The organism is Streptomyces sp. NPDC037410, assembly GCF_055602235.1.
In genome coordinates, this window is record NZ_JBVJWR010000028.1 from 1 (window position 1) to 57671 (window position 57671).

At 71.7% G+C, this 57671-nt stretch carries 44 protein-coding genes and 2 riboswitches (1 of these 46 running past the window's edge); of the genes, 24 read left to right on the plus strand and 20 right to left on the minus strand.

Annotated features, from left to right (window positions below):
- Nucleotides 1–91: 91 nt before the first annotated feature.
- From ACZ7HT_RS32815 to ACZ7HT_RS32830, 4 genes are all read right to left on the minus strand, one after another.
- Nucleotides 92–835, minus strand: a complete 744-nt coding sequence (locus tag ACZ7HT_RS32815; protein ID WP_471172668.1) for a tyrosine-protein phosphatase — start codon at nucleotides 833–835, stop codon at nucleotides 92–94.
- A gap of 72 nt (nucleotides 836–907) precedes the next feature.
- On the minus strand, nucleotides 908–1579 hold the full coding sequence (locus ACZ7HT_RS32820) for a helix-turn-helix transcriptional regulator (RefSeq protein ID WP_471172669.1): 672 nt from the start codon (nucleotides 1577–1579) through the stop codon (nucleotides 908–910).
- 82 nt (nucleotides 1580–1661) lie between these two features.
- Complete coding sequence (locus tag ACZ7HT_RS32825) at nucleotides 1662–2357, minus strand: response regulator (RefSeq protein ID WP_471172670.1); 696 nt, start codon at nucleotides 2355–2357, stop codon at nucleotides 1662–1664.
- Complete coding sequence (locus ACZ7HT_RS32830) at nucleotides 2354–4078, minus strand: sensor histidine kinase (RefSeq protein WP_471172672.1); 1725 nt, start codon at nucleotides 4076–4078, stop codon at nucleotides 2354–2356. The genes ACZ7HT_RS32825 and ACZ7HT_RS32830 overlap by 4 nt, the downstream gene beginning before the upstream one ends.
- Nucleotides 4079–4213: 135 nt before the next feature.
- Between ACZ7HT_RS32830 and ACZ7HT_RS32835 the strand changes: the two genes are divergently transcribed.
- The gene (locus ACZ7HT_RS32835) at nucleotides 4214–5599 is read left to right on the plus strand and encodes a cation:dicarboxylate symporter family transporter (protein ID WP_471172673.1); all 1386 of its coding nucleotides are present in this window, start codon (nucleotides 4214–4216) and stop codon (nucleotides 5597–5599) included.
- A 344-nt stretch (nucleotides 5600–5943) separates the two neighbouring features.
- Here the strand turns inward: ACZ7HT_RS32835 and ACZ7HT_RS32840 are convergent, their stop codons facing one another.
- On the minus strand, nucleotides 5944–6828 hold the full coding sequence (locus ACZ7HT_RS32840; protein ID WP_471172675.1) for an aldo/keto reductase: 885 nt from the start codon (nucleotides 6826–6828) through the stop codon (nucleotides 5944–5946).
- Nucleotides 6825–7727, minus strand: coding sequence for an NAD-dependent epimerase/dehydratase family protein (locus ACZ7HT_RS32845; protein ID WP_471172677.1), 903 nt, complete (start codon nucleotides 7725–7727; stop codon nucleotides 6825–6827). The genes ACZ7HT_RS32840 and ACZ7HT_RS32845 overlap by 4 nt, the downstream gene beginning before the upstream one ends.
- A 76-nt stretch (nucleotides 7728–7803) precedes the next feature.
- Here ACZ7HT_RS32845 and ACZ7HT_RS32850 point away from each other — a divergent pair, with 76 nt between their 5' ends.
- Nucleotides 7804–8328 (plus strand): Lrp/AsnC family transcriptional regulator, encoded by a 525-nt coding sequence (locus ACZ7HT_RS32850; RefSeq protein WP_471172680.1) that lies wholly within the window; start codon nucleotides 7804–7806, stop codon nucleotides 8326–8328.
- 132 nt (nucleotides 8329–8460) lie between these two features.
- Nucleotides 8461–10710 (plus strand): HelD family protein, encoded by a 2250-nt coding sequence (locus ACZ7HT_RS32855; protein ID WP_471172683.1) that lies wholly within the window; start codon nucleotides 8461–8463, stop codon nucleotides 10708–10710.
- Here the strand turns inward: ACZ7HT_RS32855 and glgB are convergent.
- The 4 genes from glgB to ACZ7HT_RS32875 form a co-directional block, all read right to left on the minus strand.
- The gene (glgB, locus tag ACZ7HT_RS32860; protein ID WP_471172685.1) at nucleotides 10697–12928 is read right to left on the minus strand and encodes a 1,4-alpha-glucan branching enzyme; all 2232 of its coding nucleotides are present in this window, start codon (nucleotides 12926–12928) and stop codon (nucleotides 10697–10699) included. The two genes, ACZ7HT_RS32855 and glgB, sit on opposite strands and share 14 nt — an antisense overlap.
- A 177-nt stretch (nucleotides 12929–13105) precedes the next feature.
- Complete coding sequence (locus tag ACZ7HT_RS32865; protein ID WP_471172688.1) at nucleotides 13106–14443, minus strand: maltokinase N-terminal cap-like domain-containing protein; 1338 nt, start codon at nucleotides 14441–14443, stop codon at nucleotides 13106–13108.
- A 223-nt stretch (nucleotides 14444–14666) separates the two neighbouring features.
- Complete coding sequence (gene treS / locus ACZ7HT_RS32870; RefSeq protein WP_471172691.1) at nucleotides 14667–16382, minus strand: maltose alpha-D-glucosyltransferase; 1716 nt, start codon at nucleotides 16380–16382, stop codon at nucleotides 14667–14669.
- On the minus strand, nucleotides 16379–18373 hold the full coding sequence (locus tag ACZ7HT_RS32875) for an alpha-1,4-glucan--maltose-1-phosphate maltosyltransferase (protein WP_471172692.1): 1995 nt from the start codon (nucleotides 18371–18373) through the stop codon (nucleotides 16379–16381). Before ACZ7HT_RS32875 ends, treS begins: the two co-directional genes overlap by 4 nt.
- A gap of 128 nt (nucleotides 18374–18501) precedes the next feature.
- On the opposite strand from ACZ7HT_RS32875, the gene ACZ7HT_RS32880 reads away from it, so the two are divergent.
- The 3 genes from ACZ7HT_RS32880 to glgP all read left to right on the plus strand — a co-directional run bounded on the left by ACZ7HT_RS32880 (nucleotide 18502) and on the right by glgP (nucleotide 25105).
- Nucleotides 18502–19692, plus strand: coding sequence for an RNA-guided endonuclease InsQ/TnpB family protein (locus tag ACZ7HT_RS32880; protein ID WP_471172693.1), 1191 nt, complete (start codon nucleotides 18502–18504; stop codon nucleotides 19690–19692).
- Nucleotides 19693–20242: 550 nt separating this feature from the next.
- Nucleotides 20243–22225 carry a COG1361 family protein gene (locus ACZ7HT_RS32885; RefSeq protein ID WP_471172695.1) on the plus strand — a complete coding sequence of 661 codons (1983 nt, stop codon included), beginning with the start codon at nucleotides 20243–20245 and terminating at the stop codon, nucleotides 22223–22225.
- A gap of 324 nt (nucleotides 22226–22549) precedes the next feature.
- Nucleotides 22550–25105, plus strand: coding sequence for an alpha-glucan family phosphorylase (glgP, locus tag ACZ7HT_RS32890; protein ID WP_471172698.1), 2556 nt, complete (start codon nucleotides 22550–22552; stop codon nucleotides 25103–25105).
- 95 nt (nucleotides 25106–25200) lie between these two features.
- Here glgP and ACZ7HT_RS32895 read toward each other — a convergent pair whose 3' ends face one another.
- The 3 genes from ACZ7HT_RS32895 to ACZ7HT_RS32905 form a co-directional block, all read right to left on the minus strand.
- Nucleotides 25201–27231, minus strand: coding sequence for a M4 family metallopeptidase (locus tag ACZ7HT_RS32895; protein ID WP_471172699.1), 2031 nt, complete (start codon nucleotides 27229–27231; stop codon nucleotides 25201–25203).
- Between the two features lie 550 nt (nucleotides 27232–27781).
- Complete coding sequence (locus ACZ7HT_RS32900) at nucleotides 27782–29623, minus strand: ABC transporter ATP-binding protein (protein ID WP_471172700.1); 1842 nt, start codon at nucleotides 29621–29623, stop codon at nucleotides 27782–27784.
- Complete coding sequence (locus ACZ7HT_RS32905; RefSeq protein ID WP_471172703.1) at nucleotides 29620–31395, minus strand: ABC transporter ATP-binding protein; 1776 nt, start codon at nucleotides 31393–31395, stop codon at nucleotides 29620–29622. The genes ACZ7HT_RS32900 and ACZ7HT_RS32905 overlap by 4 nt, the downstream gene beginning before the upstream one ends.
- 143 nt (nucleotides 31396–31538) lie before the next feature.
- Here ACZ7HT_RS32905 and ACZ7HT_RS32910 point away from each other — a divergent pair, with 143 nt between their 5' ends.
- Genes ACZ7HT_RS32910 through ACZ7HT_RS32925 form a run of 4 tightly spaced genes read left to right on the plus strand, consistent with a single transcriptional unit; the run spans nucleotide 31539 to nucleotide 35132 of the window.
- A complete protein-coding gene (locus ACZ7HT_RS32910; RefSeq protein WP_471172707.1) occupies nucleotides 31539–32441 on the plus strand; it encodes an ABC transporter ATP-binding protein in 903 nt (300 codons plus the stop codon).
- On the plus strand, nucleotides 32441–33184 hold the full coding sequence (locus ACZ7HT_RS32915) for an ABC transporter permease (protein WP_471172709.1): 744 nt from the start codon (nucleotides 32441–32443) through the stop codon (nucleotides 33182–33184). Before ACZ7HT_RS32910 ends, ACZ7HT_RS32915 begins: the two co-directional genes overlap by 1 nt.
- A gap of 14 nt (nucleotides 33185–33198) precedes the next feature.
- A complete protein-coding gene (locus ACZ7HT_RS32920) occupies nucleotides 33199–34497 on the plus strand; it encodes a sensor histidine kinase (RefSeq protein WP_471172711.1) in 1299 nt (432 codons plus the stop codon).
- Nucleotides 34494–35132 (plus strand): response regulator, encoded by a 639-nt coding sequence (locus tag ACZ7HT_RS32925; protein ID WP_471172714.1) that lies wholly within the window; start codon nucleotides 34494–34496, stop codon nucleotides 35130–35132. The genes ACZ7HT_RS32920 and ACZ7HT_RS32925 overlap by 4 nt, the downstream gene beginning before the upstream one ends.
- Nucleotides 35133–35139: 7 nt before the next feature.
- Here ACZ7HT_RS32925 and glgX read toward each other — a convergent pair whose 3' ends face one another.
- Nucleotides 35140–37344 (minus strand): glycogen debranching protein GlgX, encoded by a 2205-nt coding sequence (gene glgX, locus ACZ7HT_RS32930; protein ID WP_471172717.1) that lies wholly within the window; start codon nucleotides 37342–37344, stop codon nucleotides 35140–35142.
- Nucleotides 37345–37508: 164 nt separating this feature from the next.
- Here glgX and ACZ7HT_RS32935 point away from each other — a divergent pair, with 164 nt between their 5' ends.
- From ACZ7HT_RS32935 to ACZ7HT_RS32960, 6 genes are all read left to right on the plus strand, one after another.
- Nucleotides 37509–38723 (plus strand): L,D-transpeptidase, encoded by a 1215-nt coding sequence (locus ACZ7HT_RS32935; RefSeq protein WP_471172718.1) that lies wholly within the window; start codon nucleotides 37509–37511, stop codon nucleotides 38721–38723.
- Nucleotides 38724–38885: 162 nt separating this feature from the next.
- Nucleotides 38886–40142: a L,D-transpeptidase gene (locus ACZ7HT_RS32940; RefSeq protein ID WP_471172720.1), complete on the plus strand. Its 1257-nt coding sequence runs from the start codon at nucleotides 38886–38888 to the stop codon at nucleotides 40140–40142.
- 76 nt (nucleotides 40143–40218) lie between these two features.
- Complete coding sequence (locus ACZ7HT_RS32945; protein WP_471172722.1) at nucleotides 40219–40986, plus strand: enoyl-CoA hydratase/isomerase family protein; 768 nt, start codon at nucleotides 40219–40221, stop codon at nucleotides 40984–40986.
- Nucleotides 40987–41061: 75 nt separating this feature from the next.
- Nucleotides 41062–41568 carry an ATP-binding protein gene (locus ACZ7HT_RS32950; RefSeq protein ID WP_471172724.1) on the plus strand — a complete coding sequence of 169 codons (507 nt, stop codon included), beginning with the start codon at nucleotides 41062–41064 and terminating at the stop codon, nucleotides 41566–41568.
- A gap of 402 nt (nucleotides 41569–41970) precedes the next feature.
- Nucleotides 41971–42765: a polysaccharide deacetylase family protein gene (locus tag ACZ7HT_RS32955; protein WP_471172726.1), complete on the plus strand. Its 795-nt coding sequence runs from the start codon at nucleotides 41971–41973 to the stop codon at nucleotides 42763–42765.
- Entirely contained in the window at nucleotides 42765–43946 is a 1182-nt protein-coding gene (locus ACZ7HT_RS32960) for a YncE family protein (protein WP_471172727.1), read from the plus strand. The genes ACZ7HT_RS32955 and ACZ7HT_RS32960 overlap by 1 nt, the downstream gene beginning before the upstream one ends.
- Before the next feature lie 58 nt (nucleotides 43947–44004).
- On the opposite strand, the gene ACZ7HT_RS32965 is transcribed toward ACZ7HT_RS32960, so the two are convergent.
- Nucleotides 44005–44643, minus strand: coding sequence for a GNAT family N-acetyltransferase (locus ACZ7HT_RS32965; protein WP_471172729.1), 639 nt, complete (start codon nucleotides 44641–44643; stop codon nucleotides 44005–44007).
- A gap of 74 nt (nucleotides 44644–44717) precedes the next feature.
- Here ACZ7HT_RS32965 and ACZ7HT_RS32970 point away from each other — a divergent pair, with 74 nt between their 5' ends.
- On the plus strand, nucleotides 44718–44933 hold the full coding sequence (locus ACZ7HT_RS32970) for an EF-hand domain-containing protein (RefSeq protein ID WP_471172730.1): 216 nt from the start codon (nucleotides 44718–44720) through the stop codon (nucleotides 44931–44933).
- 70 nt (nucleotides 44934–45003) lie between these two features.
- Here the strand turns inward: ACZ7HT_RS32970 and ACZ7HT_RS32975 are convergent, their stop codons facing one another.
- Nucleotides 45004–45558 carry a DUF7010 family protein gene (locus ACZ7HT_RS32975; RefSeq protein WP_471172732.1) on the minus strand — a complete coding sequence of 185 codons (555 nt, stop codon included), beginning with the start codon at nucleotides 45556–45558 and terminating at the stop codon, nucleotides 45004–45006.
- A 193-nt stretch (nucleotides 45559–45751) separates the two neighbouring features.
- Here ACZ7HT_RS32975 and ACZ7HT_RS32980 point away from each other — a divergent pair, with 193 nt between their 5' ends.
- Entirely contained in the window at nucleotides 45752–45994 is a 243-nt protein-coding gene (locus tag ACZ7HT_RS32980; protein ID WP_471172733.1) for a hypothetical protein, read from the plus strand.
- Between the two features lie 55 nt (nucleotides 45995–46049).
- On the opposite strand, the gene ACZ7HT_RS32985 is transcribed toward ACZ7HT_RS32980, so the two are convergent.
- From ACZ7HT_RS32985 to gcvT, 4 genes are all read right to left on the minus strand, one after another.
- Entirely contained in the window at nucleotides 46050–47420 is a 1371-nt protein-coding gene (locus ACZ7HT_RS32985) for an L-serine ammonia-lyase (RefSeq protein ID WP_471172735.1), read from the minus strand.
- A 148-nt stretch (nucleotides 47421–47568) separates the two neighbouring features.
- Entirely contained in the window at nucleotides 47569–48837 is a 1269-nt protein-coding gene (locus ACZ7HT_RS32990) for a serine hydroxymethyltransferase (RefSeq protein ID WP_093873992.1), read from the minus strand.
- Nucleotides 48838–48869: 32 nt separating this feature from the next.
- On the minus strand, nucleotides 48870–49250 hold the full coding sequence (gene gcvH, locus ACZ7HT_RS32995) for a glycine cleavage system protein GcvH (protein WP_471172738.1): 381 nt from the start codon (nucleotides 49248–49250) through the stop codon (nucleotides 48870–48872).
- 77 nt (nucleotides 49251–49327) lie between these two features.
- Complete coding sequence (gcvT, locus tag ACZ7HT_RS33000; protein WP_471172741.1) at nucleotides 49328–50452, minus strand: glycine cleavage system aminomethyltransferase GcvT; 1125 nt, start codon at nucleotides 50450–50452, stop codon at nucleotides 49328–49330.
- Between the two features lie 61 nt (nucleotides 50453–50513).
- A riboswitch (glycine riboswitch) is annotated at nucleotides 50514–50639 on the minus strand.
- A 1-nt stretch (nucleotide 50640) separates the two neighbouring features.
- Nucleotides 50641–50740, minus strand: a riboswitch (glycine riboswitch).
- 162 nt (nucleotides 50741–50902) lie between these two features.
- Here gcvT and ACZ7HT_RS33005 point away from each other — a divergent pair.
- The 6 genes from ACZ7HT_RS33005 to ACZ7HT_RS33030 all read left to right on the plus strand — a co-directional run.
- Nucleotides 50903–51559 carry an AAA family ATPase gene (locus ACZ7HT_RS33005; protein ID WP_471172742.1) on the plus strand — a complete coding sequence of 219 codons (657 nt, stop codon included), beginning with the start codon at nucleotides 50903–50905 and terminating at the stop codon, nucleotides 51557–51559.
- 232 nt (nucleotides 51560–51791) lie between these two features.
- Nucleotides 51792–52532, plus strand: a complete 741-nt coding sequence (locus ACZ7HT_RS33010; RefSeq protein ID WP_471172745.1) for an enhanced serine sensitivity protein SseB — start codon at nucleotides 51792–51794, stop codon at nucleotides 52530–52532.
- A 133-nt stretch (nucleotides 52533–52665) separates the two neighbouring features.
- Nucleotides 52666–53415, plus strand: coding sequence for an enhanced serine sensitivity protein SseB C-terminal domain-containing protein (locus ACZ7HT_RS33015; RefSeq protein ID WP_471172828.1), 750 nt, complete (start codon nucleotides 52666–52668; stop codon nucleotides 53413–53415).
- A 367-nt stretch (nucleotides 53416–53782) separates the two neighbouring features.
- The gene (locus ACZ7HT_RS33020; RefSeq protein WP_471172746.1) at nucleotides 53783–54781 is read left to right on the plus strand and encodes an ABC transporter permease; all 999 of its coding nucleotides are present in this window, start codon (nucleotides 53783–53785) and stop codon (nucleotides 54779–54781) included.
- A gap of 25 nt (nucleotides 54782–54806) precedes the next feature.
- Entirely contained in the window at nucleotides 54807–56561 is a 1755-nt protein-coding gene (locus ACZ7HT_RS33025) for an ABC transporter substrate-binding protein (protein WP_471172747.1), read from the plus strand.
- A gap of 122 nt (nucleotides 56562–56683) precedes the next feature.
- Nucleotides 56684–57671: the 5' portion of an ABC transporter permease gene (locus ACZ7HT_RS33030; protein WP_471172749.1), read on the plus strand. The gene runs 26 nt beyond the window's last position; only the first 988 of its 1014 coding nucleotides appear in the window; its start codon is at nucleotides 56684–56686; its stop codon lies beyond the right edge, outside the window.

Sequence of the window (57671 nt, forward strand, 5' to 3'; positions counted from 1 at the left end):
CAGCGCGAACGCGCGACCGGCCGCAGGCGAACACCGCAATCTGAAACAGGGGTCGCCTCACGTGGCGACCCACGACCTCAAAACCAGATCACTAGACGGAGGTCTCCACCAGGCGGGACCTGAGCGCCGTCACCACCGCCGGGTCGAGTCCGACGTGGCTCGTGACGTACGCGTACACCGAGCCGTACCGCTCGCGCAGGTCCGCCAGGAACAGCCGGATGACGTCGGCGGGCGCCCGGCCGTAGCCCGGCCAGCGCGGCTCCCGGCCCGGGTGCGCGGCCCGCCAGTCGTCGATCAGCCGCTCCGTGGCCAGCTCGGTGAGCGCGAAGTCCGCGAGGATCTCCTCGTCCGGGACCTCCAGGAGGCCGAGGACGACGGCCGCGAGCAGACCCGTACGGTCCTTCCCCGAGGCGCAGTGGAAGACGAGCGGCTCCTCGGCGGCGGCGATCAGCTCCAGGGCCGTACGGAGCTCCTCCGCCCCGTCCTCGGCGACCTCGGCGAACCGGTCGGCGAGGTAGCGCCAGGGGTCGAGGGCCGGGTCGATCGCCTCCTGGTCGTAGGGGCGGTGCTCGATGGAGAGGTTGTGCCAGGAGACCTCCTCGGTCTCCGGCAGGCGGCCCTTGCCGGCGATCTCCCACGGATAGCGCAGGTCGATCACCGTGCCCACGCCCAGCCCGCGGAAGCGCTCCAGGTCGGCGGGGCCGGCGTCCGCGAGCTTGCCGAGGGAGTCGGAGCGGTAGAGGACCTCCCACCGCACGGTCCCGCCGTCGGCGGTCCGATAGCCGCCCAGGTCACGGAAGTTGTGGAGTCGGTCGAAGGATATGTGTCGTCTCACGGCGGCCAATGTACGGCGACGGCCGACGATGATCTACGGCGCCGGCCGACGGCGAAGCACGGCGCCCGTGGTCTACGGGCCCACCGCCGCCCAGAAGCGGGCCGTTATCTCGTCCAGGTAGGCGCGGCCCTCGTCGCCGGTCGTCCCCGAGGCGCCCCAGCTGCTGGCCGCGACCACCCGTGCGTGGTACTCCGTGTGGAGCTGCTGGAGCGCGGACTCCACGATCCGCTTGGGCAGCGGCACCATCTTCACCGTCGGCTTCACGTACGCCTGCCAGCGCGTCGTCGCCGCGTCCCGCAGCACCTCGGCGAGCGCCTCGTCGCCGCCGGTCGCGGTGATCAGGGCGCGCGGGCCGAGACCGAGCACCTCGGCGAGGGCGGCGGTCTGGCGTTCGGTGCCGCGCCAGCTGCCCTCGTCCTCCATCCGCTGGTACGCGTGCGGCGCCACGCCCACCCGCCGGGCGAGCTCCTCGACGGAGAGCCCGCGCGCCACCCGGTGCTCGCGCAGCGTGGACGCGGCGGCGATCAGCTCGGCGGGGGAGCACCACAGGACGCCCGCGAGGGCGGTGAGCTCCTGCTCGTTCGGGACCGCCCGGCCGCGCTCCCAGGCGACGACGGTCTCGGGGTCGACGAAGAGGCCGTACTGCGCGCGCAGGCCGTAGGCGACGTGGCCGAAGGCCATGCCGAGGCCCTCGCGGAGGCGGCGCGCGGCCTGGGCGTCGAAGGGAGGGGAGGGTTGGTGCACCCGGCCACGGTAGGTACAAAGGGTGACGGCTGGCTACGGTGCGTTCGCCCAACGTGCGGGGTCGTAGGAACGTGGGAACCGGTCAGTAACCGCGGCCCGGCCCGTCGACCCAGCGGTACTGGAGCTCGGGCCGCCCGATCTGCCCGTACTGCGGGGCGCGCACGGCCCGGCCCTCCGTGACCAGGTGCTCCAGGTAGCGGCGGGCGGTGATCCGGGAGATCCCGACCGCCGCACCGGCCTCGGCGGCGGTGAGCCCGGCCGGGTCGGCCCGGAGGGTACGCGTGACGGCTTCGAGCGTCGGGGCGCTCAGGCCCTTGGGCAGCGCGGCGGGGTGCGGGGCCCGGAGCGCGGCCAGGGCCCGGTCCACCTCGTCCTGGCCGGAGGCCTCCCCGGCGGCCGCCCGGAACTCGGCGTACCGGGTGAGCCGGTCCCGGAGGGTGGCGAAGGCGAACGGTTTGAGGACGTACTGGACGACGCCGAGGGACACGCCCTCGCGGACGACCGCCAGGTCGCGGGCGGAGGTCACGGCGATGACGTCGGCGGAGTGGCCGGCGGCCCGCAGGGCCCGCAGCAGCTGGAGGCCGTGGCCGTCGGGCAGGTACAGATCGAGCAGGATCAGGTCGACCGGCGTCCGGTCGAGCACCCGCACGGCGGCGGCCCGCGAGTGCGCGACCCCGACGACGGTGAACCCCTCGACGCGCCCGGCGTAGAGCGCGTGCGCGTCGGCGGCGACGGGGTCGTCCTCGACGACGAGGACGCGAAGGGGGTACGGGCTCACGGGGCGACCTCCGTGGTGGGTGCGACGGGACCGCCGGGGCTCGTCCCGGCGGCCGGGCCCCACGCGCGCGTGGTACTCCCAGGGCCGGCGACGCCCGCAGGGTCGAGCGTGCCTGCCGTAACGGCGGCGCCGGCAGCGGCCAGCGGCAGCCGTACGGTGAACCGCGCGCCGCCCTCGTCCGCGTCCGTGAGGTCCAGCGTGCCCGAGGCGCGGGTGACCGCCTGGCGGACCAGGGCGAGGCCGAGGCCCCGGCCAGGGCCCCGGGTGGACCAGCCGCGGCCGAGGACCGCCTCGCGGTCGGCGGGGCGGACGCCCGGGCCGCTGTCGGCGACCCTGAGCAGCAGCTCGCCGTCGCCCGCGCGGGCCGCGACCGTGACCGTCACGCGCGCGTGCGGGGTCCCGCCGGCCGCCTCCACCGCGTTGTCGATGAGGTTGCCCAGGATCGTCACCAGGTCCCGGGCGGGCAGGGCCGCCGGCACCCGGCCGTCGTCGATGCGGCTGTCCTCGGTGAGGACCAGCTCCACGCCCCGTTCGTTCGCCTGCGCCGCCTTGCCCAGGAGCAGCGCCGCGAGGACCGGTTCGCCGACCGCGTCGACGACCCGGTCGGTGAGTGCCTGGGCGAGTTCCAGTTCCGCCGTCGCGAACTCCACCGCCTCGGCCACCCGGCCCAGTTCGATGAGCGACACGACCGTGTGCAGCCGGTTCGCCGCCTCGTGGGCCTGGGAGCGGAGCGCCTCCGTGAAGCCCCGCTCGGAGTCCAGCTCGCCGGAGAGCGCCTGGAGCTCGGTGCGGTCCCGGAGCGTGACCACGGTGCCGCGGCGCTCCCCGCCCACCACCGGGCGGGTGTTGACGACCAGGACCCGGTCGGCCGTCAGGTGCGTCTCGTCCACGCGCGGCTCCGAGGAGAGCAGCGCGCCGGTCAGCGAGGCCGGCAGGCCGAGGTCCGCGGCGGGCAGGCCGACGACCGCCTCGTCCAGGCCGAGGAGTTCCCGCGCGCCGTCGTTGATGAGGGCGATCCGCCGCCGCCCGTCGAGCATCACGAGCCCCTCCCGCACCGCGTGCAGCGCGGCCTCGTGGTAGTCGTGCATACGGCTGAGCTCCGTGGCGTTCATGCCGTGCGTGTGGCGGCGCAGGCGGGCGTTCACGACGTACGTCCCCGCGCCGCCGAGCGCGAGCGCCGCACCCGCCATCCCGAGCAGCGCGGTCACCTGCTTCCGTACCTGCTCGCTGATCTTGTCGATCGTGATGCCCGCGCTGACCAGGGCGACGACCCGGCCGTGGTCGAGGACCGGCACCACCGTCCGCACGGACGGGCCGAGGACGCCCAGGTGCGTCTCGGAGTAGAACCGGCCCTGCCGCGCCTCCTCGATGTGCCCGAGGTACGTGCGGCCTATCTGCTCCGGCTCCGGATGCGTCCAGCGGGTGCCGTCCGGGGCCATGACCACCACGAAGGCGACGCCCGCGTGGCGGCGCAGGGACTCCGCGTACGGCTGGAGGGCGGCCGTCGGGTCGGCGGAGTGCGCGGCGGCGACGACGGACGGCGAGTCGGCGACGGCCGCGGCGGTCGCCGTCGCCTGGCGCCGCGCGGTCTCCTCGGCCTGCGCGAGGTCCGTGACGTACGAGAAGACCGCGCACCCCGCCACGACGACGGCCACGAGCACGACCTGCATCGCGAAGAGCTGTCCTGCGAGGCTGCGGGGACGGGGGAGGCGGAGACGCATGCGGGTAAGTGTGCACGTGGGAACGTGCGCGGCGGCACCACGTTCCCGAATCGTTCTCGTCCCGCCGTGAACGAAACGCACGTAAGCGTGACCCGGGTCACAGGCTGATGGATAGTCGCGGAGGTCCACCGGGACGTGGACATCCATCAGCACGAGGAGGACCCCGTGGCCGCACGCCGGGACCGTACCCACTACCTCTATCTGGCCGTCATCGGCGCCGTACTGCTCGGCATCACGGTCGGCTTCCTGGCGCCGGGCGTCGCCGTCGAGCTCAAACCGCTCGGCACCGGCTTCGTCAACCTGATCAAGATGATGATCTCGCCGATCATCTTCTGCACGATCGTGCTCGGCGTCGGCTCGGTCCGGAAGGCCGCGAAGGTCGGCGCCGTCGGAGGCCTCGCCCTCGGGTACTTCCTCGTGATGTCCACCGTCGCACTCGCGATCGGTCTGCTCGTCGGCAACCTCCTGGAGCCCGGCTCCGGACTCCACCTCACCAAGGAGATCGCCGAGGCGGGCGCGAAGCAGGCCGAGGGCGCGAGCGAGTCGACGCCGGACTTCCTGCTCGGGATGATCCCGAAGACCCTCGTCTCCGCCTTCACCGAGGGCGAGGTCCTCCAGACCCTCCTCGTCGCCCTCCTCGCCGGCTTCGCGCTCCAGGCGATGGGTGCGGCGGGCGAACCGGTCCTCCGCGGCGTCGGGCACATCCAGAAGCTGGTCTTCCGCATCCTCGGCATGATCATGTGGGCCGCGCCGGTCGGCGCGTTCGGCGCGATCGCGGCCGTCGTCGGCGCGACGGGCGCCGCGGCGCTGAAGTCGCTGGCCGTGATCATGATCGGCTTCTACATCACCTGCGGGCTGTTCGTCTTCGTGGTCCTCGGTACGCTGCTCCGCCTGATCGCCGGGATCAACATCTGGTCGCTCCTGAAGTACCTGGGCCGCGAGTTCCTGCTGATCCTGTCCACCTCGTCGTCCGAGTCCGCGCTGCCTCGGCTCATCGCGAAGATGGAGCACCTGGGCGTCAGCAAGCCGGTCGTCGGCATCACCGTGCCGACCGGGTACTCCTTCAACCTCGACGGCACCGCGATCTACCTGACGATGGCCTCGCTGTTCACCGCCGAGGCGATGGGCGACCCGCTGTCGCTCGGCGAGCAGGTCTCGCTCCTCGTCTTCATGATCATCGCCTCGAAGGGCGCGGCGGGCGTGACGGGCGCGGGGCTCGCGACGCTCGCGGGCGGGCTCCAGTCCCACCGCCCCGAACTCGTCGACGGCGTCGGCCTGATCGTCGGCATCGACCGCTTCATGAGCGAGGCCCGCGCCCTCACCAACTTCGCGGGCAACGCGGTCGCGACGGTGCTCGTCGGCACGTGGACGAAGGAGATCGACAAGGCGCGCGCGGCGGAGGTCCTCGCGGGCCGGGTCCCCTTCGACGAGACGACGCTGGTGGACGACGGGCACGGGGCGGGCGCGGTCCCGGACCAGCGCGCGGGCGAGGGCGAGGAGAAGGCCAGGGCGGGCGTCTGAGCCACCGGCCCGGCGGGGCCTGGCCCCCGGTCGGGCCCCGGATCCAGCCGGACCCGCGCCCGGCGGGGCGATGCCCACTCCCCCCCCCGTGTGGGCAATCGTCCCGCTGGGCGGGACGGGTGGGCACACGGGACGGCGCCCTCCAGCGGCGCCTCCGCGTTCCGCGCCTGGACCCGCACCACGTTGTGCGCCGCACGTCAGGTGCGGGTCAGGGCGCGGAGCCTCTGGCGCCGGCAAGGGCGCCGTTCCGTTGTGCCCACCCTCCCCCAAGCTCTCGGCTTCGCTCGAGCAGGGGGGACCCCCATCGCCCCGGCGGAACGCATGCCCACAACGGGGCGGGCCCGTCAGTTCGTGTTCAGGGCCGTCAGGTCCTCCGGCGTGAGCCGTAGGGTCGCCGCGCCCGCCGAGTCCCGTGCCGTCGACGGGCGGCTCGCGCCCGGGATCGGGAGGACCGTCGGCGAGCGGGTCAGGAGCCAGGCCAGGGCCACCCGCTGCGGGCTGACACCGTGCGCGCGGGCCACGCGGTGGAAGGCGCCGAACTCCGGGTCCTCCTCAAGGGCCGACGCCCCGTCCAGGGAGCTCCGCGAGATCCCGCCCAGCGGGCTCCACGGCAGGAACGCGAGGCCCAGCGACGCGCACAGCCGCAGCTCCGCCTCGCTGTCCCGCACCGCCGGCGAGTAGCGGTTCTGTACGGAGACCAGCCGGTCGCCCAGGACCTCGCGGGCCAGGATGATCTGCTCACCGCTCACGTTCGAGACGCCCGCCAGCCGTACCGTGCCCGAGTCCAGCAACTCCCGTACCGCCCCCAGCGATTCGGCGTACGGGACGGCCGGGTCCGGCTTGTGCAGCTGGTACAGGCCGATCGCGTCGCCGCCGAGCCGCCGCGCCGAGTCCTCCGCCGCCCGCCGCAGGTGCCGGGGCCGGCCGTCGACGGTCCAGCCGCCGTCCGCCGTCCGCCCCCGGCCGCCCTTCGTCGCGACGAGCACGCCGTCCGTGCCGCCGCCGTACGAGGCGAGGGCCCGTCGCACGAGGAGTTCGCCCTCGCCGGGCGTCCCGCCCGGCGGGTGGTACGAGTCGGCGGTGTCGAGCAGCGTCACGCCCGCGTCGAGCGCGGCGTGCACCGTGGCGACGGCCCGCGCCTCGTCCGGCCGGCCCTCGATCGAGAGCGGCATCGTGCCGAGCCCGACGGCCCCGACGCGTACGTCCCCCAGCATCCGGTACCGCGTCATCGGCGCATCGCCCCGATCGTCTCCGAGACGGCCTTCGCGAGCCACTCCCCGGAGTCGGTGAAGGCGTAACCCAGCGACTCCGCACGGGAGTTGGACATGGCGTACGAGCGGGCGAAGGAGAACGGCGAGACCTCCCCGACCTCCACCTCCTGGAACACCGTCCGGCCGCCCACCAGCTTCTCGATCTCCGCGCAGATGCCGGCCGTCGTGAGCGGGGAGTGGGAGTGCGCGTTCACGGGCCCGGTGAAGTCCGCCCCGACCGCCCAGGCGAGGAACGCGGCGATCTCCTCCACGTACACATAGGTCGCCGGGTGGTTGGCCACCGGCACGGCGATCGGTTCGCCCGCCCTGATGCGCCGCGCGTAGTGGTCGAGCCGGCCCGTGAAGTCGTCCGCGCCGCCGAGGACGTGCGCCACCCGCACCGACGCCCAGGCGAACGGCGCGCCGCCCGCCGCGAAGACCGCCTCGGCCTGCCGCTTCCCCTCCCCGTAGTGCGCGTCGAGGAACTCCGGGTCCTCCCAGGGCAGTCCCGTGTCCACGGTCACCGTGGCCGGGTCCACGGCGGACTCCGCGACCGGGACGGCCGAGTCCTCGTACTCGTACACCTCGACCGTCGACGTCATCACATAGCGCCGGGTGCGCGTCGCGAACACCCGTCGGGCGATCTCGGCCTGGCGCGGCGTGTAGCAGACCTGGTCCACGACGACGTCGAAGGAACGGCCCGCGAGGACGGATGCGAGGGCGCTCTCGTCGTCGCGGTCGGCGACCAGCTGCTCGATTCCCTCCGGGGCCGCGGAGGAACCCCGGTTGAGCACCGTGATCCGGTGCCCGGATTCCCGCAGCAGTGCGATGAGCCGCTTTCCGAAATAGCGGTTCCCGCCGATCACCAGGATGTCCATGGACCTCAACTCCCCCAACTCCCTTGCCTTCGAAGACAAGTGTTACGTTGTGCGCCCGTTGATTGAAGGGGGAAACATGGGCGTGCAAGCCGTCCCGCCGAAGGAACCACGGCATTCGCGGGCCGCCACCGACGAAACCTCGGCGGCCGCTTTCGACCCCATCGACCGGCAGATCCTGGACCTCCTGCAGACCGACGGCCGCATCAAGCTCAGCGAACTCGGCCGCCGTGTCCGGCTCAGCCCCGCGGCCGTCACGGAGCGGGTCCGCCGCCTGGAGGCGAGCGGGGCGGTCACCGGCTACGGCGCGCACGTCTCGCCGGCCGTGCTCGGCTACGGCATCCAGGCCTTCATCCGCGTCAACCCCCACGGCGGCTACAACCTGAAGCACCCCCGCACCCTGGAGCTGACCGCCCGCCCCGAGGTCCTGGAGGTCCACCACGTGGTCGGCGAGGACTGCTGGATCCTCAAGGTCGCCGTCACCGACACCATCCACCTCGAAGAGATCCTGGAGCAGACCTCCGCCCTCGGCCGGACCACGACCTCGATCGTGCTGTCCTCCCCGGTGGTCCGCAAACCCCTCCTGCCGCCGTCCACACGCTGAGGCATACAGAAATACCCCGACTAGAATTGACAGTCGGGGTATTGCATCGCGTATATTCATTGATTCCGTGTCCGGACATGCCGGAAACGCGGAGAAGTTCAATAAACGCACTGTATCGCGCCGGGAGTCGAATTGTCAACCGAGGAATTTCGGAATGAGCAGCGATTCATCACCGATCTCTACGCACGACTCGACGACCTGAGGGACCAGGCCGAAGCCGCCGTCGAGCGCGCGCTGCGCACCCCCGGGGTCGGCAGCAGCCAGGGACGGCTCGAACGGGACGTGATGGTCGCCGAGCAGTCCGGGCTGCTCTCCGCGCTCAACGCCGGGGAGAGCGGTCTCTGCTTCGGCCGGCTCGTCTTCAAGGACGGGCGCGACCACCACATCGGCCGGCTCGGCATCCGCGAGGACGACCCGAACCGCACCCCGCTCGTCGTCGACTGGCGCGCCGAGATCGCCCGCCCCTTCTACCTCGCCACCGGGTACGAGCCGATGGGGCTCTCCCGTCGCCGGCACATCACCACCCAGGGGCGCGAGGTCGTCTCCCTCCACGACGAGGTCCTCGACCTCGCCGACGCCACCCGCACCGGCCACGAGAGCCGGGACGCCGACGAGGTGCTGCTCGCCGCGCTCGACGCCGCCCGCACCGGCCGCATGCACGACATCGTGCAGACCATCCAGGCCGAGCAGGACGCCATCATCCGCTCCCCGCACCGCGGGGTCCTCGTCGTCGAGGGCGGCCCCGGCACCGGCAAGACCGCCGTCGCCCTGCACCGCGCCGCCTACCTCCTCTACGCGCACCGCGAGCAGCTCGCCAAGCGGGCCGTCCTCATCGTCGGCCCCAACCCCGCCTTCCTCGGCTACATCGGCAACGTGCTGCCGTCCCTCGGCGAGACCGGCGTCCTCCTCGCCACCCCCGCCGAGCTGTTCCCCGGCGTCCGCGCCACCGGCACGGACACCCCGCGCGCCGCCGCCGTGAAGGGCGCCGCCGCGATGGCCGGCGCGCTCGCCGCGGCCGTACGGGACCGCCAGCAGGTCCCCGAGCGCGGCGAACCGCTGATCGTGCCGCACGAGGACGGCGACCTGGTCATCGACTGGGACATGGCCCTCGAAGCCCGCCACAAGGCCCGCGAGACCTTCCTCCCGCACAACCTCGCCCGCCCCTACTTCGTCTTCCGGATCCTCGACGCGCTCGCCGAGCAGCTCGCCGACCGCATCGGCGCCGACCCCTACGGCGGCCCCAACTTCCTCGGCCCCGACGACATCGCCCTGCTCGCCAAGGGCATCGCCGCCAACCCCGAGGTCCACGCCGCGATCGACGCCCTGTGGCCGCCGCTCACCCCGCAGGAGTTCCTCGCCGATTACCTCGCCGAGCCCACGCACCTCGCCTCCGAGGCCGACGCCGGGGCGATCCGGCGCGACGGCGGACCGTGGACCCCCGCCGACGTACCCCTCCTCGACGAGGCCGCCGAGCTCCTCGGCCAGGACGACTCCGCCGCCCGCGCCGCCGAGGAGGCCGAGCGGCAGAAGCAGATCCAGTACGCGCAGGGCGTCCTCGACGTCTCCTTCGCCTCCCGCACCTACGAGTTCGAGGACAAGGAGGAGCTCGACAAGGACGCCTCCGAGGTCCTCTCCGCCCACGACATCATCGACGCCGAGCGCTTCGCCGAACGCCACGAGGAGGCCGACCACCGCACCGCCGCCGAGCGGGCCGCCGCCGACCGCACCTGGGCCTTCGGCCACATCATCGTCGACGAGGCCCAGGAGCTCTCCGCCATGGCCTGGCGGCTCCTCATGCGCCGCAGCCCCAGCCGCTCCATGACCCTCGTCGGCGACCCCGCCCAGACCGGCGACCCGGCCGGCGTCGGCGCCTGGGAGTCCATCCTCGGCCCGTACGTCGCGGACCGCTGGGACCACGTCCGCCTCGGCGTCAACTACCGCACGCCCGCCGAGATCATGGACGTCGCCGCCGAGGTCCGGCGGGCCGCCGAACCCGGCTTCGAACCGCCCCGCTCGGTGCGCTCCACCGGTGTCGAACCCTGGGACCGGACCGTCGACGACCCCGTGAAGGAGGCCGCCGACGCGGTCGCCGCCGCACGGCGCGAGGAGGGCCGGATCGCCGTCATCGCCCCGACCGCGTTCCACCCCGGCCTGATCGCGGCCCTCCCCGAGGCCTCGTACGGCCCGAAGCCCGACCTCACCCGGCCGGTCGTCCTCCTCGACCCCCGGCAGGCGAAGGGCCTCGAATTCGACACGGTCCTCGTCGTCGACCCCGACGGCATCCGGGAGGGCGCCACGCACGGGATCAACGACCTGTACGTGGCGCTCACCCGGGCCACTCAGCGGCTGGGCGTCATCAGGCCGGCCGTCACGCGGGCCTGAGCCAGACCGTCGCGAGCGGCGGCAGCGTCATCCGCACGCTCGCCTCGCGGCCGTGCGACGGCACCGACTCGGTCTTCACCGGGTCGGTGCCCACCACGTCCGAGCCGCCGTACCGCGCCGCGTCCGTGTTCAGGACCTCCGTCCAGGCCGCGAACGTGTCCGGCACCCCGAGCCGGTAGTCGTGCCGCACCACCGGCGAGAAGTTGCACACCGCGAGCAGCGGCGAACCGAAGCCGTCGAACCGCAGGAACGCGAAGACGTTGTCCTCCGCCGCGTCCCCCACCACCCACTGGAAACCGTCCGGCACGGTGTCCCGCTCCCAGAGCGACGGCGTCGACGCGTACACCGTGTTCAGGTCGCGGACGAGATCCCGCACCCCCCGGTGGTCCGCCTCCGCCCCGTACGCCGGATCGAGCAGCCACCAGTCGGGACCGTGGTCCGCCGACCACTCCGCGCCCTGCGCGAACTCCTGCCCCATGTAGAGCAGCTGCTTGCCCGGGTGCGCCCACATGAAGCCCAGATACGCGCGGTGGTCGGCGCGCTGCTGCCACCAGTCGCCCGGCATCTTCGACACCAGCGACCGCTTGCCGTGCACCACCTCGTCGTGCGAGATCGGCAGGATGTAGTTCTCGCTGTACGCGTACACCATCGAGAACGTCATCTCGTGGTGGTGGTACTTGCGGTGCACCGGCTCCTTCGCCATGTACTGGAGCGAGTCGTGCATCCAGCCCATGTTCCACTTCATGCCGAAGCCCAGACCGCCGAAGCCGCCCGGCCCCACCTGGTCCGTCGCCCGCGTCACCCCGTCCCAGGCCGTCGACTCCTCGGCGAAGGTCACGACACCGGGGCAGCGGCGGTAGACGGTCGCGTTCATCTCCTGGAGGAAGCGGACCGCGTCCAGGTTCTCCCGGCCGCCGAACTCGTTCGGCACCCACTCGCCGTGCTCCCGCGAGTAGTCCAGGTAGAGCATCGACGCCACCGCGTCCACCCGAAGCCCGTCCACGTGGAACTCCTGGCACCAGTACACGGCGTTGGCGACGAGGAAGTTCCGCACCTCCTTGCGGCCGTAGTCGAACTCCAGCGTCCCCCAGTCGGGATGGTGCGAACGGCGCGGGTCCTCGTGCTCGTACAGCGGACGCCCGTCGAACTCCGCGAGCGCCCAGTCGTCCTTCGGGAAGTGCGCCGGCACCCAGTCCATCAGCACCCCTACCCCCGCCCTGTGCAGCGCGTCCACCAGGAACCGGAAGTCGTCCGGGGTGCCCATCCGGGCCGTCGGCGCGTAGAACCCGGTGACCTGGTAGCCCCAGGACCCGCCGAAGGGGTGCTCGGTGACCGGCATCAGCTCCACGTGCGTGAACCCGAGATCACGGACGTAGGCGGGCAGCTGCTCGGCGAGCTGGCGGTAGGTGAGACCCGGCCGCCAGGACGGCAGATGGACTTCGTAGACGGAGATCGGCGCCTCGTGCGGAGGCCGCACGCCCCGCCGCTCCATCCACTCCGCGTCCTCCCACGCGTAGTGCGACGCGGTGACGATCGACGCGGTGTTCGGCGGGCACTCCGTACGGCGGGCCATCGGGTCCGCGCGGACCGTGTGCGAACCGTCGGGCCGGGCGATGTCGTACTTGTAGACCGCGCCCTCGCCGACCCCCGGCACGAACAGCTCCCACACGCCCGTCGACCCCAGCGAACGCATCGGCAGCGCCGTGCCGTCCCAGTGCGTGAAGTCACCCGTGACCCGCACCCCGCGCGCGTTCGGCGCCCACACGGCGAAGCGGGTGCCCTGGACGCCCTCGTGGGTCAAGGGGTGCGAGCCGAGCGCCGTCCACAGCTCCTCGTGCCGGCCCTCGCCGATCAGGTGCAGGTCGAGCTCGCCGAGGGCCGGGAGGAAGCGGTACGGGTCGTGGACGGGCATCTCGTCCCCGTCGTACGTGACCCGGAGCTCGTATGCCGGGACCTTCCGCAGTCTCGGGATGAACACCGAGAACAGGCCGTCGCCGTCCTCGTCCATCAGGAGCCGCTTGCCCTTGGTGAGGACGGCGACCTCCTTCGCCCAGGGGCGCAGCGCCCGGACGACGACCCCGCCCTTCACCGGATGGGCGCCGAGCACCCCGTGCGGATCGTGGTGCTCCCCGGCGAGCAGCCGGGCCCGGTCGCCCGGGTCGAGCACGGGCGCCTTCCGTGCGGTGCTGGACTTCTTGCCTGAGGGACGGCCGGTCACGGGGGTGCCTCCTGGGGGCAGGGGAAGGGGCTACGGGAACGGAACGGTGCGGCGGCGGGGCGGGACACTCGGCCGAACGGGGCGCGTGGGGGTTTCGCAGGCGGGGGGTGGTGCGGCGGGCGGCCGGACTGCGCCGAACGTGTCGGGCCCGCCCGTCACGGGCCCGGCACGTCCGGCTCATCGGGTCGCGAGGCGTTCGATCGCGGACATCGGGACCGGGAGCCAGTCCGGGCGGTGGCGGGCCTCGTACACGACCTCGTACACCGCCTTGTCCGTCTCGTAGGCGCGGAGGAGCGCCGGGTCGGCCCGTGGGTCGGCGCCCGCCGCCTCCGCGTAGCCCGTGCAGTACGCCGCCCGGCAGCGCGAGGCCCAGTCCGCGTTCCAGGGCCGGTGCGTGCGGGCCGCGTAGTCGAAGGAGCGGAGCATTCCGGCGACGTCGCGGACGGTGGGCTGGGGGCTGCGCCGTTCGTCGAGCGGCTTCGCGGGCTCCCCCTCGAAGTCGATGACGGCCCAGCCGCCGTCGGAGCCGCGCAGGGTCTGCCCGAGGTGCAGGTCCCCGTGGATGCGCTGCACCGCGGCGCCGCCGCTCGCCGCGGCGAACACGGCCCGCAGGCCCGGCACGTACGGCAGCAGGGCCGGCACGGCCTGCGCGGCCGCGTGCAGCCGCCGGTCCATCGCGGCGGCGAGCTGCTCGGTCTCCGCGCGGGCCAGGCGCCGGGTGGGGAGCGCCTCGGCGAGGGCCAGATGGACCTCGGCCGTGGCACGGCCGAGGGCGCGGGCCTCAACCGTGAACTCCCGTCCGTCGGCGAGCGCGTCGAGCGCGAGCCGCCAGCCGTCCCGGGAGTCCCGGAGATAGGGCTGGAGGACGCCCAGGGTCGAGGCGCCCGACTCGAACCAGGCCACGGGCGCCGGGACCCGGGCGCAGCCGGCCCGGCTCAGCGCGAGGGGGAGTTCCAGGTCCGGGTTCGCGCCCGGGCTGACGCGCCGGAAGATCTTCAGGATGAACGAATCTCCAAAGACCAGGGACGAGTTGGACTGCTCGGCGTCCAGCATGCGCGGGGCGAGGGCGGGCGGCAGCGCCGTGGTGGCGTGGAAGCGGAGGGGGCCGGTGCGGCCCGGGGTGCGCAGCCGCTCGTAGAGGAGGCCGGCGAGCCGCGGGTCGCGCAGCCCTTCGTACACGGCGCGTCCGGCGAGCGGCCCCTGCCGGATCCGCCCGATCAGGGCGGGGCCGAGGCGGGGCGGGAGCTGGGTCCGTACGCCCAGGAGCAGTTGGTAGCAGTCGGCGGGGGTGCCGGCCGGGCGGCCGGGCTGTTCGACTCGTACGAGGAGGTGGAGGAGTCCGGGCCCGGTGCCGTCCAGGGGCAGCAGCTCGGTCGCCGCGTCCAGCGTGAATCCGGTGACCCGGCGGCCCTTGCCCGCGAACCAGCGCTGCCGTGGCAGCCATTCGTGGAGCAGGGGGGCGAGGGACGGGAGGAGGGCGTCCGGGGCCCGGGTGGTGGATGCGGTCTCCGGCATGGCATCGCGTCCTTTCCCCGGGGTGCGCAAGTGGAGTTCGTAGGCATTCAAATGCGCAGATTGTCCCGGATTGCGGCTGTGGCTGTCCGGATGTGCGGGACGTGTCGGAAAGGGAAGATCCGTATGGGCCCGGTAAGAAGGCCCGTATGGACCCGAATCGTGTGTCGTTCACAGTGCCCAGGGTGGGACGGGGGTAACCGCCCCACCCGGAACTGGCTGCGGCTCAGGCCTTCTTGAGACGGAACCAGTAGAAGCCGTGACCCGCAAGGGTCAGGAGGTAGGGCAGCTGCCCGATGGCCGGGAACTGCACCCCGCCGATGAGCTCCACGGGCCGTGTGCCGTCGAAGCGCCGCAGGTCGAGCTCGGTGGGCTGGGCGTGCCGCGAGAAGTTGTTCACGCACAGCACCAGGTCGGCGTCCATTCCCTCTTCGGGGGCGGTCTCCCTCAGGAAGGCGAGCACCGCCGGGTTGGACGCCGGGAGTTCCGTGTACGTCCCCGTCCCGAAGGCGCGGTTCTGCTTACGGATCTCGATCATCCGCTTCGTCCAGTGCAGCAGCGAGGACGGCGAGGCCATGCCCGCCTCGACGTTGGTCACCTGGTAGCCGTGGACCGGGTCCATGATGGCCGGCAGGTAGAGCCGTCCCGGGTCGCAGGAGGAGAAGCCGGCGTTCCGGTCGGGGGTCCACTGCATCGGGGTCCGCACCCCGTCCCGGTCACCGAGCCAGATGTTGTCGCCCATGCCGATCTCGTCGCCGTAGTACAGCACCGGCGAGCCGGGCAGCGAGAAGAGCAGGGCGGTGAACAGCTCCATCTGCTTGCGGTCGTTGTCGAGGAGCGGGGCGAGGCGCCGCCGGATGCCGATGTTGGCCCGCATGCGCGGGTCCTTGGCGTACTCGGCGTACATGTAGTCGCGCTCTTCGTCCGTGACCATTTCGAGCGTGAGCTCGTCGTGGTTGCGCAGGAAGATGCCCCACTGGCAGCCGGAGGGGATCTCCGGGGTCTTCGCCAGGATCTCGGAGACCGGGTAGCGGGACTCGCGCCGCACGGCCATGAAGATCCGCGGCATGACCGGGAAGTGGAAGGCCATGTGGCACTCGTCGCCGCCCGAGCGGAAGTCGCCGAAGTAGTCGACGACGTCCTCCGGCCACTGGTTGGCCTCGGCGAGCAGCACCGTGTCCGGGTAGTGGTCGTCGATCTCCTTGCGGACCCGCTTGAGGAAGGCGTGGGTGGCCGGGAGGTTCTCGCAGTTGGTGCCCTCCTGCTGGTACAGGTACGGCACCGCGTCGAGCCGGAAGCCGTCGATCCCCAGGTCCAGCCAGAACTTCAGCGCGGACAGGATCTCCTCCTGCACCGCCGGGTTCTCGTAGTTGAGGTCCGGCTGGTGCGAGAAGAACCGGTGCCAGTAGTACTGCTTGCGGACCGGGTCGAAGGTCCAGTTGGAGGACTCGGTGTCGACGAAGATGATCCGGGCGTCCGCGTACTGCTTGTCGTCGTCCGCCCAGACGTAGTAGTCGCCGTACGGGCCTTCCGGATCGCGCCGCGACTCCTGGAACCACGGGTGCTGGTCGCTGGTGTGGTTCATGACGAAGTCGATGACCACGCGCATGCCGCGCTGGTGGGCCGCGTCGACGAACTCCACGAAGTCGGCGAGGTCGCCGAACTCGGGGAGCACCGACGTGTAGTCGGCGACGTCGTAGCCGCCGTCCCGCAGCGGGGACTTGAAGAACGGCGGAAGCCAGAGGCAGTCCACGCCCAGCCACTGGAGGTAGTCCAGTTTGGACGTGATGCCCTTCAGGTCGCCGACGCCGTCGCCGTTGCTGTCCTGGAAGGAGCGGACGAGGACTTCGTAGAACACCGCCCGCTTGAACCAGTCGGGATCGCGGTCCTTGGCGGGGGTGTCCTCGAAGGTGTCGGGGACGGGCTCGTTGACTGTCGTCATGATGTGGGTGACCCTCCGGTCTGCGGGGACGGTCGCAGGACGAGGACGTGCGCGGGCGTGACACCCGGTTCCAGACGCACGTAACTGGCCCTGCCCCAGTGATAGGTATCGCCGGTGAGCTCGTCGCGCACCGGCACGGTCTCGTGCCAGTCGAGGCCGAGTTCCGGCATGTTCAACGAGAGTGAAGCCTCCTGGGTGTGGTGCGGGTCGAGGTTGACGACCACCAGAACGATGTTCGAACCCGAGCGCTTCGAGTACGCGATCACCTGCGGGTTGTCGGTGTCGTGGAACGTCAGGTTCCGCAGCCGGCGGAGGGCCGGGTGACGGCGCCTGATCCGGTTCAGGGCGGTGATCAGCGGGGCGATCGTCGCCCCCGCCCGCTCCGCCGACTCCCAGTCACGCGGCCTGAGTTCGTACTTCTCCGAGTCCAGGTACTCCTCGCTGCCGTCACGCAGCGGGGTGTTCTCGCACAGCTCGTACCCGGCGTACATGCCCCAGGAGGGCGACAGCGTCGCCGCGAGCACCGCCCGCGCCTCGAACGCCGGTCGGCCGCCCTCCTGGAGGTAGGCGTGCAGGATGTCGGGGGTGTTCACGAAGAAGTTCGGCCGCATCAGCGCGGCCGTCTCGCCGGACAGCTCGGTGAGGTACTCCGTCAGCTCCTCCTTGGTGTTGCGCCAGGTGAAGTACGTGTACGACTGCTGGAAACCGATCGCGCCGAGCGTCCGCATCATCGCCGGGCGCGTGAACGCCTCCGCCAGGAAGATCACGTCCGGATCCGCCCCGTTGATCTCGCCGATCACCCGCTCCCAGAACACCACCGGCTTGGTGTGCGGGTTGTCGACGCGGAAGATCCGGATGCCGTGGCCCATCCAGAACCGCAGCACCCGCACGGTCTCCGCGACGATCCCGTCCATGTTGTCGGGGGCCGCGTCGAACGCGATGGGATAGATGTCCTGGTACTTCTTCGGCGGGTTCTCCGCGTACGCGATCGAACCGTCCGGGCGGTGGTGGAACCACTCCGGATGCTTCTCCACCCACGGATGGTCCGGCGAGCACTGGAGCGCGAAGTCGAGCGCGACCTCGATCCGCAGCTCCCGGGCCCGAGCCACGAACGCGTCGAAGTCCTCGAAGGTCCCCAGGTCCGGATGGAGCGCGTCGTGCCCGCCCTCCGGCGAACCGATCGCCCACGGCACGCCGACGTCGCTCGGCGACGCCGACAGCGAGTTGTTCGGCCCCTTGCGGTGGGTCTCGCCGATCGGGTGCACCGGCGGCAGGTAGACGACGTCGAAGCCCATCGCCGCGACCGCCGGGAGCCGTTCGGCCGCGGTACGGAAGTTCCCCGGGACCGTACGCCCCTTGACCTTCCGCACGCCCTCCGAGCGCGGGAAGAACTCGTACCAGGAGCCGAACAGGGCCCGCTCGCGCTCCACCTGCAACGGCAACGCGGGGGAGGCGGACAGGAGTTCGCGCAGCGGGTGGCGGTCGAGGGCGTCGACCACCTGCGGGGCGAGCGCCGCCGCGAGCCGCACCGCGGCCGGGCGCGACACGTCACGCAGCACGTCCGCCGCCGCGAGCACCGCCTCCCGGCCGCCGCCCTTCTTCGGGACGCCCTTCGCGGCCCGCTCGTGCAGCTCCGCGCCCTCGGCGAGGACCAGTTCGGAGTCGATCCCGGCCGGGATCTTGATCCTCGCCGTGTGGCGCCAGGTGGCCACCGGGTCGCTCCACGCCTCCACGGTGTACGTCCACGGGCCCTCGGCGTCCGGGGTGACCTCGGCACCCCACCGGTCGGTGCCCGGGGCGAGTTCGCGCATCGGGGTCCAGGGCCCCGGCCGGCCCGACGGCCCGCGCAGCACGACATTGGCGGCGACCGCGTCGTGGCCCTCGCGGAAGACGGTCGCCGTCACCTCGAAGGACTCTCCGGCCACCGCCTTCGCGGGGCGCCGGCCGCAGTCGACCAGTGGGCGGACGTCCAGTACGGGAATGCGTCCCATGAGCGGATTCACCGTGCTTCTCGCCTGGGAGCCGGTCCCTTCTGGGGCAGAAGGGGAAGTGTCCTTGGAGCGGAGCCGCGCGGCGACGGTGTTCTCTCCGGTGTGCGCTGAGGACAAGTTGGTCTCCGATGATCGATCGTACTAGCGTGTTCTGCGTGAAGATCGTGGTGCGGGTGAAGTTGTTGCCCGGGTCCGCGTATGACACGGACGCGCTGGCGGCGACCCTGCGCGCCTGCAACCGCGCCGCGAACCATGCTTCCGAGGTGGCGTTCGCCAGGGGCCTCCAGCGGCGGAATGTGTTGCAGAAGGAGGTGTACTTCGCCCTCAAGGCGGATTACGGCCTCGGGGCCCAGCCGGCCGTGCGGGTGGTGAAGAAGGTCTGCGACGCCTACGCCGCCCTGAAGGGCAACGTCAGGGCCGGGAACCTCGGCCGGGTGGGTTCGAAACGCCGTGTGCGGGCGGAGTCGAAGCCGATCGTCTTCCGTGAGGACGCGGCCCAGCCGTTCGACGACCGGATCCTGACGTGGAACCTTGACGCCCGTACCGTGTCGATCTGGACGGTGGCCGGGCGGCTCAAGCACACGCCCTTCGCCTGCTCCGACGAGGCTCTGCAGTTGCTCGCCTCCCGTAGGGGGGAATCGGACCTGGTGATGCGGGACGGCATGTTCTTCCTGATCGCCACCGTCGACCTGCCCGAGCCCGAGGTGTTCGAGCCGGACGGCTTTCTTGGCGTGGACCTGGGCGTCGTCAACATCGCCACCACCTCGGACGGCGAGATCATGGCCGGCCGCAGACTGAACCGCTACCGGCAGCGGCACCGTGATCTGCGGACCAAGCTGCAGAAGAAGCGCACCAAGTCCGCGAAGCGGGCATTGAAGCGTGTCCGTCGCCGTGAGGCGCGGCACGCCGCGAACACCAATCACGTCATCGCCAAACGGCTCGTCGCCACCGCTGAACGCACCTCGCGCGGGATCGCCCTGGAAGACCTCTCGGGCATCCGGCGTAGGGTCACGGCCAAGAAGGACCAGCGGGCACGGCTGCACTCCTGGGCGTTCGCCCAGCTCGGCGGCTTCGTCGAGTACAAGGCACGCCGGGCGGGGGTGTCCGTGGTCTTCGTGGACCCGCGCAACACTTCCCGGCAGTGCTCGGAGTGCCGGCACACCCATCGCGCGAACAGGGTGACCCAGGCACGGTTCGTGTGCCGGTCCTGCGGGGCCGTCCTGCACGCGGACCACAACGGCTCCCGCAACATCTCCCGCCGGGGCGAGGCTGTGTGGAAGCGGGGCGCGGTCAACCGCCCCAGAACCAGCGGAAGCTGATTCCGGACGCAGGGGACCACGCGGCAACCAGTCGCGCTCCACTTGCAATCACGGCCTTTCGCGGATCGGGTGACGAACTCGGTCCTCGGTAGCCGAGAAGTCGACAGCATCACCTGACGGGGTACGGGGGTGCGGGTGGTGGTGCGCTCTTTCTAGCTCCGTCGACGGCCGGCGGGTTGCGGGCATGACGGCTCCTGTCCGCGTTCACTCGGATGGCGGGTCCACAGGGATGAACAAGGAGGAACGAGAGCTCGGAGAGACGGGTTCGAGGGTTGTACCGGAGGAGCCTTCCCACGGTGCTCGGGTGGGCAATCCGGCGCCTTGTTAACTACTCGGGCGTAGCAACACCGGCAAGCCCACGACCCGGACAAGAAAGAAGCCCCGCCTTTGTGGGGCGGCCCGGTTTCCCCTGGAGGGGAAAATATTTGCGAGTTGAGGCACTGGTGTCCCGTCTGACACCATCCCCACCTTCGGTGCGCACGACGCCACCGCCGATCCGGGGGGATCGCATCACGTGAAGAGACCTGCCAGCCCGAGACGCGTCCCGGCCTTGGCCGCGACCGTCGCCCTCGCCCTGGCGATGACCTGGGGGAGCGCGGCCCCGGCTGCCGCACACCGGGACGGGTGCCACCGCTGGCACTCCTGCCCGTCCGACTCCGGCTCGTACGTCTGCGGCGACACGGGCCACTTCAGCGAATGCGGGTACAGCTCGCTGCCCGGCTCGGGCACCGGGAGCGGTGCCGGCTCGGATCCCGGCGACTCCGAGGAGTACGACTTCGATCCGCCCGAGATCCCGGCGGTCAAGAACCCCACTGCAGCCGCGGGCGGCAAGGTCACGCTCACCGTCACCGCCGAGCGCGGCTCGACCATCGAGGTGCGCGACGAGGACCTCGCCAAGGCGGTCGAGGCCACCGCGACCGGTTCCGCCCAGCGGATCACCTTCACCGCCGAGGACGGCGAGCACGCCTACACGGTCGTGGCGGTCGACCCGGCGGGCAACAGCAGCGAGGCCACAGCCGAGTTCACCCTCACCACGGACGCCACCGCGCCCGAGGCCACGCTCACCGTCACCCCAGCAGACCTGACCACCGCGGCCGTCGCCGTGTCGGTCCACGGCGAGCAGGACGCCACGTACGAGATACGCGTCGAAGGACGCGCGGAGAGGACGACCGGCACCCTCGGGCCGGCCGGGACGGTGCGCCAGGACCTGTGGCTGCCGAACGGCAGGCACCGCGTCACGGTCTCCGTCCGCGACGCCGCCGGGAACACGACCGTCCGCACCACGCAGGCCGTCGTCGACCTCGCCGGCCTCCGGCCCCTCATCGCCCACGAGACGGACTACGCGACCCGCACCCCCGCCCTGCGGATCACCGGACCGCGCGGCGGCAAGGGCACCCTCACGGTCGACGGGGCCCGCGCCGAAGTCCTCCTCGACCCGTCCGGACAGGCCACCGTGCCGATCCCGCTGTCCGACGGGTCCTACACGGCCGAGGTCACCCTGACCGACCCCTTCGGCCGCCACGGCACCGCGCGTTCGACCGCCTTCACCGTCGACACGACGCCCCCGGCGCTCACCGTCGCGTACGACACCGAACGGGCCCGCTACGGTGACGCCGTCGTCGACATCACCGGCGAGAAGGACCGTCGGGCCGCCATCCGCCTGCCCGACGGAACGACCCGGCAGCTGATGCTCACCGGCGCCCGTCAGACCGAGACCCTGCACCTGCCGCCGGGCACGCACACGATCACCGTCACGGTGGCCGACGCCGTCGGCAACACCACCCGCAGGACCGTCGACCTCCGCCTGTCCGACGAGTGGACGACCGGAGAAACCGTGCGCGCCCTCCTCTGGTGGCTCGGAGCCCTGGTCCTCCTGGCCGTCGGCGGCGTGCTGCTGTGGCGCGGCCGCCGCCGCGTCGTCGTCCGGTACGCCCGATGGCGCGAGGACGCACGCGTGGCCGCCGAGGAACGCGCCGCACGCGCACGGGAACAGGCGCGACTCCAGGCCAGGGATACGTACGCGCACGAACTCGCCCAATGGCAGCGCGAACGCGACCGGCTGGCCGAACTGCTCGACCTCGCCTCGAATCCGCCCGTCGGCGAGTTCTCCGGCCCGGCCTTCCGCTGGGGCCGGCGCAAGCCCGGAGAGCAGGTCCTCTTGGTGGCCACCGGCGCGCTGGTGGAGGCGCGTACCCGCCAGGGAGTCGGACACACCGAGCGGACCGAGACGGGCGAGATCGCCGTCACGGACCTCCGCCTCGTGTTCCAGGGGGCCGCCAAACGGCGCGAATGGGAATACGGCAAGTGGCTGCACCACCAGCACGACACCACGGGCCAGACCCTGATCACGGTCACCAACCGGAAGAAGGCGTCGGGCGTGGCCTGCCCGGCCGCCGACGCCGAGCGGCTCCGCGTCGTGATCGACACCGCCCTCGCGAAGGCGCGCGGAGAACGGTCCGACGTCGCGGACCGGGCCCGCGACCGGCTCGCCGCACACGAACGACGCAGGCCCGCCGAACCGGCCGGGGTGTGACCGGGGCGCCCGCCTTCCCGGGTGGACCGGTGTCTCCGGGAGGTACGGGCGGACGCCGGCCGGCCGTCTTCCGAGGGGCCCCGGACGGCCGTCGACCGTCCGGGCGCGAGGGGGACCGGCGGCATGGCCGTGCGATCGACCGTGCCGTCGGACTCACCCGGACCACCGTCGTCCGGGGCTCCCCTGCGCACCGCCGGGCGCCCAGGGCGCCCCAGGCGCCCTGGCGGGCGCCACCCGCGGTGGCCTAGCCTCCGGGACGACAGCCGCGGACGCACAGCGTGGTGCTTCCGCTCCGGTCCGTCACTGCCTGCGAAGGTGGACAGCGTGAAGGCAATCCGTCGATTCACCGTGCGTCCCGTCCTCCCCGACACCCTTCGACCCCTCGCCGACCTCGCCGCCAACCTGCGCTGGTCCTGGCACGAGCCCACGCGGGCGCTCTTCGCGTCCCTCGCGCCCGAGGGCCTCACCGGCGCCGACCCCGTCCGGGTCCTCGGCGCCCTCGAAGCGCCCCGGCTCGCCGCGCTCGCCGCCGACCGGGAGTTCCTGGCCCGGCTGCGCGCAGCCGCCGACGACCTCGACCAGTACCTGCACGCACCCCGCTGGTACCAGGGCCGGCCCGGCGACGCCCCCGCCGCCGTCGCCTACTTCTCGCCCGAGTTCGGCGTCGCCGCCGCCCTGCCCCAGTACTCCGGCGGGCTCGGCATCCTCGCCGGCGACCACCTCAAGTCCGCCAGCGACCTCGGCGTCCCGCTCATCGGCGTCGGCCTGCTCTACCGGCACGGCTACTTCCGGCAGTCCCTCGGCCGGGACGGCTGGCAGCAGGAGCAGTACCCCGTCCTCGACCCCGGCGAGCTGCCCGTCACCCTGCTCCGCGAGGCCGACGGCACCCCCGCCCGGATCACCCTCGCCCTGCCCGGCGGCCGCAGCCTCCACGCCCACCTGTGGATCGCCCGCGCCGGCCGCGTCCCGCTCCTCATGCTCGACTCCGACGTCGAGGAGAACGCCCCCGGCGAACGCAGCGTCACCGACCGGCTGTACGGCGGCGGCAGCGAGCACCGGCTCCTCCAGGAGATGCTCCTCGGCATCGGCGGCGTCCGCGCCGTCCGTACGTACACCCGGCTCACCGGCCACCCCGCCCCCGAGGTCTTCCACACCAACGAGGGCCACGCCGGCTTCCTCGGCCTCGAACGCGTCCGCGAACTCCAGGGCGAGGGCCTCGACTTCGACTCCGCCCTGGAGACCGTCCGGGCCGGGACCGTCTTCACCACCCACACCCCCGTCCCCGCCGGCATCGACCGCTTCGACCGGGCCCTCGTCGCCCGCCACCTCGGCGAGGACGGCGCCCTCCCCGGCGTCGACCTCGGCCGCATCCTCGCCCTCGGCGACGAGACCCGCCTCGGCGGCGAACCCGGCGTCTTCAACATGGCCGCCATGGGCCTGCGCCTCGCCCAGCGCGCCAACGGCGTCTCCACCCTCCACGGCGCCGTCAGCCGCTCCATGTTCGCCGGACTCTGGCCGGACTTCGACGCCGACGAGGTGCCCATCACCTCCATCACCAACGGCGTCCACGCCCCCACCTGGGTCGCCCCCGAGGTCGGCCGGCTCTCCCCGGACGCGAGCGACCGGGAGCTGTGGGAGCTGCGCCGCACCCTGCGCGAACGGCTCGTGACCGACGTACGGGAGCGGCTGCGGGCCTCCTGGCGGCAGCGCGGCGCGGCCGCCGCCGAACTCGGCTGGACCGAGACCGTCCTCGACCCCGACGTCCTCACCATCGGCTTCGCCCGCCGCGTCCCCTCGTACAAGCGGCTCACCCTCATGCTCCGCGACAAGGACCGGCTGCGGGCCCTCCTCCTCCACCCCGAGCGGCCCGTGCAGCTCGTCGTCGCCGGCAAGGCCCACCCCGCCGACGACGGCGGGAAACGGCTCGTGCAGGAACTCGTCCGGTTCGCCGACGACCCCCGGGTCCGGCACCGCATCGTCTTCCTGCCCGACTACGGCATGGAGATGGCCCGCGGCCTCTACCCCGGCTGCGACGTCTGGCTCAACAACCCCCTGCGCCCCCTGGAGGCCTGCGGTACGAGCGGCATGAAGGCCGCGCTCAACGGCTGCCTCAACCTGTCCGTCCTCGACGGCTGGTGGGACGAGTGGTACGAGCCCGACTTCGGCTGGGCCATCCCCACTGCCGACGGCGCGGCCGCCGCCGACGAGGACCGCCGCGACGACCTGGAGGCCGCCGCCCTCTACGAGCTCATCGAGCGCCGGGTCGCCCCCCGCTTCTACGACCGCGGCCCCGACGGGGTGCCGTCCGGCTGGACGGCCATGGTCCGGCGGACCCTCGCCGACCTCGGCCCCAAGGTGCTCGCCGACCGGATGGTCCGCGCGTACGTCGAGCAGCTGTACGTGCCCGCCGCCGGCTCCCGCCGGGCCCTCACCCCGGACCGGGCGCGGGACCTCGCCGCCTGGAAGGCCCGGGTCAGGGCGGCCTGGCCCTCGGTGGCCGTCGACCACGTGGAGATCGGCGACGACCTCGCGGAGGCCGACGCCGACGCCGAGCTCGGTGCCACGCCCGTCGTCCGGGTCCGGGTCGCGCTCGGCGGCCTCTCACCCGACGACGTCGAGGTGCAGGCCGTCACCGGGCGCGTCGACGCCGACGACACCCTCACCGCCACCCGCACCGTCACCCTCAAGCCGGCGGGCGGCCCCGACCTGGAGGGACGGCAGCCCTACGCCGGCACCCTGGAGCTCGACCGCACCGGTTCCTTCGGCTGCACCGTCCGCGTCCTGCCCGCCCATCCGCTGCTCGCCCATCCGGCCGAGCTCGGCCTCGCGGCGGTGCCGTCGGGGACTACGGGGGAGGGGGCGGGGGTGTTGCTTCGGTAGTCGGTAGCGGTGCCCTGGACGCGCGGGAGCCCGGAGGGAACATTCCCTCCGGGCTCCCGCTCCCGTGCGGCTTGAGCGCCTAGGCGCTCAGGCGCTTACGGGAAGGTCAGCTTGAAGCTGTTGATGTAACCGGTGTCCGCGCCCGCCTTGTCCTGGACGCGGAGCTTCCAGGCGCCGTTCGCGACCTCCGTGGAGGCGTTCACGTAGAACGTCTGCTGGATGTTGTCGGCGCTGCCGCCGGCCCGGTTGCTCAGGTTGTAGACCGAGCCGTCGGGGGCGACGAGGTCGACCACGAGGTCACCGGACCAGGTGTGGACGATGTCCACGCCGACGGCCAGGTTGCTCGGCGCGTTGCCGGTGATGCCGGTGACGTTGACCGTCGAGGTGACCGCGGCACCCGGGTAGTCCGGGATGGCCACGTCGGTGTCGTTCGTGAAGACCGTGCCGCCGGGGGTGCCGCCGCCGGAGCGCGGACCCACGTTGATCGCGGCGAAGGCGTCCTGGACGGCCGCGACCTCGGGGCTGCTCGCGCCGTAGAGGTCGGTGGCCGCGGCGATGGCACCCGTGCGGGCGCCCGCGTAGTTGGTCGAGGAGCTGAACTTGGTCGTCAGCGCCTTGAACCAGATCAGGCGGGCCTTGTCGATGCCTATGCCGGTGACCGGCAGGCCGTCGGAGGTCGGCGAGTCGTAGCTCACGCCGTTGACGACCTTGGCGCCGCTGCCCTCGGAGAGCAGGTAGAAGAGGTGGTTCGCCGGGCCCGAGGAGTAGTGGACGTCGATGTTGCCGATGCCCGAGTACCACGAGTCCTTGGACGAGCCGTCCTTGCTCGGCTTGTCCATGTAGCGCAGCGGGGTGCCGTTGCCGCGGATGTCGATCTTCTCGCCGACGAGGTAGTCGCCCTTGTCGGTGGGGTTGTTGGCGTAGAACTCGACCGCCGCCGCGAAGATGTCCGAGGTGGCCTCGTTGAGGCCGCCGGACTCGCCGCTGTAGATCAGGCCGGCCGTGTTGGAGGTGACGCCGTGCGTCATCTCGTGCGCGGCCACGTCGATCGACGTGAGCGGGTGGGTGTTGCTGGTGCCGTCTCCGTACGTCATGCAGAAGCAGGAGTCGTCCCAGAACGCGTTCACGTAGGCGTTGCCGTAGTGGACGCGGGAGTACGCGCCGACGCCGTCACCGCGGATGCCGGAGCGGCCGTGGACGTTCTTGTAGTAGTCCCACGTGAGCGCGGCACCGTAGTGCGCGTCCGCGCCCGCGGTCTCCTTGTTGGTGGCCAGGCCGTTGCCCCACGTGTCCGTGGTGTTGGTGAACAGCGTCCCGGTGCCCGACGTACCGCCGTTGAGGTTGTACGTCTTGTGGTTGCCGCGGGTGGTGTCCGTCAGCGAGTACGAGGGCGCGGTGCCGAGGGTGACCTGGCCGCTGTACATCGTGTTGCCGATGCCGGTCTCGATGCCCTGCCACTCGAACAGCTTCGCGCCGGACTTGGCGTCCGTGATGACGTGCAGCTGGTTCGGGGTGCCGTCGTGCTGGAGGCCGCCGACGACGGTCTCGTACGCGAGGACGGGCGCGCCCTGGGCCATCCACACGACCTTGCGCGGGGCGCGGTCGGCGGCGGTCTTCTTCGAGCCGTCCGCGGCGGCGAGGCCGAGGGCCTGCTTCTCGGCGGCGGCCGGGGCGACGGTGGCGGCGAGGTCGACGTTCTTGAGCTCGGCGCGGTTCGCCTTGATGACCCCGGTCGTGGCGCCGGCCTTGGACTCGTCGACGATCAGGTCGCCGCCGAGGACGGGCAGCCCGGCGTAGGTGCGCTCGTAGCGCGTGTGGGTCGTGCCGTCGCGGTCCTGGACCACGTCCTTGACGGCCAGCTTCTCCTGGGCGCCGAGGCCGAGGGACTTGGCCGTGGTGGCCTTGTCCGCGTCCGCCGCCTTGATCAGCGCGGCGCGCTGGGCGGGGGAGAGGTCGGCCGGGAGCTTGCCCGGGTTGACCTTGCCGAGGGAGTGTCCCGCGGCGGGGGCGGCGGTCCCGAAGGTGCCGGCGGAGGCGGTGCCGGACTGGACGCCGAGGGTGAGCATGGCGGCGGCAGCGATCAGAGCGCCGGTCGCGGTGGCACGACGGCTGGGCGTGGATCTCACGCAGACTCCTTATGCGAGGGGGGTACCGGCGGGCTTGGGTGAGTCCGTCCGGGCGGTGCAAGGAGAGCTGTGGAGCGGGTACTTCTGCTTGTGACGCGGGACCCGTCCGGGTAGAACCCGATCGGGTGACGCGGTGAACTTTGGTGCGAAGAACCGGGGAGAGAGTGACAGAACTGACGGGTACCTGTCAGGAGTGCATCGGGAAGTTGGCCGGAAACCGTCCGGTGCCCGAATGTCTGTGTTCGTTAACCGGACGTTTCGGTGATCAGGGTCGCTGTGTTGTTTTGTGTTCTGTTGAGGGCGGATTCGCCGTCGGGGGCACGGGTGGCGGCGTGGCGGAGGGGGTGCGGGGCGGTCGGCGGCGTCGTGTCGCGCCGTGGCTCATTTCGTTCCCTCCGGTGCGGCGGCGGTGAGGTCGTGGGTGGGGCGTGGGGGGCGTTCCGGGAGTCGCGTTCGGGACTGCATGATTTACGGCGCCGGGGCGCCACAAATCACGCTTTACGTCCCGAACGCGACTCCCTCCACGCCCCCCACTCCTGTCCGTCGGCCGTCAGCCCACCAGGCTGTCCCGCCACGCCTGGTGCAGGCTCGCGTAGTGGCCCTCGTCCTTCACGAGTGCGGAGGGGTGGCCGTCTTCGATGATGCGGCCCCGTTCCATGACCAGGACTCGGTCCGCCACTTCTACCGTGGAGAGGCGGTGGGCGATCACTACTGCCGTACGGCCTGCCAGGACCGTGTCCATCGCTCGTTGCACCGCTCGTTCGCCCGGCACGTCCAGTGAGCTCGTCGCCTCGTCCAGGATCAGGACCGCGGGGTCCGCCAGGAGGGCGCGGGCGAAGGCCACCAGTTGGCGCTGGCCGGCCGAGATGCGGCCGCCTCTCTTGCGGACGTCCGTGTCGTAGCCCTCGGGGAGTCCGGTGATGAACTCGTGTGCTCCGATTGCTTTTGCCGCTTGCTCGATTTCCGTGCGCGTCGCGTCCGGGCGGCCGATCGCTATGTTCTCGGCCACCGTGCCGGAGAAGAGGAACGCCTCCTGGGTGACCATGACTACTCCGCGGCGGAGGTTCGGTGTCGTCAGGTCGCGGAGGTCCACGCCGTCCAGGAGGACTTGGCCGTCCGTCGGGTCGTAGAAGCGGGCCAGGAGCTTGGCCAGGGTTGATTTGCCCGCGCCTGTCGCGCCTACCACCGCCAGTGTTTGGCCTGCGGGGATCTTCAGGTCGAAGCTCGGGAGGACCTCGCCTCCTGTTCGGTAGGCGAATCTGACGTTTTTGAATTCGATCTCCCTGCCCGGTTCGGCGGGGCGGGTGGGGAGTTCTCGGGGGTTCTTCGTCTCCGGGACGCCCGGGGCCTGGGCCAGGAGGCCGGCGATCTTGGTGAGGGACGCCGCTGCCGACTCGTACGAGTTCAGGAACATGCCCAGGCGGTCGATCGGGTCGTACAGGCGGCGCATGTAGAGGACCGCCGCCGCCAGTACGCCCAGTTCCAGTGTTCCGGCGGCGACTCTGTACGCGCCCCAGAGGCACATGCCGGCTATCGCCGTGTTCGCCACCAGGCGGGAGCCCACGACGTAGCGGGCCATTTCGAGGAGGGCGTCGCCGTTGCTGCGTTCGTGGCGGTGGTTGAGCGCCGCGAACTCGGCGTCGTTGGCCCGTTCCCGGCGGAACGCGCGGACCGGGCGGATGCCGTTCATCGTCTCCGCGAACTTCACGATCACGCCCGCGATGGCCGTGGAGCGCTCCGCGTACACCTCGCCCGCTCGCCGTTGGTAGACGCGGATCAGCCAGGAGAGGGGGACGAAGCTCGCTACTGCCACCGCTCCTATGCCCCAGTCCAGGTAGAGGAGGACCAGGGAGATCGAGAGGAAGGAGAGGACCACGCCGATCAGTTCCTGCAGGCCCTCCTGGAGCAGTTCGCGGAGTGACTCGACGTCCGTGGTCGAGCGGGAGATCAGGCGGCCCGATGTGTACCGCTCGTGGAAGTCGACGCTGAGCACCTGTGCGTGGCGGAAGATCCGGCCCCGCAGGTCGAGCAGCGCGTCCTGGTTGATCCGGGCCGCTCCTCGGACGAACGCGTACTGGAGGACGCCCGACAGGGCCGCGCAGAGCAGGTAGCCCGTCGCCACGGCGATGACCGGGCCGTGGTCTCCCGCGCGGAACGCCGGGACCGCCCGGTCGATCGCGTACGCGACGAGCAGCGGGCCCGCCTGCAGCGCCGCCTCCCTGACGAGGAGGATCAGCGCCGCGATCACGACCCGCGTCCGGTGGGCGGCCAGGAGGGAGCGGAGCAGGGCGCCCGTCGCTCCCGGCGGCGCGGGCAGGTCGTCGCGGTCGAAGGGGTCCGAGGGCGGTTCGGATTCTGGGGCTTGCTGTGTTTCCCGTGTCTTTTCCGTCATCTGGTCTTCCCCTCGCCCGTCATCAGCCAGGCGTATTCGGCGCTGGTGCGCAGCAGTTCCTGGTGGGTGCCTACGGCCGCGATCCGGCCCTGCGAGAGCAGCGCGACGCGGTCGGCGAGCATCACCGTCGACGGGCGGTGCGCCACCACCAGGGCCGTCGTCTCCCGGAGGACCTCCCGCAGGGCCGCCTCGACCCGGGCCTCCGTGTGGACGTCGAGGGCCGAGAGCGGGTCGTCCAGGACCAGGAACCTGGGCCTGCCGACCACCGCGCGGGCCAGGGCCAGGCGCTGTCGCTGGCCGCCGGAGAGGCTGAGGCCCTGCTCGCCGACCTGTGTCGCCGTGCCGTCCGGCAGCCGATCGACGAAGTCGTCCGCCTGGGCGACGCCCAGTGCGCGGCGCAGTTCGGGGTCGCCTCCTTCCTCTACGCCCATCAGGACGTTCTCGCCGACGCTCGCCGAGAACAGCGTCGGCTCCTCGAACGCCATCGAGACGAGGGAGCGGAGCCTCTCCCGTTCCATGAGGGCGATGTCCTCGCCGTCCAGGAGGATGCGGCCCGTCGTCGCCTCGTGCAGGCGCGGTACGAGGGCCGTGAGGGTCGTCTTGCCGGAGCCCGTGCCGCCGACCAGAGCCAGGGTCTCGCCGGGGCGGATGTGGAGGTCGATGCCGTCCAGGACGGGGGCTGTCCCCTCGGGGGCGTCCGGGTAGCGGAACGTGACGCCTTCGAAGTGGACCCCTTCGGAGGTGGCGGTGGGTGGGGTGTGGGTGGTGGTGTTTCTTTCTTCGTCGGCGTCCATCACCTCGAAGTACCGTTCCGTCGCCGTCGCCGCCTCCTGGCTCATCGCCAGGAGGAAGCCGATCGACTCCACCGGCCAGCGCAGCGCCAGGGCCGTCGACAGGAACGCGACCAGGGTGCCCGCCGACAGGTTCCCGTCGGCGACCTGCACCGTGCCGAGCACGAGCGCGGTTCCGATGGCCAGTTCCGGTACGGCGGTGATGACCGCCCAGATGACCGCGAGCAGCCGCGACTTGGCCAGTTCCGTGCCGCGGAGCTGTCCGGCGAGGTCGTGGAACGCCTTCGCCTGGCTGCGGTGCCGGCCGAAGCCCTTCACGATCCGGATGCCCAGGACGCTCTCCTCGACCACGGTGGTGAGGTCGCCCACCTGGTCCTGGGACCTGCGGGCCACCACCCCGTACCGGCCCTCGAAGAGGTTGATGACGATCATCAGGGGGATCACCGGCGTCAGCAGTACGAGGCCGAGCGTCCAGTCCTGGGCCAGGAGGAGGACGTAACCGGCGAGGATGGTTACTGCGTTGACCAGGAGGAAGGTCAGCGGGAAGGCCAGGAACATCCGGACCAGCATCAGGTCCGTCGTCCCGCGCGAGAGCAGCTGCCCGGACGCCCACCGGTCGTGGAAGGCGATCGGGAGCCGCTGGAGTCTGCCGTACAGGTCGGCGCGCATCCTGGCCTCCACGCCGGCCAGCGGGCGCGCCACCAGCCAGCGGCGGAAGCCGAACAGGACGGCCTCGGTCATGCCCAGGAGCAGGAGGTAGAGAGCTCCGAGCCAGACGCCCCCGGGGTCGCCGTTCGCGACGGGGCCGTCCACCAGCCACTTGAGGACCAGGGGGATCACCAGGGACAGGCAGGAGGCGACGATCGCGACGAACGCGGCCGTGAACAGCCGGGACCGCACGGGCCGTACATAGGGCCAGAGACGGAGCAGGACGCGGACCGTCGAGCGGTCGGAGGGCGGGGTGTCTGGGTTCTCGGGCATCAGGTGCGACCCTACGGTTCGCCACTGACACGTCTCATCCGGTTTTCCGGCCGGGTCGTACCGCGGCATCAGCCGATCGGTTGATGCCGGGTCGAGCGCGATGGCCGATGGTCGGTGTTCCGCGCCTTCGACAGGCTGAGGGCATGACAGCGATCGAGGTGCGGGGACTGCACAAGACGTATGGCGGCCGGAAGGTCGTCGACGGGGTGTCGTTCGAGGTCGGCGAGGGGGAGATCTTCGGGATCCTCGGCCCCAACGGCGCCGGCAAGACGACCACCGTGGAGTGTGTCGAGGGACTGCGGACCCCCGACGAGGGGTGGGTGCGCGTGTGCGGGTACGACCCCGCCACCCAGCGCGACGAGGTCACCCGGGTCCTGGGCGTGCAGCTCCAGCAGAGCGAGCTCCAGGCCAAGCTGACAGTCCGCGAGGCGCTCGACCTGTACGCCTCCTTCCACGAGCGGCCCGCCGACCGGCGCGCGCTCGCCGAGCGCCTCGGGCTAGACCCGCATCTGCGGACCCGGTTCGGGAAGCTGTCCGGCGGGCAGCAGCAGCGGCTGTTCATCGCCCTCGCCCTCCTGGGCGACCCGCGGGTCGTCGTCCTCGACGAGCTCACCACCGGACTCGACCCGCGGGCACGGCGGGAGGTGTGGGCGCTCGTCGAGTCCCTCCGGGACTCCGGGGTGACCGTGCTGCTCGTCACCCATTTCATGGAGGAGGCGCAGCGGCTCTGCGACCGGATCGCCGTCCTCGACCGGGGGCGGATCGCCGCGCTCGACACCCCCGGCGGGCTGATCGGCCGCGCCTCGGCCGCCAAGGAGATCTCCTTCGACGCGCGGACCCCGGTCGACCCGGCCTCGCTGCGGTTCCTGCCCGGTGTCGTCTCCGTCCGGACGGCCGAGGGCCGGACCGTCGTCGGCGGCACCGACGAGACCGTCACCGCCTTCGTCTCCCTCCTCGCCCGCGAGGGCGTCACGGCCGGCCAGCTCCGGGTCGTCGACGCCACCCTCGACGACGCCTACCTCGACCTGACGGGAACCGACCTGTGATGAACCCCTCTGTCGCCGTTCTGCGTGCCGAGACGCGCCTTTTCACCCGCGAACCCGGCGCCCTGTTCTGGGTGATGCTCTCGCCGACCCTGCTGCTCGTCATCCTCGGCGGCTTCGTCCCGTCCTTCCGGGAGGCCTCCGCGGAGCTCGGCGGGCGACGCGTGATCGACCTGTACGTGCCGGTCGCCGTCCTGTTCGCCCTGATCATGGCCGGGATCCAGGCGATGCCGCCCGTCCTGTCCGGCTACCGCGAGCGCGGCATCCTCCGCCGGATGTCCACCACCCCCGTCCGGCCCGGGGCGCTGCTCACGGCTCAGCTCGTGCTGCACGCCGCGGCCGCGCTCGTCTCCGCGTCGCTCGTGCTCGTGGTGGGGCGGATCGCCTTCGACGTCGCCCTGCCGGAGAACTTCGCGGGGTATCTCCTGGCGCTGCTGCTCGCCATCGCCTCCGGGCTCGCGCTCGGCTCCGCGGTGTGCGCGGTCTCCCGGACGCAGAAGATCGCCACCGCCGTCGGCTCCGCCGTCTTCTTCCCGACGATGTTCACGGCCGGCGTCTGGGTGCCCGTCCAGGCCATGCCGGATACCCTGCAGCGGATCGTGGGGCTCACCCCGCTCGGCGCCGCGTCCCAGGCCCTCGACTCGGCGGCCTCGGGCGGCTGGCCCGGCTGGACGGCGCTCGGGGTGATGGCCCTGTGGACGGCCGTGCTGACCGGCGCCGCGGTGCGCTGGTTCCGCTGGGAGTGAGAGGGGGCGGCGGGGTGCCCATCACCGTCGAGGAGCGCTGGCGGCAGTTCTTCCGCTGGGGACCGTACGGACTGCTCGCCGTGGCCTGCGTCATCGCCGGGGCGTCGGCGGACCTGTTCATGGGCGGTACGGGGATGCTGGCGGCCGGTCTGCTCGTGGTGGCCGTGCTGAGCCTCCAGACGGTGTGGGACCTGCGCTGCCGCCGGGTCGTCGCCGCCGAGGGCTGGGGGCCCGAGACGCCGGAGGGCGGACCGGTGCTCGTACCGGCGGCTCCCGGGACCGCCTCCGCCGCCTACTTCGTCCTGCGCACCGGGCTCGCCTTCGCCCTGACCTGGCTCAACCCCTTCTTCGCGATCTACGCCTGCGTCGGCTACTTCGACGCCGACCACCTGCTGCCCCGCCGGTTCTCCCGCGCCGGGCTCCTCGTCACCGCCGTCACCATGGCCGGCTCCCAGTCCGGCGGTCTGCCGCCCGCCTCCCTCGTGCAGTGGCTCGCCTTCGGCGGTCTCCTCGCCCTCAACGGCGCGCTCTCCCTCGGCTTCGCCCACCTCGCCGGGAAGGACGCCGAGAAGGCCGCCGAGCGGGCCGCCACCATCGCCGAACTCGGGCGGGCCAACAGCCGCCTCGAACAGGCCCTCGCCGAGAACTCCGCCCTCCAGGCCCAGCTCCTCCTCCAGGCCCGGGAGGCCGGGGTCGCCGACGAGCGGCGCCGGCTCGCCGCCGAGATCCACGACACCCTCGCGCAGGGCCTCACCGGGATCGTCACCCAGCTCCAGGCCGCGTCCGCCGCGCCCGGCCCGGAGCACGCCGAGGCGCACCTGCGGCGGGCCGCGGACCTCGCCCGGCACAGCCTCGGCGAGGCCCGGCGCTCCGTGCGGAACCTCGGCCCGGTGGCCCTGGAGCACGACGGCCTCCCGGAGGCCCTCCGCAAGACGGTCGCCGAGTGGGCCGAACGGACCGGTGTCGACGCCCGGTTCACCGTGACCGGCACCGAGGCCCCGCTCCACGACGAGGTCGCCGCCACCCTGCTGCGGATCGCCCAGGAGGCCCTGTCGAACGCCGCCCGCCACTCCGGGGCCGGGCGGGCCGGCGTCACCCTCTCCTACATGGGCGACGAGATCACCCTGGACGTACGGGACGACGGCCACGGCTTCGACCCGCTCGCCCGGGCCGAACGGCGTGGCGACGGCGGCGGGTTCGGACTCGACGGCATGCGGGCCCGTGCGGAGCGCCTCGCCGGCACGGTCACCGTCGAGACGGCGCCGGGCGAGGGCACGGCGATCTCCGCTCGCGTACCGTTGGGCGCGCCATGACAGAGATCACGCTTCTGATCGTCGACGACCATCCCGTCGTACGGGACGGCCTGCGCGGCATGTTCGCCGCCGAGGGCTCCGGCTTCCGCGTCCTCGGCGAGGCCCCCGACGGTGTCCGGGGCGTCGAACTCGCCCTGGAACTCGACCCCGACGTCGTCCTCATGGACCTGCGCATGCCCGGTGGCGGCGGCGTGGACGCCATCGCCGAGCTCACCCGGCGCGGGGCCCGCTCCCGGGTCCTCGTCCTCACCACGTACGACACGGACACCGACACCCTCCCGGCGATCGAGGCCGGAGCCACCGGCTACCTCCTCAAGGACGCGCCCCGCGAGGAGCTGTTCGCGGCCGTACGGGCGGCCGCGTCGGGCCGTACGGTCCTCTCGCCGACCGTCGCCTCCCGCCTGGTCACGGCCGTCCGCGCGCCCGCGGCCGACAGCGCCCTCTCCGCCCGTGAGGGCGAGATCCTCGCGCTCGTCGCGAAGGGCACGGCGAACCGGGCCATCGCCGCGGAGCTGTTCATCAGCGAGGCGACGGTCAAGACCCACCTCACCCACATCTACGCGAAGCTGGGCGTGAAGGACCGCGCGGCGGCGGTCGCGACGGGCTACGACCGGGGGATCCTGGGCGGCGCCTGACGGCACGTCACTCGCGGACCCGTAGCAGCACCGTCGAGCGTGCCCCCACCGGAAGCGTGGCGCCGCCCTGGTGGAGCGTGCCCGGAGGCGCCGACTGGTCCGCGCGGGCCGTGTCCACCAGGAGTTCGTACGTCGTCGCCCACGGCGCGCCCGGGAGGCGGAAGTCCAGCGGGCGGGCGCCGGCATGGAGGACGGCGAGGAAGCTGTCGTCGGTGATCTGCTCGCCCCGCTCGTCCCGGCCGGGAATGTCGCGGCCCGACAGATAGAGCCCGAGCGTGGCCGTGGGCGCGTACCAGTCCCGTTCCGTCATCTCCGTGCCCTCGGCGGTGAACCAGGCGAGGTCCCGCAGCCCGTCCGCGCCCTGCGGCCGCCCGGAGAAGAAGGCGCGGCGGCGGAGGACCGGGTGGCGGTGGCGGAGGGCGAGGAGCCGGCGGGTGAGGGCCAGGAGGTCCGCCCGGCCGGGGTCCTCCACGAGGGTCCAGTCCAGCCAGCCGAGTGCGTTGTCCTGGCAGTACGCGTTGTTGTTGCCGCCCTGCGTGCGGCCCGTCTCGTCGCCGGCGACGAGCATCGGGACCCCGGTGGACAGGAGGAGCGTGGTGAGGAGGTTGCGCTGCTGACGGAGCCGGAGGGCGTTGACCGCGGGGTCGTCCGTCTCTCCCTCCGTCCCGCAGTTCCAGGAGCGGTTGTCGTGGGTGCCGTCCCGGTTGCCCTCGCCGTTGGCCTCGTTGTGCTTGCGTTCGTACGTGACGAGGTCGCGGAGGGTGAAGCCGTCGTGCGCGGTGACGAAGTTGACCGAGGCGTACGGGCGCCGCCCGCCCCAGGCGTACAGGTCGCTGGAGCCGGAGAGCCGGTAGCCGAGGTCCCGCACGTCGGGCAGCGCCCCGCGCCAGAAGTCCCGTACGGCGTCCCGGTAGCGGTCGTTCCACTCGGTCCAGAGCGGAGGGAAGGCGCCCACCTGGTAGCCGCCGTTCCCCACGTCCCAGGGCTCCGCGATGAGCTTCACCCTCCTCAGGACCGGGTCCTGGGCGATGACCGCGAGGAACGGGGAGAGCATGTCGACGTCGTGGAAGGAGCGGGCCAGAGCCGCCGCCAGGTCGAAGCGGAAGCCGTCGACGCCCATCTCCGTCACCCAGTACCGCAGGGAGTCGGTGATGAGGCGGAGGACCTGCGGCTGCACGACGTGCAGCGTGTTCCCGCAGCCCGTGTAGTCGGCGTACCGGCGGGCGTCGGACTGCAGACGGTAGTAGCCGCGGTTGTCGATGCCCTTCAAGGACAGGGTGGGGCCCAGCTCGCCCGCTTCCGCCGTGTGGTTGTAGACGACGTCGAGGATGACCTCGATCCCGGCCGCGTGCAGGGCCCGCACCATCCGCTTGAACTCGCCGACCTGCTGCCCGGTCGTCCCCGAGGACGAGTAGCCGGCGTGCGGCGCGAAGTAGCCGATCGAGTTGTAGCCCCAGTAGTTGCGCAGGCCGCGCCGGAGGAGGTGGTCCTCGTGGGCGAACTGGTGGACCGGCAGGAGTTCGACCGCCGTCACCCCGAGGCGTACGAGGTGGTCGATCGCGGCCGGGTGGGCCAGCCCCGCGTACGTGCCCCGCAGCTGCTCCGGGACGCCGGGGTGCAGCTTCGTGAAGCCCTTCACGTGCAGCTCGTAGATGACCGAGTCCTGCCAGGGCGTCTTGGGCCTGCGGTCGTCGGACCAGTCGTCGTCGTCATGGACGACGACCCCCTTCGGGACGTACGGGGCGGAGTCCCGCTCGTCGCGGACGGTGTCGGCCACGTGCTGCTGGGGCCAGTCCCGGACGTGTCCGTACGCCTCCGGGGGCAGCGCCCCGAACTCGCCGTCGACGGCCCTCGCGTACGGGTCGAGGAGCAGCTTCGCCGGGTTCCAGCGGGCGCCCGTCCACGGGTCCCAGCGGCCGTGCACCCGGTAGCCGTACCGCTGTCCAGGACCGACGCCCGGCACGAAGCCGTGCCAGATCTCGTGCGTCAGCTCCGTCAGCGGGAGCCGGGTCTCCGTCCCGCCGGCGTCGAAGAGGCACAGCTCCACGGCCTCCGCCCCGCCCGCCCACAGGGCGAAGTTGGTGCCCGTCACCTCGCCGGGCCCGACCCGGCAGCGGGCCCCGAGCGGCGTCGGCGCCCCCGGCCACACCGGTGGCCCGGCCCGCTCCGGGGCATGCTCGGACACCGCCTCCTGCTCGGCTGCGCTCGTCACCGTCCCGGCCTCCCGCGGCTCGTCGGGCCCGCACCCGGAGGAGCGGCGGCGTCCCGGCCGTCGCTCCCGCGCGTGGTCCTCCCCCTGTTCTGCCCGCACGGCCGTCCTCCCAACATGACCCGCACGCACGTTTCCCCTGGAGGGTGGCCGTCGTTGGGCCGGGCGTGACCTTTGTATGGAAGCGGGCGGGGCGCGCCCTCGCGGTGGCGGGACTGTTGGCGGGCCTCGTGGGCTGCACGGCGGCGGACGGCGGTGGCGGCATCGACGTCAGCCTGCCGGGTAAGGCGCGGGCCCCGGGCGACGTCATCCGGGTGAGCCCGGAGGACGGCAGCCGGGCGGTGCCGGCCGGCGGGCCCGTCGAGGTGAAGGTGGACAGCGGGCGCCTGGAGCGGGTGACCGTCGTCCAGGTCGAGGACGGCCGGCGGGCCGAGGTCGCCGGGGCGGTCTCGGCCGACGGGCTGCGCTGGCGGCCCCGGCCGGGCACCCGCCTGGCGCTGGCCGCCAAGTACAGCGTGGACGCGGTCGCGCTCGACGGGCACGGCCGCCGCTCGGCCCGGCACACCACCTTCACCACGGTCGTCCCCGGGTCCCGTTTCATCGGCTACTTCAAGCCGGAGAACCGTTCCACGGTCGGCACCGGCATGATCGTCTCCTTCGGCTTCAACCGGCCGATCGAGAACCGCGCCGAGGTGGAGCGGGCCATCCGGGTCACCTCGGAGCCGCCGGTCGAGGTCGTCGGGCACTGGTTCGGCAAGGAGCGGCTCGACTTCCGCCCCGCCGCGTACTGGCGGCCCGGCACGAGGGTCACCGTCGAGCTCGGGCTGCGGGACGTCGAGGGGGCGCCCGGGGTGTACGGCATCCAGCGCAAGACGGTCGGTTTCACCGTCGGCCGCTCCCAGGTCTCCCTGGTCGACGCCGCCGCGCACACGATGGAGGTCCGCAGGGACGGCGAGCTCCTCGCCACGGTCCCGATCACCGCGGGCGCGCCGAAGACGACCACGTACAACGGGAAGATGGTCGCCACCGAGCTGTACGACGTGACCCGGATGGACGGCAGGACGGTCGGTTTCGGCGGGGAGTACGACATCAAGGACGTGCCGCACGCGATCCGTCTCACCGACTCGGGGACCTTCCTGCACGGCAACTACTGGGCCGACGCCTCCACCTTCGGCTCGGCGAACGTCAGTCACGGCTGTGTGGGGCTGCGGGACGAGAAGGGCGGCAGCGCGGAATCGCCCGCGGGCTGGTTCTTCGACCGGACGCTGATCGGCGACGTGGTGGAGGTGGTCAACTCCCAGGACAAGGAGGTCGCCCCCGACAACGGTCTCGGCGGCTGGAACCTGGGGTGGGACGAGTGGAAGTCCGGCTCCGCGATGTAGTGGATCCGGACCGCCCCGTACCACTTGACTGGTGCCGAACGGTGACATTCGCGAGGAGCTTTCGTGTCCTGCCGTGTGATTATCTAGCGCTGTGTGCGCGAGTGAATGCGCACGGGGGTGGGGCCGTGGCATTGCCAGGCCGTGCGAGGGGAGAAGACCACAGTGAACGGGCAGCCGATATCGGGGGCATCGGTCAAGAGCAGGCGGCGGCGCGGGGGCGTCAAGCTGCAGGCCCTGGCGGCGGGGGCGATGCTCCTGGTCCTGACCGCCTGCGGCGGCGGTGAGACCGCCACCGGCGGCGGTGCGGGGGGACAGGGTCCGGCCGCGCAGGGCGGCGGCAAGCAGGAGAACGCGGCCTCCCAGGCGGTCGTGACGATCCTTCCGAAGGACGGCGCCGACTCGGTCGCCACCAGCGGTGCGCTGAAGATCTCGGCGGAGCAGGGCAAGCTGACCACGGTCACGGTCGCCGACTCCAAGGGCTCCGCGATCGAGGGCAAGATCGCCGCGGACGGCGCCAGCTGGTCGCCGACCGCGCACCTGGCCGCGGCCACCCAGTACAAGGTCCACGCGATCGCGAAGGACGCCGACGGCCGCGAGTCGGCGAAGGACACCACCTTCACGACGCTGGTCCCGAAGAACACCTTCATCGGCCAGTACACGCCCGAGGACGGTTCGACCGTCGGCGTCGGCATGCCGGTGTCCATCAACTTCACCCGGGGCATCACCGACCCCGAGGCCGTCGAGAAGGCCATCAAGGTGACGGCCGTCCCGGCCGTCCAGATCGAGGGCCACTGGTTCGGCAACGACCGCCTCGACTTCCGTCCCAAGGACTACTGGGCCGCCGGCACCAAGGTGACGGTCGCGCTGAACCTGGACGGCGTCGAGGGCCGCCCCGGCGTCTACGGCAAGCAGAAGAAGACGATCTCCTTCACCATCGGCCGCCGTCAGGTCTCCACGGTGGACGCCTCCGCGCACACCATGGAGGTCGAGCGCGACGGCAAGATCATCAAGACCATCCCGATCAGCGCGGGCGCGCCGTCCACGACGACGTACAACGGGCAGATGGTCATCAGCGAGAAGTACAAGGTGACCCGCATGAACGGGGCCACCGTCGGCTTCGGCGGCGAGTACGACATCAAGGACGTGCCGCACGCGATGCGCCTGTCCAGCTCCGGCACCTTCGTGCACGGCAACTACTGGGGCTCGCCGGGGATCTTCGGCAACACCAACACCAGCCACGGCTGCGTCGGTCTGCGCGACGCCCGCGGCGCGGGCGACGGCTCGACCCCGGCCGCCTGGTTCTTCGACCGCTCGCTCATCGGTGACGTCGTCATCGTGAAGAACTCGAAGGACAAGCAGATCCAGCCGGACAACGGCCTCAACGGCTGGAACATGGACTGGTCGGAGTGGATCGCCTAGATCCCTCCTGAAAGGGCCCGGTGCTGTGAGCAACAGCACCGGGCCCCTTCGCGTTAACGGCTACTAACCTTTCCTCATGACTGTGAACCTCGAAGTCGCCGATGGCGTCGGCACGATCCGTCTCGACCGCCCCCCGATGAACGCGCTGGACATTGCCACCCAGGACCGGCTGCGCGAGCTGGCCCAGGAGGTGACCGACCGCGACGACGTGCGGGCCGTGGTCCTCTACGGCGGCGAGAAGGTGTTCGCGGCCGGCGCGGACATCAAGGAGATGCAGGTCATGGACCACGTGGCCATGGTCAAGCGCTCGCGCGCCCTCCAGGACGCCTTCACCGCCATCGCCCGCATCCCCAAGCCGGTCGTCGCCGCGATCACCGGGTACGCGCTCGGCGGCGGCTGCGAGCTCACGCTCTGCGCCGACTACCGGATCGCCGCCGACAACGTCAAGCTGGGCCAGCCGGAGATCCTGCTCGGCCTCATCCCCGGCGCGGGCGGCACCCAGCGACTCTCCCGGCTGATCGGCCCCTCCAAGGCCAAGGACCTCATCTTCACCGGCCGGATGGTGAAGGCCGACGAGGCCCTGACGCTCGGTCTGGTCGACCGGGTCGTCCCCGCCGCCGAGGTGTACGAGCAGGCGCACGCCTGGGCCGCCAAGCTGGCGCAGGGCCCGGCCGTCGCCCTGCGGGCCGCGAAGGAGGCGATCGACCAGGGTCTGGAGGCCGACATCGACACCGGTCTCGCCATCGAGCGGACCTGGTTCTCGGCGCTGTTCGCCACCGAGGACCGCGAGACCGGGATGCGGAGCTTCGTCGAGGAGGGGCCGGGGAAGGCGAAGTTCGCCTGACGATCCTTCACGAGTGGGGGCCGATTCCATCGGAACGGCCCCCGCGGAAGGCTCGGTGCCTCCATGATGGGGGGCATGGCGGGCCTGGAGGGTAGGGAACAACCGCGGCAGCGCGCGAGCGCGGCCGCGCCGCGGTGGTCACCGGCCGTGGACGACGAACAGGCCGCCGAGCAGGTGGAGTTGTACGGCAACCCGGCGGACGAGGACGTCCGGCTGCCGTCCCGCCCCGAGTCCGCGTGGGTGGCCCGCAGGCTCACCCAGCACGTCGTGCTGCGGCAGTGGAATCTCGGCCCGCAGTTCGCCGAGCACGCGGTGCTCCTCGTCTCGGAGCTCGTCGGGAACGCCGTCCGGCACACCGGGGCCCGTGTCTTCGCGCTGCGGTTACAGCGGCGCCGCGGCTGGATCCGGATCGAGGTGCGCGACCCTTCGCGGGGGCTGCCCTGTCTGATGCCGGTGCACGAGCTCGACATCAGCGGCCGCGGCCTCTTCCTCGTCGACAAGCTCGCCGACCGCTGGGGCGTGGATCTGGCGCCGCGCGGCAAGACGACCTGGTTCGAGATGCGGGTCGTGGACCGGTCCTGACGCCGCGGCCGCGCCCCCGGACTGCTCCCGGACGCACGGAAGCCCCCGTGCGCCTGTGGTGAGTCGCCTGGGGGCTTTCGTGTGGTGCGCCGTGGACGGGGGGGTGTATCCACGGCGCCAAGTCGACCTGGCCCGGGTCAATGGGGGTCGTGTCTCCGACTATGGCAGACGGGGGGCCTTGTCGCCAAAAGTCCCTAGCAGGGCAAGACGGATCAAAAGCGGACAGTTCGATGATGAATCGTTGGTGACGTGTAGCACCCACCTTGTAAACAGTGAATGGCTATGCGGTTCATCGGGTGTTTCCGGGGCTCGTCCGCATGCTGGACGTCGGGAGTGGCGTCGCAAACGTCCTGAATTGGCCTAATCGTGACCAATCGGGCGGCATCCCTCTTGAATGGTCGCGTGAAGCCGACCGACCGCCGAGGAGCCCTCCGCGCGGGCGCGGCCGCGGCCCTCGCGGGAGCCCTCGCCACCGCCTGCGGCACGGAACCCCGCCCCGCCCCCGCCGCCGGGCACCACCCCGCCCCCGCGCCCGCCTCCGCCGCCGGGCACCACCCCGCGCCCCTCGCCGCCCCGGCGCCCCGCCGCTTCCCCGGACAGCCGGACGAGATCACCCACGGCCCCCGCGACCGGCCCCGAGTCGCCCTCACCTTCCACGGCCAGGGCGACCCCGCCCTCGCCGACCGGCTCCTCACCCAGGCCGAGAAGGCCGGCGCCCGCGTCACCGTCCTCGCCGTCGGCACCTGGCTCGACGAGCACCCCGACATGGCCCGGCGCGTCCTCGACGGCGGCCACGACCTCGGCAACCACACCCAGCACCACATCGACGTCGACGCCATGACCGAGGACGGGGCCCTCGCCGAGATCGAGGCCTGCGCCACCCGGCTGCGCCGGCTCACCGGCTCCGTCGGCACCTGGTTCCGCCCCTCCCGCACCCCGCACGCCGGCCCCGCCGTCCTGCGCGCCGCACGGCGCGCCGGATACCCGCACGTCCTCTCGTACGACGTCGACTCCCTCGACTACACCTCGCCCGGTGCCGCGGCCGTCGTCCGCAACGTCACCGGGACGGTCCGCGCCGGATCCGTGGTCAGCCTGCACTTCGGCTACCCCGGCACCGCCGTCGCGCTGCCCCTCCTCCTCGCCGAACTCGACCGCCGCGGCCTGAGCGCGGTCACCACCACGGAGCTGCTGAGCTGATGGCACACCTCGACAAGAGATCCCGGATCCTCCTCGCCGCCGCCCTCCTCGTCGGCCTCGCCGGCTGCGGCGGCGCGAACGACCCCGAGGGCGCCGCCCCCGTGAAGAAGGCCGCAGCCCCCGCCGTGCCCAAGCCGGCCGCCGCCCCCGCCGGACTCCCCGGCATGCCGCCCCTGCTCGACCCGCACGACGTCTACGCCGCCGACCGGCCGAACCGGCTCTCGCCGGTGGTGAAGAACTTCCCCTCCCGGGTCTACGTCCCCAACACCAACTCCAACACCGTCTCCGTCATCGACCCCGCCACCTACCAGGTCGTCGAGACCATCCCGGTCGGCCTCCAGCCCCAGCACGTCGTCCCCTCCTGGGACATGAAGACCCTCTGGGTCAACAACGACCGGGGCCACACCCTCACCCCCATCGACCCCGCCACCGGCGTCGCCGGCAAGCCCGTCGAGGTGCACGACCCGTACAACCTCTACTTCACGCCGAACGGCAAGTACGCCGTCGTCATGGCCTCGCTCGACCGCGAACTCGTCTTCCGCGACCCGCACACCATGGAACGGAAGAAGTCCGTCCCCGTCAGCTGCTACGGCGTCAACCACGCCGACTTCTCCGCCGACGGGCGGTACTTCATCGTCTCCTGCGAGTTCTCCGGCGAACTCCTCAAGGTCGACACCGAGAAGATGGAGGTGATCGGCCAGCAGAAACTGCCCTTCGAGGGCGCCATGCCGCAGGACGTGAAGATCTCCCCGGACGGCAAGACCTTCTACGTCGCCGACATGATGGCCCACGGCATGTGGGTCCTGGACGGCGAGAAGTTCACCACCCCCACGCTGCTCCCCACCGGCAAGGGCTGCCACGGCCTCTACATCAGCCGCGACTCGCGCGAGATGTACGTCTCCAACCGCGGCGAGGGAACGGTCTCCGTCTTCGACTTCCAGCAGAACAAGCTCACCAAGAAGTGGAAGCTCCCCAACGGCGGCTCCCCCGACATGGGCGGGGTCTCCGCCGACGGCAAGGTCCTGTGGCTCTCCGGGCGTTACGACGCCGAGGTGTACGCGATCGACACCACGACCGGCAAGCAGCTGGCCCGCATCCCCGTCGGCAGCGGCCCCCACGGCCTGGCCGTCTACCCCCAGCCGGGCCGCTACTCCCTCGGCCACACGGGAATCTTCCGGTAGCGGCTCGGCCGGGATCCTCCGGCAGGCGGCGGCTCGGCCGGGATCCTCCGCCGGCGGCTCAGCCGGCGATCAGGAGCGCCTCCGAGGCCACCGGGCGGTAGCCCGCCGCCTGGAAGACACGGACGCTGCGGGCGTTCCCCGGGGACTGCTGGGCCCACACCACCCCGCCCGGGGTGAGGTGGCGGGCCGCCGTCGCCAGGGCCCGGCCCAGGCCCCGGTGGCGCACCTCCTCGTCCACCTCGATCGCCGCCTCCCAGCGGCCCGCGACGCCCCGGCCCAGGACGAGGACCCCGCCGTCGGCCGCCCACACCCGGACGTCGTCGCGGAACTTCAGCGCCCGCGCCACCCGGGGGTGCTCCGGGTCGTCGATCTCGCGGAGCTCAAGGGGCGGAGGGCCGGGCAGGGCGTCCGCCACCGTGAGCAGGTCGATGGTGTTCATGTGGCGGCCGGTGCGGGCCATCAGGGCGAGGAGGAAGGCCGGGTTCATGCTCGCGGCGAGCGGATCGCTCGACGTGGCCGCCAGCTCGGCCCGTACCCACTCCGGGTCGGCGTCCGTGAAGACCACCGAGTGGGCGGTGAAGGCGAGCACCCCCGCGTCCCGGGGACCCGGCTGCGGCACCACCGTCGTCGAACCGTCCGGGGGCGGGAACGACCCGCCTGCCGCCGCCGCCAGGATCCGTGCCACCTCGTCGCTCATGCCCCCATCATCCTGCAGCGCGCGGCCAGCTAATCTGACCCCCGTCAGAAAAGCACCAAGAAGGGGCGGACGCAGTGGCGGACATCGAGTCGGCACGTACGGCATTCAACAAGTTCGACGTGGACGGCGATGGCTTCATCACCGCCGCGGAGTACAAGCACGTCATGGCGCAGCTGGGCGACTTCAACGTCACCGAGACGGTCGCCGAGGCGATCATCAAGCAGCGTGACGACAACGGTGACGGCGTGCTGTCCTGGGACGAGTTCTGGGGCCACTACAGCAAGGCCTGAGCCTGACCCCGCAGGTCCGGGCGGGGCGACCCGAGTCGCCGCCCGCCCGGGCCTCGGTGTGTCTCACGCGTCAGCCCCGCAGGGTGACGTGGAAGGACGTGCCCCAGAGCACGAGCGCCGCGCCCAGGCCCACCACCGCGCGTACGGTCTCCGCGCCGGCGCCGGCCGCGAGGACGGCGAGCCCGGCCAGGGCGACCGCCGTGAGGAGGATCGCGGCCCACCGGTACTGCCGCTGGTCGAAGAGGCGGGCCAGGGGGAAGAAGTGCAGCCCCACGACGAGGCAGATCCCGAAGGGGATGAGCTCCGGCCGTCCCGAGGCGTTCGACGCGGCGATCACGGCGAAGATCGCGACCAGTTCGGCCGCGTTGACCAGACCGACCCCGCGGTTCCATTTCTCCGGCAGCCGTACGGTGCGCGTCACCGGCCCGGCGGTGCCCCGGAACGCCCGCTCCGCCGCGGCGATCGTCACCGCGAGCGCCACGACCGTGACCGGTGTCGCGAAGGATGTCCCCGAGCCGCCCGCGAGTGCCCAGACCAGGCCGAAGACGGCGAGGACGAGCCCGCCCCGGCGCCGCAGGGTCCGGGTCAGGTCGTCGCACGCGGCGTCCATGTGTTCGACGGTCATGGCGCGGACACTACAGCGGAAACCCGACGGCGGGGTCGGTTTCCGGTGACCTCCGACGGATTGGCCTAGACCTATTGTGTGCCACTGTCCGTGACGATACGGTCATCCACGGCTGCGCAGCCGGACGTACCGCACCACATCGCATCGTCACGCACTCCGCCGGGGCATCCCGGCGTTTTCAGGAGGCAATGCCATGTACCGCCGCACCGCAGCCGCTCTCGCCGCCGCCGTGACCGCCGGAGCCCTCGCGCTCGGCGCCGCCGGCGCCGCACAGGCCAACCCCGGACCGGGCTACTACGCGAACAGCTCCTACTCCTCGTACGCCGACTGCCAGGCCGCCGGCCGGGCCGGCTACCGGACCTGGGGCCCGGTCTTCACCTGCGAGCCCTTCAGCGCCGACCGCCAGGACATCATCGTCCTCTGGGTCCGCGCCTGACGCGAACGGCTGGCCCCGGGGGTCCCGGGGCCGGCCGGCCGTGTGCGCAAACGGTTCAGCACTCGATGATGTTCACCGCGAGACCGCCGCGCGCGGTCTCCTTGTACTTGACGCTCATGTCGGCGCCCGTCTCCTTCATGGTCTTGATGACCTTGTCGAGGGAGACCAGGTGGCTGCCGTCGCCGCGCATCGACATCTTCGCCGCCGTGACGGCCTTGACCGAGGCCATGCCGTTCCGCTCGATGCACGGGATCTGGACCAGGCCGCCGACCGGGTCGCAGGTCAGGCCCAGGTTGTGCTCCATGCCGATCTCGGCCGCGTTCTCCACCTGCTCCGGGCTGCCGCCGAGGACCTCGGCGAGCGCGCCCGCCGCCATCGAGCAGGCCGAGCCGACCTCGCCCTGGCAGCCGACCTCGGCGCCGGAGATCGAGGCGTTCTCCTTGAAGAGCATGCCGACCGCGCCCGCCGCGAGCAGGAAGCGGACGATGCCGTCCTCGTCGGCGCCGGGGACGAAGTTCATGTAGTAGTGCAGGACCGCCGGGATGATGCCGGCCGCGCCGTTCGTCGGGGCGGTGACCACCCGGCCGCCCGCCGCGTTCTCCTCGTTCACGGCCATCGCGTACAGAGTGATCCACTCCATCGCGTGCGCCGTCGGGTCGCCCTCGGAGCGCAGCTTGCGGGCCAGGGTGGCGGCGCGGCGGCGGACCTTCAGGCCGCCCGGCAGGATGCCCTCGCGGGACATGCCGCGCGCGACGCAGGCCTGCATGACCCGCCAGATCTCCAGGAGGCCCGCGCGGATCTCGTCCTCGGTGCGCCAGGCCTTCTCGTTCTCCAGCATCAGGGAGGAGATCGACAGGCCGGTGTCCTTGGCGAGGCGGAGCAGCTCGTCGCCGGTGCGGAAGGGGTACTTCAGGACGGTGTCGTCCGGGATGATCGGACTCTCGCCGGCCACCGCGTCCTCGTCGACGACGAAGCCGCCGCCGACCGAGTAGTACGTCTTCTCCAGGACGAGCCCGCCCTCGGCGTCGTACGCGAAGCACGTCATGCCGTTGGCGTGGTACGGGAGCGCCTTGCGGCGGTGCAGGATCAGGTCGTCGTCGAAGGAGAACGGGACCTCGTGGGCGCCGAGCAGGTTGATCTTCCCGCTCGCCTTGATCCGCTCGAACTCGTCGTCGGCGGTCTCCACGTCGACCGTGCGCGGCGAGTTGCCCTCCAGGCCGAGCAGGACGGCCTTCGGGGTGCCGTGGCCGTGGCCGGTCGCGCCGAGCGAGCCGTACAGCTCCGCTCGTATCGAGGCCGTGTGGGCGAGCAGGCCCTCGTTCTTCAGGCGGCGGGCGAACATCCGGGCAGCCCGCATCGGGCCCACCGTGTGGGAGCTCGACGGACCGATGCCGATCGAGAACAGGTCGAAGACCGAGATGGCCACGGGAGGACTCCTTGTGGGGGCTAGACGCCGTTGTCTGCCGGGGTGGAGCAGAAAGGCTGAGCATGGAGCGGGGCACCACGCTCACTGTCCAGTGTGCGTGGTGCCCCGGAGCTTCGTCCGAACGAAACCGGAACTAAAGCGTACGAAATTACTTCAGGCCGGGGTACAGCGGGTGCTTGTCCGCCAGAGCGGTCACCCGGGCCTTGAGGGCCGCGGCCTTGTCGGCGTCGAAGCCCGGCTTGAGGGTCTCGGCGATGACGTCGGCGACCTCGGCGAAGTCCTCGGCCTGGAAGCCGCGGGTCGCGAGGGCCGGCGTGCCGATGCGCAGACCGGAGGTGACCATCGGCGGGCGCGGGTCGTTCGGAACGGCGTTCCGGTTGACCGTGATGCCGACCTCGTGGAGACGGTCCTCGGCCTGCTGGCCGTCGAGCTCGGAGTCGCGCAGGTCCACCAGGACCAGGTGCACGTCCGTGCCGCCGGACAGGACGGAGACACCGTGGGCGGTGACGTCGTCCTGGACCAGGCGCTCGGCGAGCGCGCGGGCGCCGTCCAGGGTGCGCTGCTGGCGCTCCTTGAACTCCTCCGAGGCCGCGACCTTGAAGGAGACGGCCTTGGCCGCGATCACGTGCTCCAGCGGGCCGCCCTGGAAACCGGGGAAGACCGAGGAGTTCAGCTTCTTCGCGAACTCCTTCTTCGCCAGGATGATGCCGCCGCGCGGGCCGCCGAGCGTCTTGTGCGTGGTGGAGGTCACCACGTCCGCGTACTCGACCGGGTTCGGGTGCAGACCGGCGGCGACCAGGCCCGCGAAGTGGGCCATGTCGACCCACAGGTAGGCCTCGACCTCGTCGGCGATCCGGCGGAACTCGGCGAAGTCCAGCTGACGCGGGTAGGCGGACCAGCCCGCGATGATCACCTTGGGGCGGTGCTCCTTGGCGAGGCGCTCGACCTCGGCCATGTCGACCAGACCGGCCTCGTCCACGTGGTACGCGACCACGTTGAACTGCTTGCCGGAGAAGTTCAGGCGCATGCCGTGGGTGAGGTGGCCGCCGTGCGCCAGGTCGAGACCCAGGATCGTGTCGCCCGGCTGGGCGATCGCGAACAGGGCGGCCTGGTTCGCCGAGGCGCCGGAGTGCGGCTGCACGTTGGCGTACTCGGCGCCGAACAGGTCCTTGATCCGGTCGATCGCGATCTGCTCGGCCACGTCGACGTGCTCGCAGCCGCCGTAGTAGCGGCGGCCCGGGTAGCCCTCGGCGTACTTGTTGGTGAGGACGGAGCCCTGGGCCTCCATGACCGCGACCGGAGCGAAGTTCTCCGAGGCGATCATCTCGAGGGTGGACTGCTGACGGCGGAGCTCGGCGTCGACGGCGGCGGCGACGTCGGGGTCCAGCTCGTGGAGGGGAGTGTTCAGAAGCGACATGAATCGATCCCTAGGGGGTCTCGGGCCCGGTCTCAGTTCCCGGCGGTGAGCTCGGTGTACTGGTCGATGGAGAGCAGGTCCTTCGGCTCCTCGGAGATCCGGACCTTGAACAGCCAGCCACCCTCGAACGGAGCGGAGTTCACCAGGGACGGGTCGTCCACGACGTCCTGGTTGGCCGCGACGACCTCGCCCGTGACGGGGGAGAACAGGTCGCTGACGGACTTGGTCGACTCCAGCTCGCCACAGGTCTCGCCCTCGGTGACGGTCTCGCCGACCTCGGGGAGCTGGGCGTAGACGACGTCACCGAGCGCGTTGGCCGCGAATTCCGTGATGCCGACCGTCGCGACGCCGTCGACCGGCGCCGACAGCCACTCGTGCTCCTTGGTGTAGCTCAGCTGCTGGGGGTTGCTCATGACCTGATTCTCCTGGATCGGGGGAGTACTGATGAACGTGGGTCTTACGGGATGAGACGCGGAACGAGACGACTGCGTCACTTCTGGCGCTTGTAGAACGGCAGCGCCACGACCTCGTAGGGCTCGTGGGTGCCGCGGATGTCCACACCGACGCCCTCGGTCCCGGGCGTGGCGTGGGACGCGTCGACGTACGCCATCGCGATCGGCTTTCCGAGGGTCGGGGACGGGGCGCCGGAGGTGACCTCGCCGATGACCTCGCCGTTCGCGACGACCTGCATGCCGGCGCGCGGGACGCGGCGGCCCTCGGCGATCAGGCCGACGAGCTTGCGCGGCGGGGCGGTCTCGGCGCGCTCGGCGGCCTTCTCCAGGGCCTCGCGGCCGACGAAGCGGCCCTCGTTCGTCGTCTTCTCGAACTTCACGACGCGGCCCAGGCCGGCGTCGAAGGGGGTGAGGGCCGTGGTCAGCTCGTGGCCGTACAGCGGCATGCCCGCCTCCAGGCGGAGCGTGTCGCGGCAGGACAGGCCGCAGGGGATCAGGCCGACGCCCTCGCCCGCCTCGGTCAGCGCCTTCCAGACGCCCTCGGCGTGCTCGGGCTTCAGGAACAGCTCGAAGCCGTCCTCGCCGGTGTAGCCGGTGCGGGCGATCAGCGCGGGCACGCCGGCGACCGTGCCGGGCAGGCCGGCGTAGTACTTCAGGCCGTCCAGGTCGGCGTCGGTGAGCGACTTCAGGATGCCGGGGGACTCCGGGCCCTGGACGGCGATCAGGGCGTACGCGTCGCGGTCGTCGCGGACCTCGGCGTCGAAGCCCTCGGAGCGGGCGACCAGGGCGTCCAGGACGACCTGGGCGTTGGAGGCGTTGGCGACGACCATGTACTCGGTCTCGCCGAGGCGGTAGACGATCAGGTCGTCGAGGATGCCGCCGTTCTCCTGGCAGATCATCGTGTAGCGGGCGCGGCCGTTGCCCACGGTCGAGATGTTGCCGACGAGGGCGTGGTCGAGGAGCTCCACGGCCTGCGGGCCGGTGACGGTGATCTCGCCCATGTGGGAGAGGTCGAAGAGGCCGGCCTTGGTGCGGACGGCGTTGTGCTCGTCGCGCTCGCTGCCGTAGCGCAGCGGCATGTCCCAGCCGGCGAAGTCGGTCATGGTCGCGCCCAGCGAACGATGCAGGGCATCGAGGGCGGTCAGACGGGGGGCAGTGCTCATGGGGTGGCTCCCGGGTCCCAAGGGCGTGATCGGTGACGAAAACACATGACGGGCGAGGACGTCCTCCCCATCTGTCATGGAACCTGAGAGGTTCACCGAGGGCATCCCGGCGCCGACGAAACGGCGCCGAGTGGTCGGCTTGCACCTTGGGTGGGGACACCCAGGGGTGTCCCGCTTTTCAGATCTGCCTCATCCACGCGGTACGGGGCCTGAGAGATTCAAGGGAGGGTCTTGCTCCTTCGGCGCCCGGACGCGCTCGGCGGTCCGGAACTCTCCCGCGCGGATTCGAGCGGCCGGTATGCGGTTGTACGGCGACTGTGCGCGCCTGGCGCGCACATCATCGCACGCGGTGTCGGCGGGGCAAATCACTTGTGCCGCATTACCGTTTCTTTACACTTCTTGGGCAAGGGTCTCCTCGGGTTCTCCTGAGGCCCGACAGGGGGGAGCGCGATGAGGATCCAGCACACCGGCGCATACGCGGCGAGTACCGGCATACCGTCCCAGCGGGCCCGCGCCCGGAGCCGCGGCCGCCTCCTGCGGGACCTGCGCGAGCGCGGCGGCCGCGGCCCCCGCACCCTCACCTTCGCCGCCGGCGACCTCGTCGTCGTCTCCGGGCTGCCCGGCAGCGGCAAGTCCACCCTGATGAAGCGCGCCGCCCAGGGCAGCGGCATCGACTCCCAGGACGCCCGCGAGCGCTGGGAGGCCCGCATGCCGCGCCTCCTCCCGTACGCCGTCTACCGTCCCCTCGTACGGATCGCCCACTACGCCGGACTGCGCCGCGCCCTGCGCTCCGGCGCGAGCCTGATCGTCCACGACTGCGGCACCCAGTCCTGGGTGCGGGGCTGGCTCGCCCGCGAGGCGCGGCGGCGCGGCCGCGCCCTGCACCTGCTCCTCCTCGACGTCACCCCGGACACCGCGAAGGCCGGCCAGCACGCCCGGGGCCGGGGCGTCTCCGCGTACGCCTTCGCGCGGCACCGGCGGGCCGTCGGCCGGCTCCTGCGGGCCGCCGAGTCCGGCAGCCTGCCGCACGGCTGCGCCTCGGTGACCCTCCTCGACCGGGACTCCGCCGACGCCCTCCGCAGGATCGGCTTCCGGCAGGCCGCCTGAGGGGTTCCGCCCCGAGCCGGTCCTCGCCGCGCGCCCCGCCGATCCCCCGGGCGGCCCGCGGCTTCCAGGGTGCGCCGCCCGGCGCCGGTGTCCCCGGCCGTGTCCCGGGGCGGGACCGCGGGCGGTCCGGGACGCCCGTACCCTCCCTTTTGGCCGCGGCGGCGGCGACGCGGCGTTAGGGTGCTGCCGGGCGGCCGGTGCGGCAGGCCGTGCGAGAAGGGGAAACGCGACCGTGGACGTGACGTGGCCGGGCAACGAGCTGGAAGAGGTCCTTGCCGCCTCCCTGGGCAACCCCGAGGCCGGGGGACGCCTCGTCGAGGTGCTGGGCCGCAGCCCGGTCTGGGTGCCCCTGCCCAACGGCGGCGGCCCCGACAGCCAGGACCTCGACCTCGCCACCATGGAGATCGAGGGCGCGGCCTTCGTCCCCGTCTTCAGCTCCGAGCAGCAGTTCCTCGCCTGCGTCGGCGACCACATGTCGTACACCGTCGCCCCGGCCCGTGACTTCGCCCGCGGCCTGCCCCCGCAGCTCGGCATCGTCGTGAACCCCGGCGGCACCGTCGGCGTCCCGCTGCCCCCGCCCGCCGTCGCCGAGCTCTGCCGCGTCGGCCGCACCCCGCTCGACGGCCCCGCCAGCGGCGGCCGCGTCCGGCTCTTCGAGCCCGACTGGCAGGACGACCCGGTCGACTTCCTCGCCGCCGCCTCCGCCGAGTTCGAGGCCATCGGCACCGTCGCCACCGCCCGCCGCGCCCTCGCCAGCGTCGAGGGCGGCGAACCCGCGCTCTTCATCGGCGTCCAGGTCTCCCACTGGGAGGGCGCCGACCGCACCGCGCCCCTGGACGCCCTCGGCCGCGCCCTCGGCCGGGTCGAGGTCGCCTGGCCGGTCAACCTCATCCTGCTCGACATGGCGCAGGACCCGGTCGGCGACTGGATGCTGGAGCGGGTGCGCCCCTTCTACCAGCGCGCCGCCGTGTGACCGGCCCCCTGTTTAAGCTGAACTGACCGAGTCGCTGAACTGACCGCGTCGCTGGAAGACGCACGTGGTGGACGGAAGAGGGGCGGGACCCAGGGTGAGCACGACCGCTGCGGCCGGGGGACAGGTCGAGCACATGCTGCGCCAGGTGGCACCCGGACGCTACGACGCGTACGAGCAGCTGCTGCACGCCCTCGCCGACGGCGAGCTCCGGATGCTGCTGTGGCAGGGCGCCCCGGGCTCTCCCGACGCCCAGTACGGGAACATGGAGGTCGACGGCTTCGGCTACGCGCCCTGCGTCACCTCCGCCCAGGAGCTCGCCGCCTCCGGCTGGAACCGCGCCCACGAGCTCGTCACCGGCCGCGACATCGCCCGCGCCCTCTACCCCGACCGCTGGGGCGTCTGGCTCAACCCGCACGCCCCCGGCGGCGGCGTCGGCATCCCGTGGGCCGACCTGCGCCGGATCGCCACCGGTCTCGACCGGATGCCCGCCGGTCCGCTGCGCGTCACCGAGCCCGCCCTGGAGATCCCGCAGTTCTACGCCCTGCTCACGCAGAACGCCCACCGCACCCCGGCCGTCCGGGCGCTGCGCCGCGGCTGGGTGCAGCCGGCGCTCGGCTCCCCGTACCTCGTCATCGGTCTCGACCTGTACGACACGTCCCCGGCGGCCGTCGACCACGTCCGCTCGATGATGCGCCAGTCGATCGGCGCCGTCCCCGACGGGCTGCCCGTCTCGACGGTCGCGCTCTCCGACGCGTACGACCCGGTGGCGCTGTGGCTGCGGGCGAACGCGCGCCCCTTCTACGACCGCGAGGCGCACGCCGGGCGCGGATCCGCCGCCGTACCGGGCTACGGATACCCGCCGGCGACACCGTCCGGATACTGAGACGCCCCTCCTGTCCCACTTGTCCCCAAAGGCCTCCGGAGTCCGCTCCGGAGGCCTTCGTTCACACCAATTCGGCCGCTCACGACACCAGTTGAGCGACATGTCCGATTGCGGGCGAGTGGGCCCCGGTTGGTCCGCTCACGTGATCTCGACGTCCGGATAACGGAAGTCGCAGCACCGCATCACGGTTGAGCAAACATTGCCCTTCAGGTCTGGCGGGTGATCGCAAGCGCGTTGAAGACTCCCCGCTAACACCGGGCCGTCGGCCCTTTGTACGGGCCGCGTCACACGCGGCGTTCAGGACAGTTCCGCACCATCAGTGGCGGGTACGGGCCGGCCACCGCCGGCCGGGAGGGTCTAAGGCACTGTGACCGCACCGATCGAGACCACCGGATCGGCTGCCGAGGTGCAGCCGGAGGCTGTACTCATGGGGGCCAAACGGAGCCAGATCGAAGGCCGTTCCCTCGGACGGATCGCCTGGACGCGCTTCAAGCGCGACAAGATGGCCGTCGCGGGTGGCATCGTCGTCATCCTGCTCGTGCTCCTCGCTGTCCTGGCCAAGCCGATCCAGGCGATCTTCGGCCTGGACCCCAACGAGTTCCACCAGGACCTCATCGACCCGGCGCTCCTCTCGCCCAAGGGTGCCTGGGGCGGCATGAGCTGGGACCACCCGCTCGGCGTGGACCCGCAGTTCGGGCGGGACATCCTGAGCCGGATCATCGAGGGCTCCTGGGTCTCGCTGCTGGTCGCGGGCGGGGCCACCGTGCTCTCCGTGGTCATCGGCGTGATCATGGGCGTCGTCGCCGGCTTCTACGGCGGCTGGGCCGACACCCTCATCAGCCGCATGATGGACACCTTCCTGGCCTTCCCGCTCCTCCTCTTCGCGATCTCCCTCTCGGCGACCCTCCAGGACGGCGCGTTCGGCCTGTCGGGGCTGCCCCTGCGGATCGGCGTGCTGATCTTCGTGATCGGGTTCTTCAGCTGGCCCTACATGGGCCGGATCGTGCGCGCCCAGACGATGAGCCTGCGCAACCGTGAGTTCGTCGAGGCGGCCAGGTCGCTCGGCGCCCGCGGGCCGTTCATCCTCTTCCGGGAGCTGCTCCCGAACCTGGTGGCGCCGATCCTCGTCTACGCGACGCTGCTGATCCCCACCAACATCCTGTTCGAGGCCGGCCTCAGCTACCTCGGCGTCGGTATCGCGCCGCCGCAGGCCTCCTGGGGCGGAATGCTCACCACCGCGGTCGACACCTACCAGGCCGATCCGCAGTACATGTTCGTGCCGGGCCTGGCCATCTTCATCACGGTCCTGGCATTCAACCTGCTGGGCGACGGGCTGCGAGACGCCCTCGACCCTCGCAGCAAGTAACCATCGATAGAGGGGCTTTCCTCAGGTGAAGACGAAGAGAGTGACCGTTCTGGTCGCCACGACTGTGGTGCTGGCGCTTGGCGCGTCCGCCTGTGGCGGCTCGAAGGACGACAAGGGCGGCAAGAGCGGCGCCGGTTCCGCGGACGCGGCGCTGACGTCCCTCGTCAACAAGTCCGACAAGAAGGGCGGCACCGTCTCGTTCGAGATGTCGGACGAGCCGGACTCCCTGGACCCGGGCAACACGTACTACGGCTGGGTCCAGAACTTCTCCCGCCTGTACGGCCGGACCCTGACCTCCTTCAAGCCCGCCCCGGGCAAGGAGGGCCTCGAGGTCGTCCCCGACCTCGCGGAGTCCCTCGGCAAGCCGAGCGCCGACGCGAAGACCTGGACCTACACCCTGAAGAAGGGCCTGAAGTTCCAGGACGGCACGCCGATCACCTCCAAGGACGTCAAGTACGCCGTCGAGCGCTCGAACTTCGCCCCCGAGGCGCTGTCGAACGGCCCGACGTACTTCAAGGCGCACCTCGTCGGCGGCGACGCGTACCAGGGTCCCTACAAGGACAAGAGCCCGGCCGGCATCGCCTCCATCGAGACGCCGGACGACACGACGATCGTCTTCAAGCTGAAGAACGCCTTCGCGGACTTCGACTACCTGGCGACCTTCTCGCAGACCGCTCCGGTCCCGCGCGCGGCCGACAAGGGTGCCGAGTACGTCAAGAACATCGTCTCCAGCGGCCCGTACCAGTTCTCCTCCTACGAGGAGGGCAAGGGTGCGACCCTCGTCCGCAACAAGAACTGGGACCCGAAGACCGACCCGATCCGCCCGGCCCTGCCGGACAAGATCACGGTCCGCTTCGGCGTGAAGCAGGAGACGGTCGACGCGAACCTGATCTCCGACAACCTCACCGTCGACGGTGCCGGCACCGGTGTCGCCCCGGCGACCCAGCCGAAGGTCCTCACCGACGCCAAGCTGAAGAAGCAGACGGACAACCCGTACGCGGGCGCCACGTCCTACATCGGCCTGAACGTCAACGTCGCGCCGTTCAACAACATCGAGTGCCGCAAGGCCGTCCAGTGGGGCCTCGACAAGGCGTCGGTCCAGGCCGCCGCCGGTGGCGACCCCAAGGGTGACGTGGCCAGCACGCTGATCCCGCCGAGCGTCGCGGGTTACAGCAAGTTCAACCTGTACGAGACCGCCGACAACAAGGGCGACGAGGCCAAGGCCAAGGCCGCGCTCGTCAAGTGCGGTCAGCCGAAGGGCTTCAAGACCAACCTGTCGGCCCGCTCGGACCGTCCCTCCGAGATGGCCATGGCCACCGCGATCCAGGCCTCGCTGAAGAAGATCGGCATCGAGGCGGAGATCAAGTCCTTCCCGGCCGGTAAGTACTTCCAGAACTTCGCGGGCAACCCGAGCTACGTCAAGGCCAACAAGCTCGGCATGATCATGACCGCGTGGGGCGCCGACTGGCCGACCGGCTTCGGCTTCCTGGACCAGATCATCAACGGCTCGGCCATCAAGCCGTCCGGTGGCAACAACGTCCAGGAGCTGAACGACCCGGCGATCAACAAGATGCTGAACGAGGGCATCGCGACGACCGACACCGCCGCCCGCGAGAAGATCTGGGGCGAGGTCGACAAGGCCGTCGCCGAGGGTGGCACCGCGGTGCCGCTGCTCTACCGCAAGAACCTGCTCCTGCGCCCCGAGTCGGCGACCAACGTCACCGTCTCCCAGGCCTACCTGGGCATGTACGACTACCTGCTCATGGGCTCCGCCAAGTAGCAGCGGGTTCCGCCACCCCGAGAGTTCGAAAGGCAGGTGATGGCTTCGGTGTCCGCCGGCCGGCCGGGTGATCCCCATAAGGGAGACCACCGGCCGCCGGCGGGCACCGACGCCGGATAGCTGTGGCTGCGTACTTCATCCGACGCGTCTTCGGCGCGGTGCTCCTGCTGCTGGTTGTCAGCGCGGTCACCTTCGCGATCTTCTTCCTCGTCCCCCGCCTCGCGGGCCAGACGATGGACCAACTGGCGGCCCAGTACGTGGGCAAGGACGCCAACCCCGACACGGTGCGGGCGGTCAAGGAGAACCTTGGCCTCGACCAGCCGCTCTACGTCCAGTACTGGGACTTCATCCGGCAGATCTTCGTCGGCGCCGACTTCAAGTTCGGACCCGACGCCTCCCACTGTGGCGCCCCCTGCTTCGGCTACTCCTTCAAGCGCCACATCGAGGTCTGGCCCGAGATCGTCAGCCGCATCCCGGTCACGTTCTCGCTGGCCATCGGTGCCGCGGTGATCTGGCTCATCACCGGTGTCGCCACCGGAGTCGTCTCGGCCCTGAAGCGCGGCTCCTTCCTGGACCGCTTCTTCATGGGCGTCGCCCTCGCCGGCGTCTCCCTGCCGATCTTCTTCACCGGCATGCTCGCCCTCGGTGTCCTCACCGTGCAGTGGCCGATCTGGTCGGACGGCATCAACTACGTGCCGTTCACCGAGAGCCCGCTCGACTGGGCGTGGAACCTGCTGGTCCCCTGGTGCTCGCTGGCCTTCCTCTACTCCGCGCTCTACGCCCGGCTCACCCGGGCCGGAATGCTGGAGACGATGGGCGAGGACTACATCCGTACGGCCCGCGCCAAGGGCCTCAAGGAGAGCCGGGTCATCGGCAAGCACGGTCTGCGGGCCGCGCTCACCCCGATCGTCACCATCTTCGGCATGGACTTCGGCCTCCTTCTCGGAGGTGCCGTCATCACCGAGACGGTCTTCTCCTTCCAGGGCATGGGCAAGTACGCCATCAAGAGCGTGCAGGAGAACGACCTGCCGATCGTGATGGGCGTGACCCTTACCGCCGCCTTCTTCATCGTCTTCTGCAATCTGCTGGTGGACCTGGTGTACGCCGCCA

Bases quoted from the DNA above. Each gene is read 5' to 3' on its own strand.
- ACZ7HT_RS32830 (WP_471172672.1), bottom strand. From the start codon at position 4,078: ATGCGTCTCCGCCTCCCCCGTCCCCGCAGCCTCGCAGGACAGCTCTTC.
- ACZ7HT_RS32840 (WP_471172675.1), bottom strand. From the start codon at position 6,828: ATGACGCGGTACCGGATGCTGGGGGACGTACGCGTCGGGGCCGTCGGG.
- ACZ7HT_RS32845 (WP_471172677.1), bottom strand. From the start codon at position 7,727: ATGGACATCCTGGTGATCGGCGGGAACCGCTATTTCGGAAAGCGGCTC.
- ACZ7HT_RS32850 (WP_471172680.1), top strand. From the start codon at position 7,804: ATGGGCGTGCAAGCCGTCCCGCCGAAGGAACCACGGCATTCGCGGGCC.
- ACZ7HT_RS32865 (WP_471172688.1), bottom strand. From the start codon at position 14,443: ATGCCGGAGACCGCATCCACCACCCGGGCCCCGGACGCCCTCCTCCCG.
- treS (WP_471172691.1), bottom strand. From the start codon at position 16,382: ATGACGACAGTCAACGAGCCCGTCCCCGACACCTTCGAGGACACCCCC.
- ACZ7HT_RS32875 (WP_471172692.1), bottom strand. From the start codon at position 18,373: ATGGGACGCATTCCCGTACTGGACGTCCGCCCACTGGTCGACTGCGGC.
- ACZ7HT_RS32880 (WP_471172693.1), top strand. From the start codon at position 18,502: ATGATCGATCGTACTAGCGTGTTCTGCGTGAAGATCGTGGTGCGGGTG.
- ACZ7HT_RS32900 (WP_471172700.1), bottom strand. From the start codon at position 29,623: ATGACGGAAAAGACACGGGAAACACAGCAAGCCCCAGAATCCGAACCG.
- ACZ7HT_RS32905 (WP_471172703.1), bottom strand. From the start codon at position 31,395: ATGCCCGAGAACCCAGACACCCCGCCCTCCGACCGCTCGACGGTCCGC.
- ACZ7HT_RS32910 (WP_471172707.1), top strand. From the start codon at position 31,539: ATGACAGCGATCGAGGTGCGGGGACTGCACAAGACGTATGGCGGCCGG.
- ACZ7HT_RS32915 (WP_471172709.1), top strand. From the start codon at position 32,441: ATGAACCCCTCTGTCGCCGTTCTGCGTGCCGAGACGCGCCTTTTCACC.
- ACZ7HT_RS32925 (WP_471172714.1), top strand. From the start codon at position 34,494: ATGACAGAGATCACGCTTCTGATCGTCGACGACCATCCCGTCGTACGG.
- ACZ7HT_RS32945 (WP_471172722.1), top strand. From the start codon at position 40,219: ATGACTGTGAACCTCGAAGTCGCCGATGGCGTCGGCACGATCCGTCTC.
- ACZ7HT_RS32950 (WP_471172724.1), top strand. From the start codon at position 41,062: ATGGCGGGCCTGGAGGGTAGGGAACAACCGCGGCAGCGCGCGAGCGCG.
- ACZ7HT_RS32960 (WP_471172727.1), top strand. From the start codon at position 42,765: ATGGCACACCTCGACAAGAGATCCCGGATCCTCCTCGCCGCCGCCCTC.
- ACZ7HT_RS32965 (WP_471172729.1), bottom strand. From the start codon at position 44,643: ATGAGCGACGAGGTGGCACGGATCCTGGCGGCGGCGGCAGGCGGGTCG.
- ACZ7HT_RS32975 (WP_471172732.1), bottom strand. From the start codon at position 45,558: ATGACCGTCGAACACATGGACGCCGCGTGCGACGACCTGACCCGGACC.
- ACZ7HT_RS32980 (WP_471172733.1), top strand. From the start codon at position 45,752: ATGTACCGCCGCACCGCAGCCGCTCTCGCCGCCGCCGTGACCGCCGGA.
- ACZ7HT_RS32990 (WP_093873992.1), bottom strand. From the start codon at position 48,837: ATGTCGCTTCTGAACACTCCCCTCCACGAGCTGGACCCCGACGTCGCC.
- gcvH (WP_471172738.1), bottom strand. From the start codon at position 49,250: ATGAGCAACCCCCAGCAGCTGAGCTACACCAAGGAGCACGAGTGGCTG.
- gcvT (WP_471172741.1), bottom strand. From the start codon at position 50,452: ATGAGCACTGCCCCCCGTCTGACCGCCCTCGATGCCCTGCATCGTTCG.
- ACZ7HT_RS33005 (WP_471172742.1), top strand. From the start codon at position 50,903: ATGAGGATCCAGCACACCGGCGCATACGCGGCGAGTACCGGCATACCG.
- ACZ7HT_RS33015 (WP_471172828.1), top strand. From the start codon at position 52,666: ATGCTGCGCCAGGTGGCACCCGGACGCTACGACGCGTACGAGCAGCTG.